General features: G+C 45.6%; 38 protein-coding genes and 2 CRISPR repeat arrays (2 of these 40 cut by a window edge). Of the genes, 32 read left to right on the top strand and 6 right to left on the bottom strand.

The window, feature by feature from the left end; all coding sequences use genetic code 11:
- The 4 genes from KW844_RS23280 to KW844_RS23265 all read left to right on the top strand — a co-directional run.
- Positions 1 to 755 carry the 3' portion of an ATP-binding protein gene (locus KW844_RS23280; protein ID WP_218379193.1) on the top strand. Its footprint begins 622 nt before the window's first position, so only the last 755 of its 1,377 coding nucleotides appear in the window; the start codon falls outside the window, past its left edge; it ends in the stop codon at positions 753 to 755.
- Between the two features lie 21 nt (positions 756 to 776).
- Positions 777 to 1,139 (top strand): hypothetical protein, encoded by a 363-nt coding sequence (locus tag KW844_RS23275; protein ID WP_218379192.1) that lies wholly within the window; start codon positions 777 to 779, stop codon positions 1,137 to 1,139.
- A 118-nt stretch (positions 1,140 to 1,257) separates the two neighbouring features.
- Entirely contained in the window at positions 1,258 to 1,842 is a 585-nt protein-coding gene (locus KW844_RS23270; protein ID WP_218379191.1) for a Crp/Fnr family transcriptional regulator, read from the top strand.
- A gap of 103 nt (positions 1,843 to 1,945) precedes the next feature.
- Positions 1,946 to 2,695 carry an SDR family NAD(P)-dependent oxidoreductase gene (locus KW844_RS23265; protein ID WP_218379190.1) on the top strand — a complete coding sequence of 250 codons (750 nt, stop codon included), beginning with the start codon at positions 1,946 to 1,948 and terminating at the stop codon, positions 2,693 to 2,695.
- Positions 2,696 to 2,741: 46 nt separating this feature from the next.
- Here KW844_RS23265 and KW844_RS23260 read toward each other — a convergent pair whose 3' ends face one another.
- Both KW844_RS23260 and KW844_RS23255 read right to left on the bottom strand, forming a co-directional pair.
- On the bottom strand, positions 2,742 to 3,614 hold the full coding sequence (locus KW844_RS23260) for an isocitrate lyase/phosphoenolpyruvate mutase family protein (protein WP_218379189.1): 873 nt from the start codon (positions 3,612 to 3,614) through the stop codon (positions 2,742 to 2,744).
- Positions 3,615 to 3,780: 166 nt separating this feature from the next.
- A complete protein-coding gene (locus KW844_RS23255) occupies positions 3,781 to 4,509 on the bottom strand; it encodes a DUF4262 domain-containing protein (protein WP_370626512.1) in 729 nt (242 codons plus the stop codon).
- A gap of 175 nt (positions 4,510 to 4,684) precedes the next feature.
- Here KW844_RS23255 and KW844_RS23250 point away from each other — a divergent pair, with 175 nt between their 5' ends.
- The 23 genes from KW844_RS23250 (at position 4,685) to KW844_RS23140 (ending at position 39,859) form a co-directional block, all read left to right on the top strand.
- Entirely contained in the window at positions 4,685 to 5,278 is a 594-nt protein-coding gene (locus KW844_RS23250; RefSeq protein ID WP_218379187.1) for an RNA polymerase sigma factor, read from the top strand.
- Positions 5,279 to 5,361: 83 nt separating this feature from the next.
- Positions 5,362 to 6,543: a FecR family protein gene (locus KW844_RS23245; protein WP_218379186.1), complete on the top strand. Its 1,182-nt coding sequence runs from the start codon at positions 5,362 to 5,364 to the stop codon at positions 6,541 to 6,543.
- Positions 6,544 to 6,891: 348 nt separating this feature from the next.
- Positions 6,892 to 10,875, top strand: coding sequence for a SusC/RagA family TonB-linked outer membrane protein (locus tag KW844_RS23240; RefSeq protein WP_218379185.1), 3,984 nt, complete (start codon positions 6,892 to 6,894; stop codon positions 10,873 to 10,875).
- 11 nt (positions 10,876 to 10,886) lie between these two features.
- Positions 10,887 to 12,317: a RagB/SusD family nutrient uptake outer membrane protein gene (locus KW844_RS23235; RefSeq protein WP_218379184.1), complete on the top strand. Its 1,431-nt coding sequence runs from the start codon at positions 10,887 to 10,889 to the stop codon at positions 12,315 to 12,317.
- A 10-nt stretch (positions 12,318 to 12,327) separates the two neighbouring features.
- Positions 12,328 to 13,296, top strand: a complete 969-nt coding sequence (locus KW844_RS23230) for a DUF1735 domain-containing protein (RefSeq protein ID WP_218379183.1) — start codon at positions 12,328 to 12,330, stop codon at positions 13,294 to 13,296.
- 11 nt (positions 13,297 to 13,307) lie between these two features.
- Positions 13,308 to 14,702 carry a TlpA disulfide reductase family protein gene (locus KW844_RS23225; protein WP_218379182.1) on the top strand — a complete coding sequence of 465 codons (1,395 nt, stop codon included), beginning with the start codon at positions 13,308 to 13,310 and terminating at the stop codon, positions 14,700 to 14,702.
- Positions 14,703 to 14,879: 177 nt separating this feature from the next.
- Positions 14,880 to 15,461 carry an RNA polymerase sigma factor gene (locus KW844_RS23220; RefSeq protein ID WP_218379181.1) on the top strand — a complete coding sequence of 194 codons (582 nt, stop codon included), beginning with the start codon at positions 14,880 to 14,882 and terminating at the stop codon, positions 15,459 to 15,461.
- A gap of 72 nt (positions 15,462 to 15,533) precedes the next feature.
- Positions 15,534 to 16,718, top strand: coding sequence for a FecR family protein (locus KW844_RS23215; RefSeq protein WP_218379180.1), 1,185 nt, complete (start codon positions 15,534 to 15,536; stop codon positions 16,716 to 16,718).
- Positions 16,719 to 17,013: 295 nt separating this feature from the next.
- Positions 17,014 to 20,463: a SusC/RagA family TonB-linked outer membrane protein gene (locus KW844_RS23210; RefSeq protein WP_218379179.1), complete on the top strand. Its 3,450-nt coding sequence runs from the start codon at positions 17,014 to 17,016 to the stop codon at positions 20,461 to 20,463.
- A 27-nt stretch (positions 20,464 to 20,490) separates the two neighbouring features.
- Positions 20,491 to 21,897, top strand: a complete 1,407-nt coding sequence (locus KW844_RS23205) for a RagB/SusD family nutrient uptake outer membrane protein (protein ID WP_218379178.1) — start codon at positions 20,491 to 20,493, stop codon at positions 21,895 to 21,897.
- A 26-nt stretch (positions 21,898 to 21,923) separates the two neighbouring features.
- Complete coding sequence (locus tag KW844_RS23200) at positions 21,924 to 22,658, top strand: DUF4843 domain-containing protein (RefSeq protein ID WP_218379177.1); 735 nt, start codon at positions 21,924 to 21,926, stop codon at positions 22,656 to 22,658.
- 18 nt (positions 22,659 to 22,676) lie between these two features.
- Positions 22,677 to 24,353 carry a PKD-like family lipoprotein gene (locus KW844_RS23195; protein WP_218379176.1) on the top strand — a complete coding sequence of 559 codons (1,677 nt, stop codon included), beginning with the start codon at positions 22,677 to 22,679 and terminating at the stop codon, positions 24,351 to 24,353.
- A gap of 14 nt (positions 24,354 to 24,367) precedes the next feature.
- The gene (locus KW844_RS23190) at positions 24,368 to 25,540 is read left to right on the top strand and encodes a thioredoxin family protein (RefSeq protein WP_218379175.1); all 1,173 of its coding nucleotides are present in this window, start codon (positions 24,368 to 24,370) and stop codon (positions 25,538 to 25,540) included.
- A gap of 8 nt (positions 25,541 to 25,548) precedes the next feature.
- Positions 25,549 to 26,742: a PHB depolymerase family esterase gene (locus KW844_RS23185; protein WP_218379174.1), complete on the top strand. Its 1,194-nt coding sequence runs from the start codon at positions 25,549 to 25,551 to the stop codon at positions 26,740 to 26,742.
- A 198-nt stretch (positions 26,743 to 26,940) separates the two neighbouring features.
- Positions 26,941 to 27,510: an RNA polymerase sigma factor gene (locus KW844_RS23180; RefSeq protein WP_218379173.1), complete on the top strand. Its 570-nt coding sequence runs from the start codon at positions 26,941 to 26,943 to the stop codon at positions 27,508 to 27,510.
- An 88-nt stretch (positions 27,511 to 27,598) separates the two neighbouring features.
- Positions 27,599 to 28,714, top strand: a complete 1,116-nt coding sequence (locus KW844_RS23175) for a FecR family protein (protein WP_218379172.1) — start codon at positions 27,599 to 27,601, stop codon at positions 28,712 to 28,714.
- A 40-nt stretch (positions 28,715 to 28,754) separates the two neighbouring features.
- A complete protein-coding gene (locus KW844_RS23170; protein ID WP_218379171.1) occupies positions 28,755 to 32,081 on the top strand; it encodes a SusC/RagA family TonB-linked outer membrane protein in 3,327 nt (1,108 codons plus the stop codon).
- A gap of 21 nt (positions 32,082 to 32,102) precedes the next feature.
- On the top strand, positions 32,103 to 33,527 hold the full coding sequence (locus tag KW844_RS23165) for a RagB/SusD family nutrient uptake outer membrane protein (protein WP_218379170.1): 1,425 nt from the start codon (positions 32,103 to 32,105) through the stop codon (positions 33,525 to 33,527).
- Between the two features lie 6 nt (positions 33,528 to 33,533).
- A complete protein-coding gene (locus KW844_RS23160; protein ID WP_218379169.1) occupies positions 33,534 to 34,241 on the top strand; it encodes a DUF4843 domain-containing protein in 708 nt (235 codons plus the stop codon).
- 17 nt (positions 34,242 to 34,258) lie between these two features.
- On the top strand, positions 34,259 to 35,698 hold the full coding sequence (locus KW844_RS23155) for a PKD-like family lipoprotein (protein ID WP_218379168.1): 1,440 nt from the start codon (positions 34,259 to 34,261) through the stop codon (positions 35,696 to 35,698).
- A 12-nt stretch (positions 35,699 to 35,710) separates the two neighbouring features.
- Complete coding sequence (locus KW844_RS23150) at positions 35,711 to 36,991, top strand: thioredoxin family protein (protein WP_218379167.1); 1,281 nt, start codon at positions 35,711 to 35,713, stop codon at positions 36,989 to 36,991.
- A gap of 207 nt (positions 36,992 to 37,198) precedes the next feature.
- Positions 37,199 to 39,109, top strand: a complete 1,911-nt coding sequence (locus KW844_RS23145) for a histidine kinase (RefSeq protein ID WP_218379166.1) — start codon at positions 37,199 to 37,201, stop codon at positions 39,107 to 39,109.
- Between the two features lie 3 nt (positions 39,110 to 39,112).
- The gene (locus KW844_RS23140; RefSeq protein ID WP_218379165.1) at positions 39,113 to 39,859 is read left to right on the top strand and encodes a LytTR family DNA-binding domain-containing protein; all 747 of its coding nucleotides are present in this window, start codon (positions 39,113 to 39,115) and stop codon (positions 39,857 to 39,859) included.
- A gap of 38 nt (positions 39,860 to 39,897) precedes the next feature.
- On the opposite strand, the gene KW844_RS23135 is transcribed toward KW844_RS23140, so the two are convergent.
- The 4 genes from KW844_RS23135 to KW844_RS23120 are packed head-to-tail and all read right to left on the bottom strand — an operon-like array spanning position 39,898 to position 47,909.
- On the bottom strand, positions 39,898 to 43,131 hold the full coding sequence (locus KW844_RS23135; RefSeq protein ID WP_218379164.1) for a glycoside hydrolase family 38 C-terminal domain-containing protein: 3,234 nt from the start codon (positions 43,129 to 43,131) through the stop codon (positions 39,898 to 39,900).
- Positions 43,132 to 43,175: 44 nt separating this feature from the next.
- Positions 43,176 to 44,546, bottom strand: coding sequence for a sugar porter family MFS transporter (locus KW844_RS23130; protein WP_218379163.1), 1,371 nt, complete (start codon positions 44,544 to 44,546; stop codon positions 43,176 to 43,178).
- Positions 44,547 to 44,564: 18 nt separating this feature from the next.
- Entirely contained in the window at positions 44,565 to 47,147 is a 2,583-nt protein-coding gene (locus KW844_RS23125) for an ROK family protein (protein WP_218379162.1), read from the bottom strand.
- Between the two features lie 21 nt (positions 47,148 to 47,168).
- On the bottom strand, positions 47,169 to 47,909 hold the full coding sequence (locus tag KW844_RS23120; RefSeq protein WP_218379161.1) for a GntR family transcriptional regulator: 741 nt from the start codon (positions 47,907 to 47,909) through the stop codon (positions 47,169 to 47,171).
- A gap of 347 nt (positions 47,910 to 48,256) precedes the next feature.
- Here KW844_RS23120 and cas9 point away from each other — a divergent pair, with 347 nt between their 5' ends.
- From cas9 to KW844_RS23095, 5 genes are all read left to right on the top strand, one after another.
- Entirely contained in the window at positions 48,257 to 52,837 is a 4,581-nt protein-coding gene (cas9, locus tag KW844_RS23115) for a type II CRISPR RNA-guided endonuclease Cas9 (protein ID WP_218379160.1), read from the top strand.
- Positions 52,834 to 53,745: a type II CRISPR-associated endonuclease Cas1 gene (gene cas1, locus KW844_RS23110; RefSeq protein ID WP_218379159.1), complete on the top strand. Its 912-nt coding sequence runs from the start codon at positions 52,834 to 52,836 to the stop codon at positions 53,743 to 53,745. The genes cas9 and cas1 overlap by 4 nt, the downstream gene beginning before the upstream one ends.
- Positions 53,729 to 54,085, top strand: a complete 357-nt coding sequence (gene cas2, locus KW844_RS23105; RefSeq protein ID WP_370626511.1) for a CRISPR-associated endonuclease Cas2 — start codon at positions 53,729 to 53,731, stop codon at positions 54,083 to 54,085. The genes cas1 and cas2 overlap by 17 nt, the downstream gene beginning before the upstream one ends.
- 87 nt (positions 54,086 to 54,172) lie before the next feature.
- A CRISPR array of direct repeats spans positions 54,173 to 55,130; the repeat unit is 46 nt; unit sequence GTTGTGTTCTACTAAGGTAGAAAGAAATTTGAAAGCAATTCACAAC.
- Between the two features lie 77 nt (positions 55,131 to 55,207).
- Positions 55,208 to 56,693: direct repeats of the CRISPR family, unit length 46 nt; unit sequence GTTGTGTTCTACTAAGGTAGAAAGAAATTTGAAAGCAATTCACAAC.
- 297 nt (positions 56,694 to 56,990) lie between these two features.
- Positions 56,991 to 57,332 carry a type II toxin-antitoxin system HigB family toxin gene (locus tag KW844_RS23100; protein WP_218379158.1) on the top strand — a complete coding sequence of 114 codons (342 nt, stop codon included), beginning with the start codon at positions 56,991 to 56,993 and terminating at the stop codon, positions 57,330 to 57,332.
- Positions 57,332 to 57,671: the 5' portion of a transcriptional regulator gene (locus tag KW844_RS23095; protein WP_218379157.1), read on the top strand. The gene runs 212 nt beyond the window's last position; the window shows 340 of its 552 coding nt (coding positions 1–340); the start codon lies at positions 57,332 to 57,334; the stop codon falls past the right edge of the window. Before KW844_RS23100 ends, KW844_RS23095 begins: the two co-directional genes overlap by 1 nt.

Here is a 57,671-nt window from a genome sequence, read left to right as displayed (position 1 = left end):
CGACCTATGAATCTCTGTTGGTCTCTTACCTTGACGACGTTGAAAAGTACGCAAATAGTAGTGCTCAGGTAGAATACATCCGACATGCTATTCGAGCAAGTTTTGCAGAAGCTGGTAGGCGCATAAAATATCAAGGGTTTGGTAATTCCAGCTATAAATCTCGGGAAATGGGAGAAGCACTTCGTACTCTAGAGAAGGCATTATTAATACATTTAGTATTTCCGCAAACAAGTCCAGTTCTTCCGTTACTTCCTGACCAAAATAAATCACCTCGATTGCATGTTCTTGATACTGGAATGTTGAACTATTTTGTCGGCATACAACAGGAATTATTAGGTACACAAGATCTTAGTACAGTGTATCAAGGGTTCATGATTGAACATATCATGGGGCAAGAATTATTGGCCAGGCAGTATAGCGCATTGCACGGGCTAAATTTTTGGGTGAGAGAAAAAAGTGGGACTTCAGCTGAAATTGATTACTTATTCGTGTATGAAGGAAAATTAATCCCGATAGAAGTTAAATCGGGGGCCGAGGGCAGACTAAAGTCTCTCCATCTTTTTATGGATCTTGCACCTCATGATATGGCAGTTCGTTTTTTTGCTGGCGAGGTAAGTATTTCTACCATAACAACGTCTAGTGAAAAGAAGTATTATTTATTGAATCTTCCTTATTTCCTTATTTCACAGATTGAAGGATATTTAAAATGGTTTGAGACCCAGGTAGCCGAAATGAAGGAGAAGGATACGAAATAATTGTTGTATAATAATGATCTTATGTTGCCAGAGAATATTAGACTTTTTCAAGAATCCATAACCAAAGAACTGAAATACACAAAAGATCGTGTGAGGAATTTAATTGGTAATGCAAATTGGGGTGTAGACGGTCGATTTAAGGAAGCAATACTTTCAAAGATAATTGGCCAGTTTTTGCCTTCGAATTTAAGAATAGGCACTGGATTTATTGTGAGTAACAATGACCTTGTTACATTACTTCGTAATCTCTCATTTTCATATTTTATTTCCAATTTATTGCATATAGTATCTGATACAGACCCAGTAGAAAGATATTGGTTTTCTTTTCCGATTGAAGGAACGAAGGAGATGTATCGACATGAGCGGATTGTGAGGCTTCAATAAATCTTCCTGAATGGAGGATATTTGATCTAATGTTCAATAAATCAATTATTTACACTTTCTCTATCGGGAAATAAGGGCCTTTCCCCTCATTTCTGCTAATTAACTATCACACCTTTCTATGCCCGGTCAGGAACGAATCATTCAATATGCACAAAAACTGGTGCCACTCACCCTCGAGGAGGCAGACTTGTTCAGTAGTGTGTTTAAGGAAAAGCGATTCAAAAAAAGGCAATTCTTAATACAACCCGGCTTTGTGGATAAATACAAATACTTTGTGTTAAAAGGGGCCATCAAGGCTTATGTGATTGATCAGCAAGGCCAGGAAATAACAGTACAGCTGGCCATAGAGGACTGGTGGATATCTGACTATAACAGCTACATTCATCAGCAACCTGCCAGCCTTTTTGTGGAGGCGGTGGAAGACAGCGAAGTGCTCGAGATCAGTTATGAAGATGAGCAATATCTTAAAACTGTTAACCCCAGGTTTGAAACCTTTTTCAGAATAATGGCAGAAAGAGGAGCCGCATTTCTGCAACGTAGGTTCATCTTATCTATTACCCAAACAGCAGCAGAACGCTATGATCAATTTATCGCTGCCTATCCCCAGCTGCTAGCAAAGTTTCCGCAGTATGTCATTGCCTCTTACCTGGGCATGACCACCCAGTTTTTTTCCAGAATCAGAAATAACAAGGCCGGCAAGTGAAACTAGTTTCACTGCTTTTATTAAACTGGTTGATTTTTGAGGCTGCCTGTTTGTAACAACTTTGCATTGTCGCCATTGACAAACACTCAAAAGATATTGAATTATGCAAAAGTTAGCAAACAAGGTAGCAGTAGTAACTGGTGGTAGCACCGGTATAGGCCTGGCAACAGCAAAAAGACTCGCAAGTGAAGGTGCTTATGTATTTATCACCGGGCGCAGGCAGGCAGAATTGGATAAAGCTAAGGCCGCGATAGGACCTGATGTAACAATGGTACAGGGTGATATCTCTACCCTGGAAGACCTGGAAAGATTGTATAAAACCGTCAGCAGCCAAAAGGGTGGGATTGATATTCTCGTTGCCAACGCGGGGATGGTGGAAATCAGCGATACCGCCAATGCAACGCCGGAACATTTTGATAAAACCTTTGATACAAATGCAAGGGGTACGTTTTTTACGGTACAGAAAGCATTTCCATTGCTGAATGATAATGCAGCCATTGTGGTGGTATCAACGGTAGCCGCGCAGAAAGGTTTTCCGTCAAATGTGGCGTATGGCGCGAGCAAGGCAGCAGTAAGGTCATATGTAAGGGCATGGGCAGCAGAATTGAAAGGGCGTAATATCCGTGCTAATGCAGTGAGCCCTGGAATTATTGATACTACTATTTTAAATGCCCAGTTTAAAACACCGGAAGAAGTGGAAGGCGTAAAATCCTATCTCGCTAGTATTACCCCACTTGGGCGTATCGGAAAACCCGAAGACGTAGCCAACGCGATCTTCTTCCTGGCTTCTCCGGAGAGCAGTTATATTACCGGGGTTGATATTCCCGTAGACGGAGGATTTCTTGATTTATAAATCTCATCTGCAAAGAACCGGAGTAATATATTCCGGTTCTTTGCATTTATTTATTCCCCATTCCAATCGCCATTTTGTAAGCCAGCGTTGTTTCGCTGATAGGCGTCATCGCATCTAATAAAATTGTACTCGTGCCCTGGGTGGCTATCTCATCGGCTACTTTTTTTATCAACGCCAGCGTAGCTTTCATTAAGCTGGAACCCATACTCAACCTGGCAACGCCCATATCCTGTAACTCGATTACCGAAGGAGGAACACCTGCTCCAATAGTAGGGTTGGAAAGAATATTAATCGGCGCGTTAATTTCTTTTACCAATGTGGCAATCATTTCTTTCTCCCACACTGGCTGAACAAATATGCAATCTGCCCCGGCTTCGCGGTATTTGTTTCCCCGCCTGATTGATTCGGCTAATTTTTCTTTTGTTGAATTGGTGGAAGTATAAAATGCGTCTGTTCTGGCATTGATTACCAAATGGAAACCAAGCGAGTCCGATAAAGAGCGGATGGCAGCTATTCTTTCACAAAACTCCATTTCATCCACTAGCACAGGACTTAAATTAATACTGTCCTCAATATTGATTCCTACTACGCCGGCTGCAATTATTTTTTTTAGAGATGAAATGACTTCTTCCAGACTATTGCCGTATCCTGCTTCAATATCGACTGTGACCGGCGCCTGCACAGCCTTTACAATTCCCGTAACAATTTCCAGCATCTCGGATAACTGCATTACCTGAGAATCAGGGTAGCCTAAGGAGGCCGCCATCCCCATGCTGGTAGTAGCAATAGCTTCGTAGCCGCATGCCTCAATTAATTTTGAACTACCAATGTCCCATGAATTCAGGAGTACCAGGATTTTTTCATCATGGTGTAGCTGCAGGAATTTTTCGGCTTTTTGTTTTTGGATGTCGGAGACCATTGTGCGGAATTTTCTTGGTTAAATAATCAAATTGTTCCAGAAATATTAAGGTAAGCCTATTCTACAATTAAGAAATTCGGAAATTCGGAAATTCTTAATTGTAGATTTTTTGAAGCAATGATAGTTCTTCCCAAATTTGCATTTACTGGAAGCCATCAACATACGGCTATTCCCATGCCCATTCTTCACCCACTTCATTACGCCACGCTGCCTCCCCAGGCAATAATTGAAATAATACATTAACTGTCGGGTCCATTCTCACAATCTCTTCTAAACTCACTAGTTTCGCATCCGCTAAAGATGGCTCCTGGTCACTATGAAACTGCCATGCGCCATCTTCATTATGATAAACGAATCGTATTGGTTGTCCTTCCAGTACCTGACTTGTGGTAAATACAGCCACATTTCTCTCTTCATAAAATTTAAAATCAAAATTCCTGTCAAGTAATGGCTGCCTGAATTTCCAATGTGGATTAAATTCGGATTCCCAGGGGAAGAGCGATTGCTTATCCGGCCAAACCAATTGCAGCACAGGGAAGTCAGTATGGTGATAATAGTTACTGCCTGTGCCTAAATAATCCGCATAGGATGATTTGTGAACAGGTAGAAACTGTATAGCGAAGTCCTTCAGAAATTCACTATAGTGTGAATGGGCTGTAAATATCTGTCCGCTGCTGATCTGTTCACAGGCGTCATTTAGCAGGCTTCCTGAGACTTCAGAAGGAAGTCCAAAACAGATAATTTCGGGATGATCGTATTTTTGAAAGAGACCGATTGTATAAGCGAACCCGGGTAAATAAGCATCTTCTTCCACATATACTATAAAGCATCCGTATTGATCAATTATGTTGGCTATATGTTGATGGTCAATTAATTCATGCCGACAGTTATCCACAGCGTATTTGTTTTTATGAATGTCACAGGTACATCACAAAACTATCAAATTTGCCTAAACCTCATCGCCTACAGCCCTAACATCTCCCTAAATAAACCTGATAACCCTCCCCACATTTCCCCCCAACTATTCCAGATATTTTGTAGTTTGGCCCGCATATCAACTATTTCAATTTTTGTCTACCGATCAACCATATGTAGAAACTGATCTGCTTCACCGTGTGGCAGCAGGAGAGGAGGACGCATTCAACCAACTTTTTGCCCAGTACCGTAATGATGTATACCTGCATGCGCTCACCTATACCAAATCACCGGAGTTTTCAGAGGAACTGGTGCTGGATATATTCCTGAAAATCTGGGAAAACAGGGAGAAACTCACTGAAATAACCCATTTCAAAGGGTATCTTTTTATTCTTTCCCGTAATCAGGTGATATCCGCTATGCGGAAATGCCTCCTGCAGCCAGTTACAGGCATGGACCTTTCTTACCAGATCAGTGACTGGATGGAGCCCGACAAGCGCCTGGAGTACAAAGAGGCACAGGCCCTGCTGGAGAAAGCTATCGCTACGCTGTCGCCGCAACAGCGCACCGCGTTTACCCTCAGCAGAGCAGAAGGCAAAACCTACGAGGAAATTGCTGCCATAATGGGGATATCCAAACGGACGGTCAATTACCATATCGTAGCGGCTTTGAACGCGCTGCGCCAGCATCTCCATAATAATTCAACCTCCCTGGTAATTTACCTGGCGGCCATTTTCTGGGAATTATAAAAAAAAATTCTTCCGACCCCTGTTTGACTTTCTTTTTCCTGCGTCTTTATAGATACAGGGGGTAAAACAGCAACAACTAAAGCATGGAATTACATGAGTTGAAAATATTATTGGCGAAATATGCTGCTGACAGTCTTTCGGCTGAAGAGCGTGTACTGTTGCATAACATACTCGAAAACCCTGAACAGCGTGTACTGGTAGAGCAACTGCTGGAAGAGAGCTTTCTGTCAGGTGAGTATACCAGTGAAGAACCGCCGCAACGAGCCGCCCGCCTGGAAAAAATGATGCAGCAACGGTTACGGCAACACGAACAGCAAGACCTGCCGGTAATAGTCAGCTACCGCCGCTACTGGATCGCCGCCTCTATTGCGGTGCTGCTGGGCGCCGGCGCCTATTTATGGACCGCACAGCGTACGAAAGTGCCCACCGTGGCGGCTATACCTAAAGTGATACTCCCCGGTAAAAACGGCGCGATCCTTCAACTGGGCGACGGTAGCGAGATCGTACTCGATAGCATGGCCAACGGCGTGATTGCACAGCAACAAGGCGCCCAGGTTGTACTCAATAACGGTCAGCTCAACTATAACGGAAAAGGACAAACGGAGAAAGCTTCCTTTAATACCATTACCACTCCTAAAGGCCGCCAGTTCAGAATCACCTTGTCCGATGGTTCCAATGTATGGCTGAACGCAGCCAGCTCAATGACCTACCCTGCGGTATTTGACAGCCATGAAAGAACGGTAAGCGTAACAGGAGAAGCCTATTTCGAAATTGCCGCCAATGCAGACAAACCTTTCAAAATAAAAGTGAACAACCGGGAACAAATTACTGTACTTGGCACCCGGTTCAATGTGATGGCATATGAAAATGAAGCGTTGATAAAAACCACACTGGTAGCAGGTTCTATCAAAGTGAAAGCATTGGCAGCCACCAATGATGGCGTTATTATTAAACCAGGAGAACAAACTCAGTTGCCGCAGCAAGGCAATGGTACTCCGACCATCGTGAAGCAGGTAGACCTTGATCCGGTAATCGCCTGGACCTATGGCGCCTTCAACTTTGATAATCTGTCGCTGCAGGAAGCCATGCGGCTGGTGGAACGCTGGTATGATGTGGAAGTAATTTACGAAAACGGTATTCCGGATATAAAATTTGCCGGGGAAATAGACCGGAATGTAAGCCTGAACGAGCTCCTGGTGATATTAGGAAAAACCAAGCTTAAATTCAGAATAGAAGATAATAACAAGCTGGTCATACTGAAGTAGCCAGTGTAAACTTAAAGCATACTAAAATGAAGGAGTGATCAAAGCTTTCCAACCAAAGCTGAATGGAGTCATATTGTCTATACCTGCCCACCAACGGTACAGCAAACTAATTTTAAAGTCTGTATAAGAACACCGCCACGGCTTGCTCCCGTGACGGTGGGAATGACTTAGTGTCAACACAATATTTAACAACCAAATCAATTGCAATTTATGCAAAAAACTGCGAATTGGTCCTGGTCAGCCATTGCTATGCCCTTACATAGCCAAGGCCGCTGCCAGCCTAAGTCCCAACCGGATACCGCGGCGCTTCGGCGAGCCGTCAGGTCCTTTAAAAAAATTAAGCTGGTGATGAAAATAACTGCATTTCTTCTCCTGGTATTTTTATGTAACGTACACGCAACAGGGAATGCGCAATCCATTACTCTTTCCGGCAAAAATATGCCGCTGAAAAGCGTGTTCTCCGCCATCAGGCAACAAACAGGCTACTATGTTTTTTATGAGGCAGATGCACTGGCCAACTCCAGACAGGTATCTTTTGCGGTGAATAATATGCCGCTGAAATCCTTCCTGGATATAGTCTTTAAAGAACAACCCTTTGGGTATTCGATAACCAGTAAAACTATTTCCATCATCGCTAAAAGTTTGCCGGCAAAAAGGGATGAACAAACAGCCAATAATGCTGATGCTGGCAATTCCATCCTTTTTGCCGGCCTTTCCGGTACCATTACCGACTTTGAAGGGCAACCGCTCAGCAACGTGTCAGTACGGGTAAGAGGTGGCCAGCTGGGAACGATGACCAATACCAAAGGTTATTTCAGTCTGCAGGGAATTCCGGACAATGCAGTACTGGTTATCACCTGCATCAGCTACCGCCCCATCACCATTGCTGTACGCCCTTCCAGTAACGGTTATACTGCCATGGCATTGGATAAAAATCAATTGGAAGATGTGAAAGCCAGCACCGGCAGCACCGTTCAGGTAAGTATCCGGTTACGTGCAAGCATAAACGAACTGGAAAAGGCGGAAATCACCTTTAAGAAAACTCCCGGCGTGGCCGTAGAGCTAAAAAACCGCCGCCACCAAACGCTGGTGCAACTCCTGGAAGGTAGCGTGCCCGGACTCACCCTCAAGTCGGACGTGAAAACCAGCATGGATATGAATTACAACGGTGCAGCACTGAAGGATATGTACGACCGCTTTATCAGACAGGGTATAAATCTGGCCGCCCAGGGTTATCCAAACTACGAAAGCTACCTGAAGTTCTATTATGACCAGGCCAATTCCGCCTATACTCCCGGATACTCTACCATACCACTGCAACGCATCAACTACATCACCAAAGTGGAAAACAACGGTATAGTTCCGGAACTGCGCGGCGCCAGTGGATTCGGTGCCGGTACTTCCGGCATGCTGGTAGTGATCGACGGCTTTCCGCAGGATAACTTTCCGGCCGACTACCCACTGAACAACGTAGAATCAGTAAGGATCATCCGCGACCCGGCCGAATGTGTAAAGTGGGGGCCCAAAGCAGCAGGCGGTATCATCATGATCACTACTGCCGGCGCAGAACCCGGCAAGCTGAATATCAACTATACCAGCAACCTTTATTTCTCCCCCATACAAGATAACAGCAACCGCATCATGCACCTGGCGTCCACCGCAGATATACTGGATTATTACAAAGAGGGCTACGATAAAGGGCTGTCCAACTTTTTACTGGCCGCCAACCAGAATATGATGACACCGGCGCAACGCCTGCTCTACGATCTGAATAAAAAGAAACTGACCCCTGAAGCATTTCAGCAAAAGTGGGATTCTATGTCCGTGTTATCCAACAGAGATCAGTTGAAGCTGCTACAGCAGGATGTGTTTACGCATAATCATACCCTGGGTATCTCCGGTGGCGGTAAAATTTACCAGTTCAATGTGAGCGGTACCTACCGCAACGCCAACAGTACCACCAAAGGCAGCAAGGCAGAAGATGTTATTCTGAACCTGAAAAATGATGTAAGACTCCTGAAAGGTAAGCTGCGCACCACCCTGGATATGAACACCAACTTTGCCAAACAGCGCTCTCCGGGTGCCGCCAACACCGGCACCATGGACAGCTACCAGTTGCTGCTGGATCAGCAGGGAAAGTATGTGTATAACAATTACGAAGTTGCCCCTGCGCTGAACAGTACCATGACGTCGCTCGGTTATCTTGATTATGGTATTAATCCCCTGGAGGACCTGTTAAACAGCCAGAACCTGGCGAAGAGTTCTTCTATCAATTCCAGGCTCAACGTGGTATGGGACCTGGCAAAACAGCTGCAATGGTCTGCCAGCGTGCAGTACAACCCCTCCTGGAGTTCTAATGACTCCTGGCAGGGCATAAACAACAGCAATACCCGTAAAGTAATTAATGACTACGCCCTGTCCAGAACAACGGCCAGTGGCAACTCCATGGAATTCTATGTGCCTCCGGGAGATATCATGCGCAGATCCTCCGCCAATGCAACACTATGGAATGCACGCTCCGGATTTACCTACCGTAAACAGCTGGGCACCCGGCACGTGATCAACATCAGCGCCGGTGTTAGTGCCGCCAGCACCACCAACAACAATCAACCAGATACTACCTTATACGGCTATAACAGGGCTACCGGTACCGGTTTGCCGATTATTTACACCGGCACTGCCGGCTTCACCAACTACTTAGGCAGGGGCGTGTATCCGATGGAGTTATTGATACGCAGCCTGCCGGCAAAAACGATGGCGCGCAATACCGCCGGCAATGCCAATCTCACCTATACCTACCACAACAAATACGAAGTCAATGGTAGTTACAATACGGTATTTATGCCGGTAACCAACGGGCCGGCGCGCTACGCGCAGATAGCCGACTACAACCTCGCTGCCACCTGGATGCTGCATAAAGAAAAATTCTTCCAGGTACCCTGGATCAGCATGATGAGGTTAACCACCTCGTATGAAAAAATGCAGCTGCCATGGCTTACGCCAGGCATCACCTCCTCCCGCACCCTGCAACCGCTGTGGAGCAATGCCAATATCTTCATATCGGATTATATTCCGGCGCAGTTCAACGGTCAAACGAATGATAACGTAGGCGCGCAATTGCAAACCTCCCTTTCCGGCGACCGACTGATGCTGACGGTGCGCTACAATGAATCTTCCTTATCCGGCAGCCAGTTTTCCGGTACCCTCACCTGGGATGTAACCAGGGAAAGATTTTTCCATAAAGGTGCGGTAAGCAGTCTGCAGTTCGACTTGTCGGTGTCCGACATCAATCCCTACCAGGGCCTTGCACTCATGATGTCTACCAACGCGCCAAGAGAGGGTGGTGGTTTCAGCCAGGTGAGTGTGAGTGACTTCGAGTTACTGCCGGCACATCAGCAGAACAAGGAAGCACATGCACGCGTGGGCATCCTGAAAGACCGGTTCGTACTGGATGGATTTTATTATCGTAACATCCGCACGGGTATGACTAACGGTGAAGTACCTACGGACCCGGCCACAGGTCTGCTGGTGCAAACCAATTATAGTAAAATGCTCAACCAGGGCTTTGAAATGCAGCTGATGACCAAACTCATCACCAACAAGCGTTTCCAATGGACCATGACAGTGAATGGCGCCTATAATATTAACAAAGCACTGAATGCACCTAAGATAAACTATACGGCCGACAGGAGTTTCTTATCGAGTATCCATGACGGTTATGCCATGGATAATCTCTGGAGCTACAGCTGGGCGGGCCTGGATGCATCCGGCAATCCGCAGATATATAATGGTAAGCATGAAAAAGTAAATACGCCTGACTCGTCTGCATTGGTGTATAGTGGTCGCACCAGGGCACCGTGGACAGGCGCCATCATCCAGAACCTGGAATACAGGAATTTCTTCTTCAATGCACGCGCCATCTTTAACCTGGGACACGTTTTCCGTTCCTATATGCCGGCATCTTCCGGGTTGATTGATAACAATGAACTGATAGCCAAACGTTGGAAAAAGCCAGGGGATGAAGCAACTACGGATGTACCGGTGATGGCCGCCGCCAGCACCACCCGCAACCTGATCATCCAGAATTCCAGCAACACCATTGAGCGTGCGGATAATATCCGGCTGAGGGAAATTCAATTGGGTTACTCCTTCCCGGCAGTCGCCCTGAAGGGCAGCAGGATCAAAGGTTTGACGCTTTCCGTGCAGGTGCAGAACGTAGCGCTGTGGACGCGCAATAAGTTCGATTTGGACCCACAGGCGATTTCTGATTATGGATTGGTAACCATGCGCCAGCCCGCGCAGTATATGTTTACCGTGAATATGAATCTCTAAAAGAAAACAAGATGAGAATATTTTCAATACCTGTTGTATGCATGCTACTGGCAGCTACCCTGCTCAGCAGCTGCGAGAAATTCCTGGGGGTACGGCCGGATACCAACAAGGTGGACCTGTACAAAGCGAGCGACCTGGCCGAAATACTGAATAACAGTAACCTCGGGGAACCTAACTTTTTATTGGCTGACCTGATCAGCGATGAGGTAATGATACCGGAGAAACTGGTAAAGGAAGTGAATCCTAATTCCTACTTCTCCCGCGGCTACCTGTGGGCGCCTACAGTATGGGACCTGGCAGATACGGACCCCATGTATGGCAATGCCTATAAATGGATTTTGCAGATGAACATCGTGCTGACCTACGTAGATCAGGCCACTGGCGACACTGCCGGGCAGAAAATGATCCTGGGAGCACAGGCAAAAATCAATCGCGCTTATTATTACTTTCAGCTGCTAAACCTGTATGGGCCTGCTTATCAGGCTTCGTCTGCCACTTCAGATCTGGCGGTACCCATGATTCTGGCACCGGATGCTTCGCTGAAGCCGGCGCGTGCTACTGTGCAGGTAGTTTACGAGCAGATTAAAAAGGATTTGCAGGAAGCGGCCAATACCGCAGCGCTGCCTGATTTCGGGCAGGACCTGCTGCACCCTGGTAAGGCCGCCGCATATGCATTGCTGGCCAAAACGTATTTATATGCGAGCGACTACGGCGCTGCACTGGAAGCCGCTAACAAGGCACTGGCCATACGTTCCACGCTTGTTGATTATAACACCTGGGATTTCTGGAGTTCTGTAAACCCATTGGCGGGCATTATCAATAAGCCACTGGTCCTAAAGGATTTTACCAGTAACCCGGAAGTATTAATGGCGAAGGTTTGTATCGACCTGAATTATTTCAGTTTGTTTAAAGCCACCCCATTCATGAGCGATGACCTGCAAAGTTTGTTTCATGCAAAAGACCTGCGCCTCCTGTATGGTTTCTATAAGATTGGAACCAATACCCGCTATAGTTACCTGCCGTATGGTACCAATGGCATGCAGTTTAATTACACCACCGGGGTACCGGAAATGATGCTGATAAAAGCGGAATGCCTGGCACGTAATAATGATGGAAGTGGGGCAGTGGCTTTGCTGAACACCTTGCGGCAAAAGCGTTTCAAGCCAGCTGACTATACCGCTATCGCCTATACGAATAATGCGGATGCGCTGAAGTCGGTGCTGGATGAGCGACGCAGAGAGCTTTGCCTGCATGGTGGTATTCGCCTGTCAGATCTGAAAAGATTAAACCAGGAAGACCGTTTTAAGACGGAGCTGAAGCGGATATCAGATGTGAGTGGCAATGTGCTGGCTACTTTGCCGGCAGGCTCACCAAGGTACCTGCTGCCATTTGAACCTAAAATTATTTCCAATAACCCGCTCATTATTCAGAATGCGCGCTAAGTATTTTTTTATGAAGATGTATTACAACATTCTTGTAACGGTCCTCATTTCACTGGTCTTTGCGGCATGCGAGAAAGATACCGTTGGAGATCCTGTGATGAATGAAGTATTGAAGGGCCTTTCGGCATATAACGTAGTGCCGGTGGGCGAAGGTACGGTGGTAGTGTCGGATGGGAAGCTGATTCAGGTAGCCAACAAACCGGCTTCATTTTTCCCGCGTTTAAGTAGTTTGTTAGGGGGAGATGTAAATGTTACGGCCAGCATAGATACCAGTAAATTATTGGTACAAGCGTTCGACAGCCTGTATAAAACAAAATCCCCCATTCTGGGGAGTGGTGTTTTCCAGGTGCTGCAAGGCGGTAAGTATACGATCCCTGCTGGTAAATATCAGTCTGCTGACTCTGTACAGGTGGCAGCTGGCAATGTATCCGGCTATGCCCCCGGAAGCTATCGGTTTGTAGTGCCCGTGCGGATGCAGAGCTCACCAGGTGGCGGGCTTGCCAGTTCCCTGCTATTTGTTAAATACAATGTAACGGTGGCCAATGCCTTTATCATGACGGCTTCCACCGGTAAAGGCAACATTGTACAAACGGTATTTCAGAGCTTTCCACAAACGGCAACACCTATGGTGCTGGTGGCATTGGATAAAGTTGTTTCCAGTGATATGAAATTTGCAGTGGAAGGGGTATCTACCACAGCCCTGGTGGATGCGTATAATGCAAAGTTCAACACCAGCTATAAACCTTTCCCGGCGGGCGCTTTCAGTTTCTCCGCTGACTCGCTGACCATTAAGGCAAACATGAATATTACTGCGCCGGCAACCTCGGTGATCTTCCGGCCCGACCCTGCCAAATTTCCATCAGGCAGTACTTACCTGCTGGCGCTGCGCCTGAAGGATAAGCAGCAACAGGGTATGACACCTACTGAAATGCTGAACAGCACCAACGTACTTTTTGCCATCATTACTTCATTACCATAATCAGAAAAAAAATGAAATCACATCATATCAGAAAAGCATTGCTGCTCACCACACTGATGATCTACAAGGGGCTATCGGCTTTCAGTCAAAGTACGCCGGTGGATACCGCGCTCGAAGCGAAATTTGTGTCTGCCTATAAAATCTTTATAAATAAGGGCCAGCAGACCCAGGCCGATTCCATACTGGAGCTGGTGAAAACTAAATTTCCTGCCAGTGTAATCATGCGTGCCACCCTGATTGACGGCGTTAACAGTGAAAAGGACCTGCAGAAAAAAGAACTGCTGTTTGAGCAATGCGTAGCAGCGTTCCCGATAAAGCACTTTAGCGGTATTTATGTTATCTACGATTATTTACGAGCAGGCTTTGGCGTGCAAAATGCCCGTGCAGGCAATCTGCAAAAGGCGGTAGGATATGCTAATTCGCTGGAATATGACTTCTGGAGTGGAGAAGGGATTACTATGATATCGCAGGCCTTGCTGGCAAAGGGAGATACTACCGATGCTTCCGCATTATTGCTGCAGGGCATCAACAGATCCCGCCGGTTCCTGAACCCTAAGCCTAATGATAACGAGGCGCAGTTTGCGGCTATTGGCTTCCCTTTCATGGCTGGCAGTTACGGGGAAATTATGTACCTGAAGAAAAATTATGATACCGCAATTAAATATTTCGCTGAGTCAGAGCGCTATGCAGGTAGTACCCCCGATGCGAAATTTTTTCTGCTCTACGCCAGTGCCTATAAAGCATTGAACCGCCTGGCGGACTGCCAGCGCAAACTGGAATCGGCCGTAGTACAAGGCGTTAATAACCCGGCAATCACTGCTATGCTCAAAGAAGTATATGCTGCCAATAACAATGGTAGTATAGGAGAGGACGCCTATTTCGCAGGGCTGGATCAGCGTTTCCAGGAGCGCCTGAAAAAGCGTGTAGGCGAGGAAATGATCGATGTGCCGGCACTGCCCTTTAAACTAAAGGATATGAACGGTAAGCAGGTGACTTTGGCGGATATGAAAGGAAAGGTGGTAGTACTGGATTTCTGGGCCACCTGGTGCGGCCCCTGCAAGGCCTCTTTCCCTGCCATGAAAAAAGCGCAGGCGAAATACCAGCAACAGTCGGATGTGCAGTTCCTTTTTATTGACTGCTGGGAAAAAACGGATAACTATGAAACTACGGTAAAGGAGTTTATCGAAAAAAATAATTACGATTTTAAAGTGCTGTTTGACCCAAAGCCAGCCAAAGGAAAGTCCGTGGCAGAAGCCTATGGTGTAACTGCTATCCCGGCAAAATTCGTGATCGATGGCAATGGCCGTATCCGGTTTAAGCTGGCAGGATTTACAGGTGGTGAACATGCCGCAGTGGAAGAACTGTCTGTAATGATTGAAATGGCCAAAGGTGGTAAACCAGCCTGAGTATATTGTTTGCAACCCATTGCTATGAATGATGAATCAGAGAATAGTCCATCCGGGCTATTCTCTTTTTTATACCAGCTTTATTTAGGACTCGTTACCAAACCCCTGCATAATATGGAATTTTTCATCTTTTTAAGGTACTTTAGTGTCTTCTTTGTTTACATATATTAAATTTTTTTGCAGCCAACTAATCTACATAAGGATGAAATCCAATCTCTGGTTGCGCAGGGAAATCAAGCCGCTTTCAAACAGCTTTTCCTGCGTTATCGTGATTTCGTATATACAACAGCCCTGCGAATTACACAATCTGAAATAGAAGCAGAAGAAATCGTACAGGATGTTTTTGTGAAGATTTGGAGCATCCGGGAAGAGCTGGCCGACATCAATAATCTGGAGGCCTTTATTTTTACAATCGCCCGCAATTATACCTTCAATGCGCTCAAGCGGATACTCCGGGAACGGGAGCGCACCGGGGAATGGCCTGTGAAAGAGTCATTGTCGGCCGTGGAGCCGGATGAACTGGCAGGTGCCAGGGAGTTCCTGCATTTATATCAGCAAGCTATAGAGAAATTACCGCCACAACAAAAACAAGTATACCTGCTTATCAAAGAAGAGGAGCTTACCAAAGTTGAAGTTGCCCGTATCATGCGTATTTCCCCCAATACGGTAAAAAGCCATTATGATGCCGCTGTACGCGCTGTACGGGCATTTTGCACACCCTACCGGAAAATATCCTGCCTGCTTTTCATGTTGCTGTAAATTTTTTTTTCTACTGGACTCACCAGTTAGGTATTTTTTGGTTGTCTATAGAGATAGACAGACAGCATTACTATGACAGACAGGCTCCGGCAATTATTCCAACAGTATTATAATAAGACGATTTCACCGCAAGGGGAACAGGAACTGTTTGCATTAATGGCTGATCCGGCATTGGAGGAGGAGGTGAAAGCGCTGATTCTCGACAGCTATCATTCCGGAGAGTTGGACGTGATGCCTGAAGCTGCCTCTGGCGCGGTGCTTAACGTGATATTACAGATTTCGTCAGGGGAAGAAAGTCGGCCTGCACCGAAGACCATGTACCGCCGCCTGCCTGCTGTAGTATGGACTTCTGCCGCCTCAGTAGCCTTGCTGCTGGTGGCTGGCATCTATTTTTGGTTGCGTCCATCAAAAACGCCTCCAGTAGTGGCGGCAAATCCAAAACCTGTGATGGCTCCCAGTCAGGGAACCGCTATGCTTACCCTGGCTGATGGCCGGCAAATATCACTGGACAGTTTGCAAAACGGGTTGATCACTACCGACGCCGGTGCTGATATCGCCTTTAAAGACGGAGAGCTGCTGTACGATTCCAAGTCAGGACAGGCGGCTCCGGACGCACGGAACACTATCAGTACACCTAATGGCAGGCAGTTTCGTGTGGTATTGTCCGATGGTACCCAGGTATGGCTCAATGCCGCCAGTACCCTGCGTTATCCGGCGGTATTTCCCGAAAATGAACGAAGCGTGGAAATCACCGGGGAAGCATATTTTGAAGTGGCCGCAAACAGCCGTGCTCCTTTCCGTGTAACTGTGCCTAACCAGGCGGAAGTACAGGTATTGGGCACCCATTTTAACGTTAACGCCTATCCGGATATCGCCAGTATTAAAACAACGCTGGTTCAGGGAGCTGTGAGAGTACGCGCCACTACCACCAATGCATCAGTAGTGATGTCACCAGGGCAACAGGCCAGGATGACCGGGAATTCGGATCATATTGCAGTGGAAAAGGCAGATGTGGATAATGTAATGGCCTGGAAAAATGGTCTGTTCAATTTCAATGGCCTGAAATTGAAAGAAGTGATGAATGAACTGGCGAGATGGTATGATGTAGAAGTAGTTTATGAAAAAAATATACCAGATATACGATTCTTTGGCGAACTGAGTAGGAGTCTGAGTTTGCAGGACATGATCATGGCTTTGGAAGAATCCAAAGTAAAAGTAAGATTAGAAGGTAAAAGGAAGCTGGTAGTGCTTCCATAAAATATGTGACAAACAGTGAATCAAACAGAGGTTGGTATATCCTCCAATTAATACCTATATGGTAGCAAAGTTTTTGAAAGGCTTAAGCGCTTTCGCCATTACCTGGCATTAAACAACCAAGATCGCTATGACAATTTTTCAAAAAGTTCCGGGAGGCCCTTAGCGCTTCAACGGCAAATATCAAAAACAACCAGGTATCACTTGGACCAAAAAAAGCCGGTAGTAGTGGAGTACTGCCGGCCGGAGGTTCAGGCTGATACAATATGCTCTATTCTCAACCAAACCAATGCAATTTATGCAAAAAAATGCTGATTGGTGCCACGCCAACGGGCAGCCTCCAGGGCAGCCTGCAAGGCGACGGCATATTTCCAAAACACTGATCGTGATGAAATCAACCATTTGCCTGCTGACAGTGGCAATGATGAATGTATACGGTAAAGGGATGTCCCAAACCGTTTCATTTACAGCTAGGAACGTATCCCTGGAAAAAGTATTCAATGTTGTTAAAAAGCAGACCGGGTACGTAGTATTCGGTAATGTGCAGCTGCTGGAGGCAGCCAGGCCAACTTCGGTAGATGCCCATAATATGCCACTGCCCGAATTCCTGGAAACATTGGTAAAAGACCAGCCCCTGGGCTTTCGAATAGCAGAGAAATCCATAATTATTTTCGAAAAAGCACCTCTTCCTTCCGCCAATACTTTTTCGGATATAACTGCTGTACAGCCGCCAGACTCTGTTGCCGGCCGTATCCTAACAGCCCAGGGCACCGCTATGCCGGGCGCCTCGGTAAGAGTGAAGGGCGTGTCTTTAGGCGCAGCCACAGATGCATCCGGACGCTTTTCCCTGCGTAATATACCTGACAACGCTGTACTGGTAGTGTCTATGGTAGGCTTTGAAACGATAGAACTGCGGGTCCGCAAAACCACTAACGGTTATAGTGCTGCGGTGGTAGATGAAAAGCAATCAGGTTTAGTAAAGATAAACACCACCCCCTTTTCCATTACCGTCAAAATGAGGGAAGCAATTGGCCAGCTCCAGGAAAATGTGGTGACGGGGTACTTCGTAAAATCACGCGAATCCTTTACCGGCTCGGAGAGAACGTTGAGTGGTGATGAAATTCGCCGGGTAGGTACCGCCAATGTTATGCAAACACTCTCACTATTGGATGCTTCCGTGACGATGAAAGAAAACATCGACTTTGGCTCCGATCCCAACAGGGTGCCAGAGATCACCATAAGAGGCGAAAATAGTTTCGACCTCCGTGGTTCTGCCGATGATGGAAAAACCAACCCTAATTCCCCGCTCTTCATTCTGGATGGGGTGGAAGTAAGTGCAGAGCGCATCTATGACCTGGACATGAACCGTATTGAAAACATTACCATCCTGAAAGATGCATCCGCCACTGCGCTGTATGGTTCCAGGGGGGCCAATGGGGTGATCCTGATCAGGTCTATCAGACCAAAAGCCGGTGAGATCCGTGTATCCCTCAATTCAAATATTATTGTATCGGCACCAGACCTTCGCGACTATAACCTGATGGACGCCTCCGAAAAACTACGCTATGAAAAAATGGCGGGCGTGTGGACGGATAAGCTCAAGAACTATGATACCCAGATGGACATGGATATCCGGTTTAACGAAAAATATAAGGAAGTCCTGCGGGGCGTAAATACCTATTGGTTGTCGCAGCCATTGCGTACTTCCGTAAACCAGCGCTACCAGCTTTACCTGGAGGGTGGAGACCAGCATTTCCGCTATGGTGTTACGCTTCGTAGTGAAAACGATAAAGGGGTGATGAAAGGTTCCGACCGTAAAAAAACTGGTATCGGCATCACACTTAGCTATGATGTGGGACAAACTTTCCTTATCAGAAATGACCTTTTTGTGGATGAGGTAAACGGGCATAACTCGCCGTACGGTTCCTTCGCAAATTTTGCCCGTCAGAATCCACACGACAGAATATATGATGAAAAGGGAGATTTTATCCTGAAGCTAAGCAGCGGAAATGATAACCCTTTGATCAATGCCATGCTGCCACAAAAGGACTATAATAAATATGTAGCTATCCAGGATAACTTCAGTATGGACTGGCGTATTATCCCTGCCTTGCGCCTGCAGGGCCGGGTGAGTCTTACCAAGCAAATGGATAAGCAGGAGTTATATCGCTCCCCGTTTTCCTCAGAATTTGCCACTGTGACTGAGCCGGAAAAAAGGGGTGCCTATACCGCTTTCAATTCCGAAACCATGAATGTGGATGGGAATGTTACACTTGCCTACAATAAAGTAGTAGGTAAACATTTACTGAGCGCAGGTGTGGGTGCCAACGGACTTACCAACTTCAAGGAAGGTGCTGGCTTTACCGCTACCGGCTTCCTGAACGACGATATGACGTTTGTGGAATATGCCTCCCAGTTTAAAGAAAATTCAAGGCCTCGTGGTTTGTATGATAAGTCCAGGTTGATCGGTTTCTTCGGTAACCTCAACTATGGCTATGATAACCGTTATTATATCGACGCATCCTATCGTTCCGATGGTTCCAGCAAATTTGGCCGTGAATCCCGCTTTGCACCATTCTGGGCAGTAGGCTTTGCCTGGAATGTTAATAACGAATCATTTTGGGGGGATAATCGAAATACCCTGAAGGTACGCGGTTCTGCCGGTAGTACCGGAACTGTCAACTTCTCTTCCAGCCAGGCACTTACTGCTTACCAGTATAGCCAAAACAGTGAGTACAATGGAAACCTTGGCGCTATTCTTATGGGCTTCGGTAATTCTTCCCTGCGTTGGCAAAATACGATGTCGTACAACGTAGGTGTGGACCTTTCCTTCTTCAGAAACTTTCTGCAATTTAATATAGACGGGTATGTGAGATTAACGGATAACCTGTTGCTGCCAATTGATGTGGCGCCATCTACCGGTTTCTCCAGCTATATTGAAAACATGGGTCAGATGAAAAACAGTGGTATTGATGTACGCCTGCGATTTAACCTGATCAATGACCGCAAGCGTAACCTGAACTGGAACGTGACGGTGGCGGCGCTCAGTAACCAGAACAGGATACAGAAGCTCTCCAATGCGCTCGAAGTGATGAATGCGGAGGCTAACAAGCAGGAGAATGTAACTGGCCCCCGCCCACTGCGTACCTATGAAGTTGGCCGCTCCCAGAGTGCCCTGATGGTTGTACGCTCTGCTGGTATAGATCCTGCCACTGGTAACGAAATCTATATAAAACGTAATGGGGAATATACGTTTGACTACGACTATCGCGACAAAGTAGTAGTAGGTGATACCCGCGCTACAGTGGAAGGAAATGTCAGTTCCAATCTGAACTGGAAGGGGTTAAACCTGTTTGCTGTTTTCTCTTATCGTGTTGGCGGGAAGATATTTAACTCCACCCTGAAAACCAACGTGGAAGGAGCAAACCCACTGTACAATGCCGACAGGCGTGTACTCTATGACCGCTGGACAGCACCGGGCAGCACGGCTAAGTACAAACGAATAGATGATACATCGGAATCTTACCAAACCTCCCGCTTCGTACAAAATAATAACCTGCTGTCCTTATCCTCCTTGTCACTCACATATGACCTGCCTAAAGGATTGAATGCAAAGCTGCACACCGAAAGGATCCGGTTACAGTTTTCCACTACGGAGCTGCTGCGTCTTTCTACCGTAAAGGCAGAAAGAGGAACAGCTTATCCATATGCACGCACGTTTAACGGAGGGTTCAACGTCACTTTCTAATCTATAACATCAAGTAAAAAGAGACATATGAAATACAGGTTATTGATCTGGAGCATGCTGTTTTTTACACTGTCATCTTGTAAAAAATGGCTGGAGGTAGACCTGATTAACCAGGTGGATGAGAACAAGCTGTTTGCCAAGGAACAGGGCTTCACAGATGCGCTGGCTGGGGCATACAACCAGGTGGCCAGTGCTAATCTATATGGCCAGAAGCTGAGCTTTGAAATGCTGGATGTGCTGGCGCAGTATTACAACTATAACTCCATTGCAGAACAGTACAAACAGTACCGCGACTATAACTATAAAGATGCGACTGTACGTGCTGAAATAGATGGTATTTGGGCGGATATGTATGAGGCAATTGCTGCGGTCAACAACATCGTACGCTGGGAACAGAAAAATGGAGATGTAATGCGCCCGCATATACGAAAACAAATATTGGGGGAGGCGCTGGCGCTCCGTGCTTATCTGCACTTCGACCTGATGCGGATGTTTTGTGAAGATATCAAATTCAACCACGATGCTAAAGGAATACCGTACAACAAGCAGTTTGGTGTGTCGCTGCCGCCGGTTTATACACTGGCAGAGTGTTATCAGCTGGTGCAGGAAGATCTGGAAAAATCGTGGGAGCTTTTGAATGAAGGGGACCCTATTAATCTCACAACACCCTACATCTCCCTAAATAAAAACATAGCAGATAAAGATGTGGCCCGCATGAATAAATATGCGGTGCGTGCCCTGATGGCGCGTGTGGCACTCACCAAAGGCGATAAGGCAGCCGCGTTAAAGTACGCTACAGCAGTGATAGATGCTAAAAAATTCAGGTTATTGGATTTTAAAGCCAGCGTAGATGTGGATGAATCCAAGAGAGATATACTGTTTTCAGACGAGCATATCTTTTCTCTGCGAAATAAAACCCTGCCAGATCTGTCCAGGGCGCTGCATTATGATGTAACTACCGGTACCGGCTACTCGTTTGCAAAGCTCCCGCTGGGAGATGCCTCCGGTAACTATGGTTCCAATCCGGATGATGCGCGTTATGCACTCTGGTATGATGTGGGCAAGCTGGGTAAATACACCCGCGGAGATGTAAAGGAGTATACTCCTAAAATTCCGATGATCAAACTAAGTGAAATGTACCTGATTGCTGCGGAGGCTACCTACGAATCAGATCGTACCAGGTCATTGCAGTTTATCAACGACTTGCGCCGGTCCCGTATCAGGAATGTATCCGACTGGTTTTACATCACAAGGGATAACATTTTCGAGGAAGCCATTCGCGAATTTACCGGAGAAGGACAGCTGTTCTTCGCCTACAAAAGGTTGAACCGTGCTATCAGGAATAATTCCGGTACCGGAGATATTACTCCTTCCAATGGCATCTTCGTGTTCCCTATTCCTGAAAAAGAAATAGAAACCGGCAACAGACATTGATTTCTTTACATTCAACAACGGATGCTATGAAAAAACTGGCATTATACGCCTTAGCGCTGCTGGGATTCACCTCCTGTGAAAAGGAGCCCGGGCTTACCTATACAGAAAAAGACAAAGTTTATTTTACTTATAAATACGCTTACCTAAACACTTTTATTGAGTTTAACCAGGTACAATTCTCCTTTGGTATGTTGCCGGATGAAGTGATGATTGATACTGCAAAAATTGCAGTGAAGGTAATGGGGCAGCAAGGTAAAACAGACCGTTACTACAAAGTTGGGATAGATCAGGATTCCAGCACCGCTGTAGCGGGTGTACATTTTGAACCGTTGCAGGCGCAATATCCATTTAAAGCCGGCTTGTTTGAAGACACGCTGCGGATAGTAATGTTGCGCAGCCACCTGAACAGCAGTCATATTACCCAGGAAAACCGTCGCTTGCGGCTAACGATTGAAAGTAGCGATGACTTTAACAAGGGTACCACCAAAGGAGCAGCCATTGATCTCTACCTGAATAACTATCTCTCTGAACCAAGATGGTGGAAAAGATATGAAGGTTCCGGGCTGTATTATTACCATCCTGAGAAATGGAAGATACTGATGAAGTTTCATCCCAAGTTCACGGAAGTAAACAGCGATATGCCGATGGACCTGAACCTGGTATCACCTTACTTTAATTCCTTGCGGGCTTACCTGGATCAGAATCCCACCTACGACCGTGAAACGAATGCACGGATATTGATTGACAAACTTGTACCGTAGTTACTATTAAAAGGAAACATGATGAACAAGATAATAAAGTATTCCGCTATACTTCTGGCATTGGCAGCCATGAATGCCTGCTACAAGGATAAAGGAAATTACGACTATAAAGAATTAAATGAACTCAGTATTATAGGACTGGCTGCTAATTATGAATGTGACCAGGATGATTCATTGAATATCCCTGTAAAGCTGGAGGGAACTCAATATGCAGATACCAGCCGTTTCGTGTATTCGTGGGAGATAGCGAGGCAGATTGTGCAAAATGGTAAAGACCTGCACCTGAAAGTAAACTTCGTACCGGGTAATCACCTGGGACGCCTGATTGTAACGGATAAAAGCGACAGCGTAAAAACCTATTTCCGTTTTAGTTTACGTGTGAGTTCAGCCACTGCCGGCGATGTGATGGTAGTGCTGAGCAATAGTAATGGTGAGGCTGAACTTTCCTATAAGCGCCTTGATAAAGAAGGGCCGTTTGCTGTAAACTACTTCCACAGCCGGTTTGGTGAGTCGCTGGGAACGGGTGCCAAATCCATTTCCATCAACTACATCTCCCTTGCTGATCACATACCATTTTCAGACAATACGACCCTTGGGGCCATGCAGGTTATCACAAAGGAAGGGCTGAGAATTGTTGATAAAAACAATCTTGGCCCGGTTGCTAACCTGAAATACATTACCGGCGTTACGTTTGCTAATAAACTACCGCCTTACCCGGTGCAGGATGTGTCCGGATTCAACCCGGAACATTTGCTTTACCAGCTGGATATGTGGAATCATAATCCATATGGCGGTATTAACCAGAGCGGGCGCATGTTCCTGATCTCAAACGGGGCATTGTATTACTATATGTTGTCCCGTGGTTTGGTCAGTACAGCAGTTAATCAAAAGGTGGACGGCGGATATCTTGCCCCTGCGCTGTGCTATGCCTATATAGTGAATTCGCCACAAACGAACCCTAATCTGGTGATGCGTGGATTTGATGTATCGTCCTATATACTCCTGTTTGACAATACCAATGGCAGGTTTATGTACAGCAATGCTGGTGGAAGACCCTTAACTACCGTAACCAAAGCTGGTCTGGAGTTGCTGCCAACTTATCCGGGTTATAAAATGATCTATGCGTCACATACTTCCACTCCCAATAAATGCATTGCTGTATTGTTTAACGGCACACAAACAAAACTGGTTTACCTGCACGTGCCGGGCAACGCTACCCAGGCAGGCACTGCCAACTTCTCAGTGCAGGGAACTGTGGACGTTCCAGGAAGTGTGATCAACGAAACTACCCGCTTTTACAACCTGCGTTATTCGCCATATATGGTTTTTGCCACCGGCAATAAGGTATATCGCTATAATGTAATGAATGCACAAACAGGTGTGATACCTGCTGATGTGATTGCATCGCTGCCGGAAATGGGCTATGATGATAAAGCTACCATCAATGCATTGACAGTATCCCGGTCCGAGCAGCACCTGCTGTTGGCGGTATCCCGCTATGGCACCGCCACTGCTGATGACGGGGCGCCTAAAGGAGATGTGGTGAAAATGCGCTTCAACAATGCTACCATTAGTGCTACCATGCTGGAAAAGTTTGAAGGTGTAAGTGGTAACCCGGTGGATATAAAAATAAAATACCAAACCCACCAGCGGGATGGCGTGAACAGAGATGGAGTACTTGTTGACAAAATTTAAAAATTAAACTAATCATGATGAAGAAAATATTTCTATTTATAGCCCTGTTGTTTTCCACTATAGCTTACGCAGGTGCGGGCCTCCATTTTGAACAACTGTCGTGGAGCGAGGCGGTACAAAAAGCAAAAAAGGAACGGAAACTCATTTTCATTGACTTCTACACTCAATGGTGTGGACCATGCAGGGCAATGGCCGACGAGGTGTTTGTAACGCGTGCAGTTGGTGATTTTTATAACTCACATTTCATTAACCTCAAGATTGATGCAGAAACACCAGATGGTGCGGTAATCGCGAAAAAATATGGGGTGAGTGTATATCCTTCTTTTGCGTACATAGATCCAACCACAGAAAACCTGGTACACTTTTCTACCAGCCGGCAGGACGAGGACATTTTCCTCTATACCGGTGCTGCTGCTATCAGTAAGGATAAAAACTCTGTCTTTCTCTACCAGCAGGACAAGGCAGGTGCACAGGATGCTGATTTCCTCTTCAATATGGCCTATTATCTGTCTTCCATTTACCAGCGTGATGAGGCCGACAAGAAGTTTAACCAGCTGATACAGCAGAAAGGTTTCGATCTGGGCAATCCAAAGATCTGGGAGTATTATATCCGTTTTATCAAAACCCGGCAGCACCCGCTCAGTGAGGAGTTGACCCGTAACCCTGCCAAATACACCACACTATATGGTAAAGAAGCCGTGGAGGACCAGCTGTATGCCCTTTACCGCTGGGAGCGGAATCCAGGTGCCATAATGAAAGCCCCGGATTTTGAAGGCCGTAAACTGTTGCTGGGTAAACTGCGGTTTGATGAGGTGATGAAAACAGGAGATTATGCGCAGGCCGCTATCCTGGCAGATAGCATGTTTCTGCAGGTTGGTAACCGCAAAAAAGAATTTTGTGCAGATCTGGACTTCCTGGTACGCGTTCGTGATGAAAACGAAGCAATGCCTGATGCTCAGCTGGCGCTGCTGATGAAGCTGGCGCAATATGCTGCCTACAATGTACCTGACCGTTATAACGGGAGCACCCATTTTAACTATGCCAAATTGTTGGAGTATACTATCCGGCATAATGGAGCCCAGGCGGCATCGCTGATTGCCAAACCTGCGGGAGGGGTAACGGAGTATACGCTGCGTCCGCAGGGCCTTGCCACCAAACCGGTACGTAATAAAGTCACCAAAAAATAGCAATTCCCATGAAGCAATATATCTGTATGCTTGCCATAGCCTCCGGCTTATGGGCTTGTACTAAAGACACCAGCGTATATGCGCCGCAAAAGAAAGAAAATGTGCAGCCCGCCGAGCTGTTTCAGCCAGATGGCCCTGAAAAAACACCGGATGGTTTTTTGCGTGCCGGTATAAACAAAGTGGTGATGGAGGTAGCTATGCCTGATGGAACCACGATGAAACGTGAGTTTAAGTACTACTTTCCTATTTCATTGAACCCCAACAAGCCTATATCGCTGGTGTTCAATTTCCACGGAAGCTATACCTATGCTACAGGTACGCCTCCTCCAGACCCCATTCTTTATATCAGCGCCACTGATCCGCTAAACCGGTTGGCGGATACCGCTAACATCATTACTGTTTGGCCGGCCGGCGCTGCAGAGCCGGGTGCTGTGAACTGGGCGGTATCAGAAAAGCACATTCCATTTGTAAAAGCGATGGTAACTTACTTTAAAGGAGCCACGCCTACTGTAGACGCTAACCGAATCTACACCTGCGGGCATTCCAGTGGCGCCATCTTTTCGTTTGTACTGGCCCGTGAGATGAACGATGTTTTTGCTGCTGCCTGCCCGGTATCAGGCCAGATGAAGCTCACCGATCTTACTGCGCCTGCCCGCACCACAGCCGTGCGTGCTTTTAACGGTCAAAAAGACGCTACGGTAAAGCATTCCGCCGCTGTTTCCAATATCAACGTATGGGCGGATGTGATGGGTGGTTACTATGCCAAAGACAGCATCGTGGGCCAAAAAGTAATTACTGCCGGCAACTATACCTTGTTACCTACCAAATGGGGCGGGGGCAATGGCAGTGTAGAGTTTTTCTCCATCCCAGAGGCAGATCATGGTATTGACTGGAGCATTATTCTCCCTTATATGTGGGAGTTTATGCGGAACAATCCATTAAATAAGCCTACTGGACCATACATTGGTGTGGTGGCAAATGCGCTTGGTTTCTCGGCAGGAAAGCAAGTGAGCGTGCCAATGAAAACCAGCCGTAATACTGTTGCACGGGTGGTTTCAGCACCTGATGGCTTTACAGTGACCCTGACAGAAGGTATGGTGAACATCGCCACACTGCCTACTGCACTCAGCGGAAAGATAGTGCTGGAAGGGGCCCTGGATGGTAAAACCCAGCTGGTAGAAATCAATATGACAAAAAAATAAAAGATATCATCCTGTAACCCTGACAGGCCGTTTTCCTTCATGGGAAGCGGCCTTGTTTGTTTTAAAAGTTTTTAGAATTAACTGATAAGGAGAGACGAAATTATATATGTAGTAAGTTTTGTATGGAAAAGTAAGTATGCCTTACATGGTCTGCACCGCTTTGACTTATCACCTCCTTTTTATAATATTGGGCCTCGGATGGAGGCTTGGAGACAACTTACGGACAATGAACTTGTGACCTTTTTGAAGGAAGGTAACCGCCATGCATATACAGAAATTTATCACCGTTACAAACGACTGTTACTTGTATTTGCACTAAGGCGACTGGAAAACGAGGAGGAATGCAAGGATCTCATCCATGAGCTGTTCCTTCAGCTTTGGGTCCGAAGGACGGAGCTAACTATAACTTCTTCTCTCTCTGCATACCTGTATACAGCTGTGCGTAACAGGATACTCGACATTATTACCCATCAAAACGTATCTGCCAGATACATCGACAGCTTCCAGGGATATATTAACCAGGGGGAAGATAATACTGACCACCTGGTACGGCACAAGGAATTGCTGCAGCTTATCGAAAGTGAAATAGCAACTTTACCACCAAAAATGCGACTTGTTTTTGAGCTAAGCCGTAAAACAAATCTTACCCGTAAGGAAATTGCGGACCAACTTGACCTTTCGGAGCAGACGGTAAAAAGTCATATGCAGCATGCGCTGAAAATTCTAAAATCCAGGCTGGGTAATGTTTTTGGCATACTTTTCCTCTAGGCCGAAATTTTTTTATCTTTTTTTAACCCCTTCATCATAGTTGCCCGTCATTAATACAGGGAGGCAGGATAATGGTGGCCTCGACGATATGGACAGATTATCAGCCAAAGAAATATTAGACAGGTATAAATCAGGGGCAGCCACGCCTGAAGAGCGTGTGTTGGTAGAAGACTGGATCACATTCGGGGATTTTGCTCCCCTTCAATTAACAGAGAAAGAGCTGGAAAGGCAGGTGGATGCCATGGGGAAAGGGTTACCACTGGTAGTTTATGGCAGTGCCCGAAACTGGTGGCGTGCCGCTGCCGCCGCCGCTACTTTGCTGGTGCTGGTTGCTGGTGGATGGTATTTTTACGCCGGTAAGTCTGCACCTAAAAAAGCGTTGGCCGTTAAAACGGGCATTCCCGAGCCGGGGACCAACCGTGCTACACTGACGCTCGCCAACGGACATACGATTCCGCTGAGTAGCAGTCAAAGTGGAGTAGTGGTAAACGCAACAAAGCTTTCATATGGTGACGGCAGTGTAATTACGAAAGAAAATTCAAGCGGCAGTCATCCACTCGCTTCTCATACGGTGACTACACCAAGAGGAGGACAGTACCAGGTAATATTACCTGACGGCACGCACGTGTGGCTCAACGCGGGATCGTCACTGAAATTCCCTGAAAGTTTTGAGCAGACTAATAGTCGCAGCGTTGCGCTCACAGGAGAGGCATACTTTGAGGTAGCCGCCAACAGCCACCAACCATTTATCGTTACTGCACCTGGTCAGCAGGTGGAAGTATTGGGCACGCATTTCAATATCAATTGTTATGAAGATGAAAAGGTTGCGAGAACCACACTGCTGCAAGGGGCTGTGAAAGTGACTGCTGGAAATTACCGTAAATCAGGTATTCTGAAACCCGGGCAACAGGCGATGTTAAGTGGTAACGACCTGCAAATAGTGGCCGGTAGTACAGAAGAAGCGATCGCCTGGAAAAACGGCTACTTTGATTTCAGGAATGAACCGTTGGAAAATATTCTGAGGCAGGTATCCCGCTGGTATGATGTAGACATTGTTTACGAAGACAATGCTCCATCGCAGGAATTGCTCTATGGGCGTATTTCAAGATCCAAATCACTAAGCGCCGTATTAAAGGTGCTGGAATTATCCGGCAACATATCATTTAAACTGGAAGGACAAAAACTAACTGTAATAAAAAAATAAACTGCCAACCAATATCGACTAAAAAGCAAAATCAATAAGAATGGATCCTTTTTATCTTTTAAAGGATGGGAAACCGCTATTTAAATCAGCGTTGTTTCTCCTCCTGATGGTTACCTTTTTGCTGGCGCCAGCCGGCATAAAAGCGCAAACCACGGTCAACCTGAATGAAAAAAATGCACGCCTGGAAGCCGTGATAGCGCGTATCGGACAGCAAACCGGCTACGATTTTGTGATCAACACAAGATTATTAAAGTCGGCCCCACCAATTGATGCTAACTTTCGCAACCTGCGTTTGGAAGAGGCATTAAAAATATGTTTGGCCAACCTGCCACTGGAGTATGTGATACAGGAAAAAACAGTGATTATTAAGGAGAAGGCTGTGGCCGCACCGCGAAAGGAACGCGTGAAGGGCCTGGTGACAGACGAAAAGCAGTCGCCCATTCCTGGAGCTTCCGTTATAGAGCTTGGCAGCAATAACCGTACTATTACTAACAACAAGGGAGAATTTGAGCTAGCTGTTGCCGGAAATAATACCACGCTCTTAGTGAGTAACATCGGCTACGACAAAAGAGAGATTCATGTGGATGCTAATACCGGATTGATAAAGATTGCTTTGAAAGAAAATGTTACTTCTTTAGGAGGGGTGGATGTAACTATTAAAAATGGCTACTATGAAAAATCGCGGCAAACTTTTACAGGGGCAGCCACTTCATTTACCGGTGAACAGCTCCGGACTGTCACCAACCAAAATATACTTGCAGCACTGAGTACCCTTGATCCATCATTTAAGTTAGTAGAAAATAATCTGATTGGCTCCGATCCAAATCAGTTGCCTGATTTCCAGATTCGTGGATCATCGAGTATCAGCAGTGGCCTGGAAGAAAAATACAAGGGTAATCCTAATCTTCCGGTATTTATGCTGGATGGATTTGAAGTCAGCCTTGAAAAGATCTATGACCTCGATCCGCAGCGTATCAGTGGCGTTACTATCCTGAAGGATGCCGCTGCACTGGCTATTTACGGTTCCCGCGGAGCTAACGGTGTAGTAGTAATTTCTACTTATACCCCACTGGCAGGTAAACTGCGGGTCACTTATAATGCAAACATCGATTTTGATGTGGCGGACCTGTCGGACTACCACCTGCTGGGAGCTGCGGACAAACTGGCCTATGAAAAGCTGGCCGGGATCTATACACCTGGAAGCGCCGTATACGTAGGAGAAAAATATGATTACCTGTATAACGAACGGCTCAAAATGGTACAACAGGGCACTAATACGGACTGGATCAAGAAGCCGGTTAAAGACGTAGGAGTGAATACCAGGCACACCGTGACGCTGGAGGGTGGGGACCGGGCTTTCCGGTACGGCCTTTCTGTTTATTGTAACCCATCCGAAGGGGTGATGAAAGGCTCTGACAGAAACCGCAAAGGTATCAATGTAAACCTTACCTACAACTATAAGAACCTGAAATTTTCCAATCAGTTGTCGTTCGATAATGTGATCAGTCGCCAGTCGCCATATGGCAGTTTCAGTACCTACGCCTACCTGAATCCTTACTATTCTCCCTATAACAGCAAAGGAGAACTTACCAAGATACTTTATACATTGGAGTCAGTGAGGAATGCAGTAGTAACCATACCTAACCCGTTGTATAATACCACCATTAATACGAAGAACCAGAGCAAATATGACAATTTTATCAACAACTTCCGGGTGGAGTGGAACTTAACGAACGCACTGAAGTTAAACGGTACTTTTTCCATCAATAAGAAAACGCAGATCAGCGATGACTTCAGGCCATCTGATCATACCGATTTCATTGGAGCTACCACCAAAGGGCGCTATGTGAAATCAACCGGTGAAACAATGCAATATGAAGGTACTGCGGGGCTGAGTTATATGAAAGCGTTTAGTAAGAACCTGCTGGTAGTGAATGCGAATTATAACATCAGGCAAGTGGCCAATGATCTGTATTCCGTTACTGCTGCGGGCTTTCCGAACGACCTGATGGATCATGTGGGTATGGGATTGGAATACCTGGAAGGTAGCAGGCCGCAGGGCAGCGAAAGTACTTCCCGCTTATTGGGTGTATTGACAAACGTGAACTACAGTTACGATAACCGGTTCCTGGCTGACTTTGCGATTCGTGCGGACGGTTCTTCGCAATTTGGCAGCAATAAGCGATGGGGGGCCTTCTGGTCTGCCGGTTTGGGATGGAACCTGCACCAGGAAAATTTCCTGAAAAATAGCCACGTAGTTAATCTGTTAAAAGTAAGAGGATCGGTAGGTTACACCGGTAGTCAGAATTTTTACCCATATCAGGCCGAGTTAACCTATAACTATCTGCCGGATGTGACTTATGATGATAATATCGGTGCGGTGGCTAGTGCTTACGGTAACAATAATCTCCGCTGGCAGAAAACGCAGAAACGTAATGTGGGCGTGGACTTTGAATTGCTGAAGAGCCGGATAACCGGCTACTTTAACTATTATTCAGACTATTCAAAGGATGTTTTGGTAGACGTAACCATGCCTCCTTCATTGGGGTTCACTACCTATAAGGCTAACCTTGGGGAGGTGCAGAACAAAGGCTACGAAATTTCCCTCAGGGGAACATTATTGTCTCAACCAGCAAAAAAACAATACCTGAATGTATTTGCACTTGCGGTGCATAACACCAATAGCTTGCGTAAGCTATCCAATGCACTCAAAGCCTTTAACGATCAGGCAGACAGCAGTGTAGGCAACAAACCTTCCGTGCGGTTTATCGAAGGGGCCTCTATTAACACAATTTGGGTAGTAAAGTCCCTGGGAATTGATCCTGCCACAGGGGAGGAAGTATTTGTGGACAAGTCCGGAAAAATCACCAATGTATGGAATGCAACCAACTACATCCCGTACGGTACTGTCGATCCTAAGCTGGAAGGTACTTTTGGCAGCAGCTTTGGTCACAGGGGATTTGAACTGAATATTTATTTCCATTACAAGTTTGGTGGCTATATATACAATAACACCCTGGTGGATCGCGTGGAAAACGTGAACCCTAATCAGAATGTGGATAGTCGCGTATTCTATGACAGGTGGAAGCAGCCAGGTGATATCTCCCGCTTTAAAAGTATTACCAATACGGCGCTTACCAGACCCACTTCCAGGTTTGTGGAGAAAGATGACTTGCTGGAACTGAAATCTGTAAACCTCTCCTATAGCTTCCGGGATCAGCCTTTCATGAAAAAGATCGGAGCGCAAAACCTACGGGTAAGTGCCATATTGAATGATGTGTTCAGGGCCTCCTCCGTGAAAGCGGAAAGAGGGATTGATTACCCGTTTGCACGGCATTTTGCATTGGCACTGCAGGCAACATTTTAATGATCATCAATGAATTGCAATATGAAAAAATATAGCATACTCCTATTGGCAGCAGGTATGATATCTCTGACATCATGCAAAAAATGGCTGGATGTGACGCCTAAAACAGAAATGAAAGCAGATGTGCTGTTTTCTACCCAGGCAGGTTTTAATGACGCGTTAACAGGCGTTTATTCACTGATGATTGCTTCCAATTCATATGGTGCCGACCTTACCCTCTCCACGGTGGATGTATTGGCCCAGACATATGATAATCCACGCAGCACCGCCGGACACGATTTTGAGAACGTGGCCAAATATTTATATACCAATGCTGCTGTGGAAGGGCGATTCAGCAATATCTGGAAGCAGCAGTACAAAGCCATCGTAAATGCTAACCTGATCCTCGGTAACATCGATCAAAAGAAAAACATTTTTACGGCAGGCAATTACGAGCTGATTAAAGGAGAGGCACTTGCGCTGCGGGCCTTACTGCATTTTGACATGCTCCGGCTCTTTTCTCCGTCCGTGGTGGCCGGCGCTGATAAACCAGCTATTCCCTACGTTACTGCCTATACGAATGTACCGGTGGACCAATCAAACGTCACCCAGGTGCTGGAAAAGGCGATTTCTGATCTTGAAGCTGCGCGTGCATTATTGAAGGAAGCAGATACGTATGGTCCTGACCGTGAGGCGCTGCTGCCGGAGTCGGCCGCAAATGAGCTGTTGAAGAACCGGAATTTTCACCTGAACTATTATGCTGTAACTGGTTTGTTGGCGAGAGTATCACTTTACAAAGGTGATAAGGTAAAAGCCTTGCAATATGCTGTGGAAGTAATCAACTCCCAACTGTTCCCAATGTTTGAATTGCAATCCGGTACCACACCTACGCAGCAGGCGGATTACATCTTCCCGACAGAACAATTGTTTTGTTTGAAAGTAGTGGGATTGAAAGATAAATATGCAGCAATATATTTTCCGGAAATCACCTCCACCAGTAGTCCCTCTTCATTGACGATCAATAATACTACGGTAGCGCAGTTATTTCCTGCCGGCATTAACTCGGATTACCGGAATAACTGGCTGGATGTAGCCACATCTGCGAGCAAGCGTATTACTAAATATAACTTCAACACGGTAATACCGATGCTGAAAATATCAGAAATGTACCTGGTGGCAGCAGAGTGCGAGCCTGATATTACGGCGGCCGTCAATGCTTATATGAACGTGTTGCGTGCCCACAGAGGGTTAGCGCCACTGGATGCAAGTGCCACAACGCCTGCGTTGCTTGAAACAGAGATTGCACAGCAATACCGGCAGGAGTTCATTGCGGAAGGGCAACTGTTCTATTATTATAAACGGAAAAATACCCGGAAGCTACCGACTATACCGGAGTTTACCGATCCTGCGGCGATATATGCGATTCCATTGCCATCGGTGGAAATAGAATTTGGGAACATTAAATAAGCCATCATGAAAAAATATTTATGCTTCATTTGCAGCATCGTCTTACTGGCTAGCTTTACCGCCTGTCAGAAAAGCGAATTGCAAGCTTACAATCAAAAGTCGGCAGTATATTTTGCGGCCTTCTCAGATACAGATAGCCTTGTCCATTCCATGGTAGGAGCACCAGGAGAAGTGGATACCGTATTTGTAAAAGTAAAGTTATTAGGGAATCAGCAGGGGGTGGATCGTAAAATATCACTGAAGGTGGACCCTGCTTTTACTGATGCAACAGAAGGGTTGCACTATGAAAAGCTCCAGGAAACCTATATCCTTCCAGCCCATGCATTTGATGTAAACATCCCTGTTGTATTGTACAAAAAGGACACGGTATTGACCACCCGACAATTTAAGCTGGGGCTTACGATTGTGTCGTCAGATGACCTGAATGTGGGTTATCCTACCAGGTTGAATGCGCATGTTTTATTTACCAATGCCCTGGTAAAGCCTGTATACTGGGACGATTTTCTGAAGATATACTACGGGGAGTACTCACAGGTAAAGCATCGGAAATGTATAGCGCTGCAGGGATTTGATTTCCCTGCTACCAAGGCGGAAATCCCCACTTCTCAATATGGTATTTACATGAGTTACGGACGTGTAGCCTGTAAATATTATACAGACAATATCGTGTATGATGAGAACGGGCTCAGAATATTACCATGGGCAGCTTTCTAAACCAATAACAGACAAACATGAAATTGAATATAAAAATCATTACAGCCCTTTTCCTGCTGGTGCTGGCAGGGTGTGTGAAGGATAATTCGGTAGTACTATCCCGGGAGCTGGATAATATTGTGATCCAGGGCGTAGCGGAGAACTATGTTGCCAGTATTGATGATGTGCTGTCAATTCAGCCGGCAATACAAAAGGCATTTACAAAAGATGCCGACCTGGAATATCTCTGGTATGCCTACACGCAAACCAGCCAATATGTGGCTGATACCTTGTCGAAAGAAAAGAATCTCGCAACTACTATCAGCATGCCTCCCGGCACGTATTCGCTGGTGTTTAAGGTAACAGACAAAACTACCGGCGTCTTTTACAAAGCGTTGAGCACCCTCAATGTAGTAAATGATTATACCACCGGTATCATTGTGCTGGCCGAAAATGATGGGCATGCAACGGTACATTTTCTGAATACAACCTCTGGTAAATTCATTGAAGAAGTATATGAGAAAGGAAATGGAGGGGAGATCGCCGGTAGTGAGCCGGTAAGTGTATCCTTTTATCCACAACGGTCGCAGATGCCATCGGAAATACTGATTTTATGCAGAGATCAGCAGGGCGGTGTGATTGTGAACCCCAGTACTTTTACCAGAATCAGAACGCTGCGTAACTCATTTATTGTACCATGGGAAGGAGAAGGAGTAATCAACACACAGGGCTATGTGGAACGATTTAGCGGTTTGCAGGATTATGTGATTATAGATGGGAAGCCGCATAATCGTGCAGTGAATTCCGCGGAGCTACTTTTCCGGCCGGCCATGTTGGGTGATTTTTATCTCTATCCGGCTGCATTTAACGAAGGAGCAACCCGGAGTGGATTTTATGATACCAGGAACATGCGTTTCCTATGCCACAACACTACCACCGGGTCATTGAACCCTTTTCTGGCAGGAACTACAACTTCTATCATTGATCCCAATAATGTAGGCCTCAAGATCGTATATGGTGGTAAAATATCAGCCAACGAATACTTTGGGGTATTTGAGAATGCTGCAAGTACACAACGGTATTTGCTGGCTTTCCGTATGAACTCAGCCGCTCAGACCTTTATTGCCCGCAGCAGGGAGGTGTTGAATGCAGAGAATATAATGGAGGCAAACGCATTTGCTTCTTCCATAGGACTGTCTAACTACCTGTTCTACAGCACCGGATCAAAAATCTATGTGTATAACCTCACTACCCGCAATGGTGGGATGCTGCTGGATTTAGGTACAGGTGTAAATATAAACTTGTTGAAGATGAACGGTACCGAACTGAAGGTAGCCTTTACCAACGCAGCACTGCCCGGCAAAAAAGGTGGTTTTATTACCTATAACATTACAACCTTAGGGGGTATTACCGCAAATCAAAAAGTAAAAAAGGAAGGCTTTTGTGATAAGGTGGTTGACCTTACCGATAAACAATAAATACTTGGAATCATGAAAAAAATATACTTGCTGGGATTATGCACATTCCTGGTGCTTAATAGCTGGGCACAGGGGATTAGCTTTTCACATCTGACCTACGAACAGGCGTTAGCCACTGCCAAAGCGCAAAAGAAAAACATTTTTGTAGATGTATACACTACCTGGTGTGGACCATGTAAACAGATGACTGCCGAGGTATTTCCGCGCAAAGACGTAGGAGATTACTTTAATGCTGCCTTTGTGAATTTGAAGCTGGATGCGGAAAATGACAGTACACACGGATTCTTTGCCAAACATCGTGCAGGCGCATTCCCGTCTTATTTCTGGATTAACAGTGACGGAGAACTCCTGGATGTGCAGGTAGGAGCCAGGCCTGCTCAGGTTTTTATTGACCTGGCTAAAAATGCAACTGTATCTGACCTGGCGGTGCGAAGAAAGAAGTATGAGCAGCGTTGGGCACAGGGCGAACGCAGTGTAGAAATAGTGAAAGAATACGTATACGGCATCCTGGGGAAATCAAACCCGGAGCTGGTGAAACCCTACTTTGAGGAATTCCTTGCTGTTGCACCTGAGGAGATGAGGCGGACGCCGGAAATAACCAGAACACTAAGCGGTTATATGTCACGGCCTCAACAGGGGGTAGCCATGGATTATATTCTAAAAGACCTGTCGCAGATAGAAAAGGAAATGGGATATACCTGGTTCAGAAAAGCGATGTACCGCATGGTGATCAGAACCGGTAATGTGGCATTGGTAGATAAAAAGGACAGTGCCTATCAGCAACATTTGGCATTTGTGAGCGGAGCAAATATCCCTGACAAGGCCATGTACGAGGATATACTGGTAGCTGAACGACTCCTGCACACCGGTAAGTTCAACGAAGGCGCCGTTGCCATGGCTGCTGCCGGCAATAAATATGGTATGATTTATCCTGATTTGTATAAAGAATTTGCTTATTCACTTGTTTCTTCCGGCGCGCTGAAAAAAGGTGCATTTAAAAAGAATGGACGGGAAGCTATTATTTATATAGGAAGTGTGGCTTTTGAATTGTGGCCATCAAATGAAACAGTTACCTATCTGGCAGCGGTATATGCTGCGTGTGGCGACTATAAAAAAGCATACGAAATTGCTGGTGCACAGCAGTTTTATGATAAACCTATATTGCCTGGAATTCTCTTTAAGGACAAGTTAAATATTACACCGAGATTTACGACTGAATTTGGTAAGTCGCCCCGGAAAAAGGAAATGAAGCAGTTGTTGGATGGTAAAACAGCTGTGGCGCGCACACGGTAACACTAATTGTACTATTCCATTCTACAGCCTAAGAGGGCACACGATTAGTGTGCTCTTTTTTTGTTGATTTTGTAGTCAGGCAGCACGAATATTAACCCAACCGGCTCGAATATTAATCCGGTCCCCGCATATTCAATTGCTATCTCTACATTTAGATGTAATTTCCCATACTTCCGGTAGATACGGAAGTGGATAAATTCATTACGAATGGCTGTCAGATCACTCATTGCTTACCTAGGACTAATAATGGTATGTTTCGGGGTTGCCTGCAAAAACCACAAACCTGCACCGCAGGCATTACAGCAGCCCAAAGCAGCCCCTACCACCAATTATTTGCCGCTGGTAATCGGCATGGATACCTTATCCATTGCGGATATCAAGAAATCGGTTGCCAGGCAGGATAGTTTGCTGCGCTACCTGGGCGACAGTACCCTGAACCCCTGGTACCACTACTTCAGGGGCCGGCGGTTGTCGCACCTGAAGCTGCGCGACAGCGCCATTGCCGAGTTTTCGAAAATGCAGGGCGCGCATGCGGATGATGAAATTGAGTTACTGAGGAGATATAGTATTCTCGAACAGGGCATTGGCGGCGGTGTAACGGTGGATGCAGCTATTATGAACCAGATCCTGAACGGCATGAAAACGGCCGAAAAGGTGCATAGTCAGCAAAATTACCGCTATTACGATCTTATGGCGCGCGCTTATTATCAGAACCATAACATCAACGAGTCACTGGAATACACGGGCCGCTATTACAACAGCCACCCGTTTAAAACCCATCCGGTGGTGATGCAGCGGCATTATGATATCTCCTTCCTGCTGGCTTCCCAGCTGAACGACTTCGATAAAATGATGTTCTATAACGCCCAGGCACGTACGCTGGCACACCGCATAAAGGATAGTATGGCCATTGCCCGCACCTATGATAACGAAGCGCAGATTTATGTGCGGCAGGGTAAAAACGATAAAGCGCTGGCAGCCAGCCGCGCCTTCTTTAATTATCTGTTGGAAAATAACAGCGTGAGTGATATCGCCTATAATAACCTGGCGACCACTTTTATGCATAATAACATGGTGGATTCGGCCATTCGTTATTATCAGGAAGCGATTGAGCTGGGCCGCAAAAACCCGGACGGGAAGCAGAACTCCGTTTACTTTAAAGGGCTGATAAAGGCCTACCGGGTAAAAGGAGATTATAAGAAAGCCTTACAGGTAGCCGAGGCTACCTACGATATTGAAATCAACACCCTGAAAGAAATTGAAGCGGTACGGTTTGCGGAAATACACGAAAAGTATGAAACTGAGAAAAAGGACCGCAACATCGCAGAGCTGAGCAACCGGAATCTCCTGAATGAAAAAATAATAAAACAACAACGCTGGACACTTATACTGGCATTGGTCGTATTCCTGGCTGTTTTATCTATCTTTTATTTCATCCACCGCCAGTACCGGCTGGAAGGGAAAAACCGCCTGCTGCAATCTGAAAACAAGCGACTGGTGATGGAACAGAAACTGCTGCAGGTGCAGTTAAATCCACATTTTATCTTCAACTCCATTGCTAACCTGCAAAGTCTGGTGGCTTCCGGGGATACGAAAGACTCCGTGCGTTATTTGTCGGCCTTTTCGGGCCTGCTGCGTAATATCCTGGAGCAAAGCCGCAAGGACTTCATAGGCCTGGATGAGGAGATCACCACCCTGCGCAATTACCTGCAATTGCAGCAGATGCGCTTTTACGGGTTGTTTGATTATAAAATAGAAACAGGGGAGGAGATTTATCCGGAGAACATCCTGATCCCACCTATGCTCATACAGCCTTTCGTGGAAAATGCCATCGAGCATGGTTTCAGGAATATAGATTATAAAGGTATCTTAACAATCGTTTTTAAAGGTGAAAACGATCAGCTGCATATCATTGTAGACGACAACGGCAATGGTATCGGCAGTAAAGAACCTGGAGAGCAGAAGAAGCAATCCTTAGCCAGCATCATCCTGAAAGAGCGGCTGGACGTGCTTTTTAAATCGCAGGGCCAGGAGGCATACTATAATATTGAGGATAAAAAAGACGGGAACGGACGCGGAGTGAAAGTGGTTATCGTGATTCCCCAAATAAAAGATTAGCATATGAAGCTCTATATTCTTGAAGACGAAGTACGCATTATGCAACACCTGCTACAGGTGGTGCAGGATATCTCCTATGTGGAGGTGGTAGGGCAGGCCGCGGAAATTGCAAAGGCGGCTAAGGAAATTCCTGTATTGAAACCGGACATCATCCTGGCGGACATCCGCCTCAAGGATGGCGACAGCTTCCGGCTGTTTCATGAAATAGGTGCAGCGGATTTCCAGGTGATTTTCCTGACGGCCTATGATCAATACGCGATCCAGGCACTGAATATGGGCGCCTTCGGCTACCTGCTCAAACCCATTGATGAGGTGGCGCTGGCAGCCATGCTCAACAAATGCTACCATCACCGGCAGCAGGAGCAGATGGACCGGCAGCAGCTGGAAATTGCACGTCAGCACTATAGCTCCCAAGGGGCAGGTGGTGTAAAAAGACTGGCACTCAAGCGGGTGGAATACATGGAAATAGTATCCGTGGAAGATATCATGTACTGTAAAAGCGATAAGGGCTACACTACCTTCTACCTGAAAGATAAACGGGAAATGCTGGTATCCAAAGGGCTGATAGAGTATGAGAACATCCTGATCCCGTCCGGGTTTATCAGGTGTCATCAATCGTATTTGGTGAACTTCCAGTATGTGAAAAAGTATTACCGGGAGGGGATTTTGCAGATGCAGAATGATGAACAGATACCGGTATCGAGCAGGAAGAAGGAGGAGGTGTTGAAGTATCTGGAGAATATATCTTAATGAATAGGGCCGCCATCATTATGATGGCGGCCTCTTAATTATTTACTCACCATCACCTCCTTCACGCCCATTCCCGTTAAATCCACTTCCATATCCTTTCCGGTAAAACTGCCCCATACAAACCGGCCTTGCTGGCGGGTTGGCTCAGGGTTAAACAGTCGTACCTGGTAGCTATTATTATCCAGTGGCGTAACGCTGGCAATAATAATATGTGCGTTTGATATCCGGAATAAATTATTGGGGAGATGTAAATCTTTCCGGACAGGGAAGGCCAGCAGTGGCTGGGTAAATGCAGCGGCAGCCTGTTCCTGCGCAGTGGCGGTATTACCTGTATGCGGTCGCAGGGCATAGTTGTAGCTGCTTTTGCCATCCTGATCCGCTTTGTAGTTGGTATGCCAGTAGTTGTTCATGATGTAGTTAAACCAGGTGGCAGTTGGTGTGCCGGTTTTTCTCCATTCTTTATGGCTCTGGTCTATCACTTTTCTTTCGTCTATCATTTGCTGTGGCTCTACCATTGGCGCTTCCAGGAGCATCCATTGGATACCACGGTCGTTATTGGAAACATCCAGCCAGCGGCGACCAAACAGGAAATCCATATTGGAGCCGGGCAGTTGATCATCCAGGTAGCGTAGGGTGCCATAACCCGCATCCAGGGTAGTTTTGGGATGGCTGATGTTAAAAGGGAAGCCGAAGTGCACCGCTTCTTTTTCACGTACCGGTTTTTTATCCACGATGTTTTCTATCAGTGCTTCACCAGCATCTGCATATAAAGTAATTTTTTTGTTGATGCTATTGGCGCCAGGGGCATTGCCGGTTAAACTGATGGTGGTTACTACGGGGCCATTTTCCAGGACCTGTACAGTAATGTTGCTGTTGGATTCCGCTTTGGCGGGGTCCATGCCAGGCACATACCAGTAGCTGTTAAGCCCCTGGTTGCCGAAACTGCCGGCGTAGTTGTATTGGTCTTTTGCACTTAAGCTGTTGATACTACCCGTTTTACTATCCCAGGAAACGGTGATGATGCCGTTGGAAAGCGTATTGCCCGATTGGGTAAAAGCAGCAGAAACTTTTACAGGCTTATCCGATACTTCATATACGGCAGTGCCCAACGGAGGTACTTCCTGCGCCATGAACACGTATTCGCCCGATTGTAATTGCTGTAGCGGCCAGGCTTTGCCTTTGCTGTCGATAACAGATTTACCGGGAACATTTATTTTCACCATGCCCGTACGCGGCCAGGATAAGGTATTTACTACCGCAATGCGTTTGGAGTTGTTATCTGTAAAAGACTTTAGCAGAGCGGTTTCCAGTTGTCCGGTGATGCTGTCCGCATCCAGCATAAACTGCTTTTTGATACGCCACTGGCCTGTAACAAATGGCACATCCGGCTGACTGATACTGTTATGTGCACCCCAGGTATGTTCATGAAACATAATTACGTTGGTCCATGCACGGTAGAAGTCCTGCTGTGGGAAAGTGCCGGGCTGCAATACCGCCCAGGCGTTGGTGAGTTGTTGCAGGCGCAAACTGTTTACGCGATTCTTGCCGGACTCGGCAGCCGTGGACGCGGCGCCATCTTCCCAGTAAGGGGTGATATCTCCCTTTACTACTGGTAACTGATTACCGTAGCGGTCTTCGAAGGTTTTGAACAGTTTGTCTACCGTATTTAATACCAGTTTGGGAGATTGATATTTTTCGTTCCACTCCATTACAAACCGGGATATAGCGGTGTCGATAGGGCCGTTGTCGGCCACAATATTGTAACGCCATTGCACGATATCGTAAGGATATTTTTTAGCATCCAGTTCCTGGAGGTAGGTGGCTATTTTTTGCGGACCGCGGTCAAATACGCCACCAGGTGCGGTTCCGTGCCAGGAGGAGTAGCCTTTGCCGCCTGTCCACAGGAGTATCTTTTCTTCGCCTGACGGGGAAGTCCACCATACCGGCTTATCGCCCCATGTGCGTACAAAATGCCCGACGCGGTCACCCAGGTAGGGGTGATTCTCTCCCAGATAATTAGGACCACTGGAAAAATATTTAACGCCGCCATGTGCCAGTGCTGTAACGGTGGTCCAGGTGTAGCCCGGCACATCGGAGATCATGGCGCTGGGAATTTGCAGGCCATATTCTTTTTTCAGCTGACTGGCGTAGTCGGTGTAGTGGAACAGTTCTTCCGGTAAGCTAAGGCCTGTTAAGATATTTGCGTACAGGGCGGAGAGGCAGATACTACCTTCTTTTACGGCTTTGATAAACGCAGCTTTCTTTTCCGGGCTCGCCTGCAATATATAGTTTTCCACAGCCCAGAGCGATTCGATATTCCATTTGAAACGCGCGTCCGCAGGGTAGTTGCGGGTAGCTTCGATCATTTGCAGCGCATCATCAATGTTTTTCAGGTGTATTTTTAATACTTCCGGCTGCATATGGGAGTAACCGATGTCTGTATGTGAATGGTGGATCAGGTCCAGTTCGCGGTAGGTAACAGGCTGGAGTGCCACGAATTTATCCGCTACTACTTTTTTGCCATTGCTCACTACAATGTGTACACTGTCTTTCTGCTTTACCGCGGTTACCGGGATATCGAACCGGTTGATGCCATCCTGGATTTTACAGGAGGCTACGGGTTGGTTATTCACTTTTACCTGCAATGTTTCCGGTGCGCCAAAATGCAGTGCTGTTAAGGCGATGGGCTGTTTGCCACCTTTGAGCAGGAAGGGCTGCGGCTGCAGGTCTACTTTTTCCTGGAAAGCGAATTTGAAGGTCATGAACCAGTCGTTGCTTTGTTGTGCCTGGCCGGTGATGCGCAGTGTAACCGGTTGCCCTGGCGTAATAACGCTAACGGGTACACGCAGAAACATTAAACCGTGTGCATCGCTGGCACCGTCGCGGGTGGTTTGCTGGAACACGATCCTGCTGCTGTCTGCCGAAGCATATGACCATACGGGCGCTTGATTGCCCGGCAGGGTGGTAAAGGTGAGTGTTTTGCGGTTGTTGATATACAGGTCGAAGTTACGCGGCCCGCTGCTGGTAGCGGTGGAATGGCCGGCTACCCAGCTGAAATATACATACTTTCCTTTAATGCTGGAGGGCACATTAGCGGTTTGCCATTCGATGGTTTTGTGGCCATCGGTGGTACGTGTAAGCAGTGCCGTAGTGGCATAGTCAGGATAGGCTGAGTAGTACTGGATGTTTTCGCCTGAAATTTCTTTTTCATAGCCATTGATCCAGTTGATTTGTCCGAAGTAGGGCACCGTTTTCTGGGCGGATGCTTGCATACACAAACCCATTACACACGCGGTTATGCCCGTAATTATTTTATTCATTTTGATGTAGGATTAATCGTGAGCGAAATTTCTTCCAGTGTTTTCCCTTTTGTTTCGAAGAGATTTTTTCTGGCGAATAAATACGAAATGACACAGCAGCCGGCGAAGATGAAAAAGGTAGCGCCTATGCCTATACGATCCCGAAGGATGGGGAATAGTAAGTTTACGATCCAGTCGGACACCCACATGGTGAGGATACAGATGGATAGTGCCGTTCCTCTTACGTGTGTAGGGAATATTTCTGTGGCGATTACAAATTTGAGTGGTCCCAGCGAAAACGCGAAGAACAGCAGGAAGAGGCTGATACTGGCCAGCATCCACCATCCGGTGATGTTATTCAAAAAGCATAGTCCCGTTAACGATAAAGCGATGGCGGCGCAGATGGAGCCGGTTAAATACAGTGGACGCCTGCCGAGGGAGTCCACCTTCCATATGGCGATGAAGGTAAAGAACATATTGGCTGCCCCAAGTATGACCTGGTACAGCAGGGCTTCGTTGGTGACGATGCCCGCTTCTTTGAGAATGGTAGGGCCATAATATATCACCGCATTGATGCCGCTGAACTGCGACAGTGCCGTGAGTACAGTTGCCAGTATCAACAATTTCAGCAGTGGTGATTGCCATAGTTCGCTGCTGTTGCCGGTTGCATTGGAAATGGCTTTAATACTGGCTAGTTCTTCTCTGGCGGGTTGTTCACCATTCATTTTTATGAGGATGGCAAGCGCTTCTGCATCGCGGCCGTAACGTGCCAGCCAGCGAGGACTTTCGGGCACGATGATGAGCAGCAGGAAAAATGCGGCGGCCGGGATCACCCCAACGAGGAACATGCCTCTCCATACTTCCGATACAAAAAGCCATCCCATCAGGCCTTCCGGCGTGTGGGAGGCGGCATACCGCTGGAGGAACAGGTTGCTGACATAAGCCACGAGGATGCCGATAGTGATGGCGAGCTGATAAAAGGTAACAAGTCGCCCACGGGATTTAGCAGGTGCCAGCTCCGAGATATATAGCGGGGAGATGTTGGATGCTACGCCAACGCCCATGCCGGCCATAATCCGGAAGGCAATCATCAACGGATAGGCTGTGGAAAAAGAGAAGCAGGCCGCGCTCACGAGGAACAGGATAGCGGCAATGAACAATACTTTCTTTCTGCCGATTTTATCGGCCAGGTAGCCGGAGAAGGCCACGCCCGCGATGCAGCCCAGGAGGGCGCAGGATACAAACCAGCCTTCCTGGGAGGACGACAGTCCGAACTGCGTTCTCACCGGATCGATGATGCCGCTGACCACCGCCATGTCAAACCCGAAGAGGAAGCCTCCCAGGGCGGCAATGAGTGTAACCAGTGTAGTGAAAGAATTTTTTTTCATAACGATAGAAATTTTCAGTTAGCAATGCTCGTGTTTAACATAGGCTACCACGAGGTAGGCCGTTCCTTCGCCATGGTAGTGGCATTGGTATTCTTTAGCGCCGGCGGGTATCACGAACGTTTCCGCGTATTGGAATGTTTGCGTAGTGCCGTTGGCGTTAATGCTGATCTGTGAGCCTTCTACAAGCATACAGATGTGGCACTGGTCATCGCAGGGGATGGTGATGGTGCCTGTGAACTCGTATCTGTCGGCCGTATAAAAATGTTCTTCATGGGTGGGCAGTTTAACTTTGCGACCATTGGGGAAGCTCGCTTCCATGTATTGGTGCGAGATTAATTTCTCCCTGACATACTCCCCTTTACGATCAAAATAAAGGTTGTCGAAGGCGCGTTCCAGGTGGATGGGCCTGGGTTTGCCATCGAGGCCGAGCCGTTGCCAGTCGTACATTTTAAAGGTGAATATGTAGGGAGTGCTGCTGATTTCCAGCACCAGATTGTTTTTACCTGAGGCGTGTACGGTGCCGTTGGGAATGAGGAACAGGTCATGTTTGCTGGCTTTAAATTCCTGAACATATTCCGTGATGTTTACCTGTTGTCCTGATTGCACGGCCCTTTCGAGGGTTTCGCGGAACACGGCAGGGTTAATATCTCCCTGAAAACCGAGGTAAACCACTGCATCCGATTCACAATCGAGGATGTAGTAAGTTTCATCCTGGGTAAATGACTCACCGAAGTGCAGCTGCGTGTAGGCAGGCCGCGGGTGGCATTGAATGGAGAGGTTGCCGCCATCATAGGTATCGAGGAAATCGAACCGGATGGGGAATGCGGTCCCGAACCTATCCGCAGCATGGCCCAGCAGTAGTTTGTTATTGTGATAGGCGAGGAAGTCGAAGGAGATTTCGAGGAGATAGTTATTGCCGCTGAGGACGATCCCATTTTCCGGCGATATCAGCTCGAATGACCATGCGTAATTAATTTCTTCCTGGTTGAGGCCGGGGATATGTTTTTTCATCCAGTTGCCTCCCCATACGCCGGCTTCGAACCATGGCCTTGCCCGGAAGCCGGTGTGCAGCATGGTTTGTAGCGAGGTACGGAGGGTATCGCCGGTGGTGAAGGTGATGGTATCAGGCCGCTGTGCATCTACGATGATATCGATGGCGGGCAGCAGGGCTGCTTTATGTTTATTGAGTATGGGCCAGTCGATGAAGTAGAGGCGTTTATAGGTGCCTTCTGTGGTGCCTATGTTGGTCACATTGCCGGCGCGCATGCGGTACTGGATTTCGTTTTTAGGCACATCCAGGTATACCAGTTTACCGGGAATGTGGGAGAGGGCAGCACCAGTGCCGTAAATGATGTTGATGCCCTGGAATGCGTCCGGATGCAGTAGTTCCAGCTGCTGTGGGTCGAAGAAGTCGCGCAGGGTGCCGGGGTAGACTTTTCCAAACACCGGGTCATCCGGATATACGTAATCGCTGATCAGGTGGTCGATATGTGCAGTGCTATGCGTGCATACGTTGACGTTATACCAGCGTACCTGCTGGCCTGTGGCCGTAAATGCGGCATGCAGTTTTTCCCGGAAGGGTTCCCACATCACGCCGCCGAAGCCATCGATGATGATGGTTTTTTCGTTGGCCAGCGTTTGTGCGAGCTGCTGAAATCCTTCATGGATGGGCTGTTCTATATGATAGGAGGGGAATACGTTGTATTCATGGCCAACGGTATTGGTAGTTACCGGGAGCAGGGGTTGTGTTGTTTTCCGCACAGGTTTTTCGTTGTTGATGGAGGTGAGGCCAGCGGCACCGAGTAATATGGTAGCTTCTGTATCCTCACAAAAGTGAATAGGTATGGTGATGTGTGGCTGGAGTGCCGGCAGGAAGAGTACTCCTGCTTTGGAAATATTTCCGCCTATTACCAGTTGCTGGCAATTGTATTGCTGGACCCATGGCTGGAGGAATATCCCCAGGTTTTGCCCGAATTGTTGGAAGATAGTAGTGGCTGCTTCCGGATGGGCGGCGGTCATTTCGCGCACGCTGGTGGCGGGCAGGCCTGTGGCCAGTTCAAACTGTTGGAGCAGCCAGCGGGTGGAAAAGTAGTCGTCTGCAGTGCCTTCAAGGAATGGTTCCTTGTAAAAAGCGCCGATGGCGGGGATATCCTTGTGGGCCGTTACCAGAGTGCCGTTGTCAAGGAATGCAGAGCCGAAGCCTGTGCCGAGGGTGAGCGCGATGGTACGACCTGTGTACGTATGTGCGATACCGTTAGCAAAGCAGTGGGCATCGTTAGCGAAGGTGATGGGAGTGTGGGTGTTATCCTGCAATATTTGTTTGATATGCAGGCCAAAGAGGTGGTTAAACTTATTGCCTACATTGACAGCGCAGATACCATTCTGATAATCGAACGGGCCGGGAAAGGCAATGCCGATGCTGGTTACTGTTGGTTGTAACAGTGGCTGGATGCATTCGGTGATGGTGTGGAGGATATCCGTTGCCGGCATACCGGGGCTGATCCGTTTTCGGATAGTGCGGACGGGAGTGTTATCTGCCGAGAAAACTGCTGCAGTAACATGGCTCCCGCCTACATCTATTCCTATTTTTCTATTGTTCATTGTGCTAAGCTGTTTACTGTTCTATATGGGTCGTTTAATTTCTATGCTATAGGTGAATGCGTCGCTGCGGTAGTAGCAGATGTTGAACTCGATTGGTTTTCTGCCGGCGTCGAGTACGAGTCGTTTACGTTCCAGTACTGGTGCGCCGGGTTCTATTTTGAGCCAGGCGGCAATTTTTTCCGTGGCGGCGATGGCGCGTATTTCTTCCTGGGAGTATACGGGTACTACGTGGAATTCTTCGTCCAGCAGTTCGTACAGTGGTTTTTTAAAGTTTTCGCTACCGGTGAGGCCTACACGCGGATGGAAATAGGAGCGGAAGTATACCATGGGGCTGCGGCCGGTGCTGCGTATACGTTCGAGTGATACTACTTTGGTTCCGGGTGCTATGGCGAGTCGTTCTTCTGTTTCTTTATCAGCTTTTACTATGTTTACCGCATGTTTGATGTCTTTAAACGGTGTGCCTTTATCTTCCATTTCATGGGAGAAGGAGAGCCAGTTGGCGAGGTCGGTAGTAATTTTCTTTTTGCGTACGGTGGTGCCGCTGCGTTTTTTCCTTTCGAGCAGGCCGTCGCGCACGAGGTTAGCGATGGCTTGCCGGAGGGTATTTCTGGATATGCCCCATCTTTTGGCGAGGTCGGTTTCTTTTGGAAAGGCGTCGCCTACGCGAAAGTGGTTATCGCTGATGAGTTTACGTAGCTGGTCTTCCGCCTGTTGGTGGAGGGGGATTTTGCTATCGTGGTCCAGGAGTGGTATATTGTTCATATGTTCAAACATATTGAAAGTTTGGGAAAGGGCAAAAAAAATGTTGGGGGTGGGTTTGTTATGCAGATGTTAATGATTATGGTTTGAGAACTGTATGTAATAAATTTATATTATTCCTGTGTAATAGTGGAATGTAGATTGGGCTGGACGAGGTGGATAGAGAGGTATGGATATCAATACCCTGAAATAGTTGAAAAAAAGAAAGCGACTTACGCCGCCTTAAATGTTTTCACAACGGAATAATCCTTATTGTGAATTGCTTTCAAATTTTAACTAAGTTAAAGTTTTTTGATTATCCAACAAATTTTTAATTTTTCTTCACTATAAAGACTAAAAATTCCAATGCTATGAAAGTAACCCTTGGACTCGATGTTGGTACGAATTCCATTGGCTGGTGCGTAAAGACTTTTGATGAATCCACAAATAGTAGAAGTATACTGAATGCCGGTAGTAGGATCATCCCGATGGACCAGGCAGAAATAGCTGATTTTAATAAGGGAACCTTGCAGTCACCCGCAGCAGAACGTACACGCTTAAGGAGTGTTAGACGTTTACTGGAGCGAGCGGTGTTGCGTCGGCAACGTTTACACCGGGTGCTTAATATGTTGAATTTCCTACCTGCGCATTATGCCGCTGGTATTGACTTCGACCGTAGACTCGGACAGTTCTTATCTAACATGGAGCCTAAATTGGCTTATCATTTTAATGTAATTACAAACAGAAATGAGTTTTTATTCAAGGCAACATTTCAGGAAATGTTGAAAGAGTTTGGCCATTCAAACCAAAAGCTGCTTCCCTATGACTGGACGATTTACTACTTACGTAAAAAGGCTTTGACAGCCCCGATCAGCCGTGAGGAATTAGCATGGATAATTCTTCAGTTCAATCAGAAACGTGGTTACCTGGTGGCAAGAGGTGAGGAACAAGATACTATTTCGAAAAAGAAGGAAGAATATTATAAGCTATCAGTTACAAAAGTAGAGCCTGCGGACGACAAGCCTCGGGGTGGAGACGTCTGCTACAATATTCATCTTGAAAATGGACTTGTCTATAAAAGATCCAGTAAACTGCCTCCTCAACTGGTAGGAAAAACGCTGGAGGTAATTGTTTCAACCGATTTAGATGAGGACGGTAATCCCAAGACTGGAAGGGATGGTAAAGTAAAGCAGAGCATACGAGCTCCTAAGGAGGATGAATGGATCTTACAAAAGAAGAGGGCGGAGCATGAATTGGCTCTAAGTGGTAAAACTCCTGGAACTTTCATATTTGATGCGTTAGTGGAAAATCCGCATGAAAAAATTAAAGGAAATCTGTTAAGGGTAATAGACAGAAAATTTTATAAGGAGGAATTGTACCAAATTTTACAAACGCAGGCCCGGTTTCACCCAGAGTTAAACGATTCTGGCTTGTATAAACTGACAGTCAGTGATTTATACAGATCTAATGAAAATCATCGCACGAGTATAAGGGATAAGGGCTTTATTTATTTGATTGTAGAGGATATCTTATTCTATCAGCGGCCGCTGAAGAGCAAAAAATCATTGGTCAGCAACTGCCGGTTTGAGAGCAGAGTATACAAAAAAGATGGAGTACTGATCAGAGAACCACTTAAATGTATTCCCAGATCACATCCTTTATTTCAGGAATTCCGATTGATAAAATTTGTTCAACAGTTGCAGATCTTTCAACGAGAATTAACGCTGGAAGGCAGACTACAATTTGATATAAATGTAACAGAACGTTTTCTTCCCACTGCGGAAGATCGTTATCAACTCTTCCTCTGGCTTAAGTCCAGAAGGAAGATTGATCAGACATCATTTTTAAAATACCCTGCTTTCAACCTGAAAAAAAATGCATCGTTGTACAGGTGGAATTATGTGGAAGATCGGGATTATCCTTGTAATGAAACATACGCCGATATGCGGAGTTTCCTGTTTAAGATGGAAGGGGTGGAACCGGATGTATTGACAATAGAGTTTCAAGAGGCCCTTTGGCATATACTTTATTCAGTTACGGATCCACGAGAATTAAGATCAGCGCTCACAAATTTTTCCATTAAAAGAAATCTGCCGGCCAGCTTTGCAGATGTGTTCATTAAATTTCCTCCTTTTGAAAACCAATATGGGGCTTATTCCTACAAGGCTACCAGAAAGCTGTTACAACTAATGCGATGGGGGAACAGCTGGAGTTATGATGCAGTGGATAGTAATACCAAGACACGCATAGAAAAAATATTGACAGGAGAATATGATCCTGAAATACCTGAGCGCGTGCGTGAAAAAACAATGCAGTTACAACATGTTACTGACTTTCAGGGACTTCCTGAATGGCTTGCGACCTATATTATCTATAATCGCCACGCAGAGGTAAAGGACATCAAAATGTGGAATACGCTGGAAGATCTGGATAATTTCATCCGTAACGAATTCAAAATGGGTGCGTTACGAAATCCTGTGGTTGAAAAGTTGGTTGGGGAATGTTTAAAGCTGGTCAGGGAGATTTGGAGTACCTATGGTACCAGGGATAAGCGGTTCTTTGATGAGATCCACATAGAGCTGGGGCGTGAAATGAAGAATACAAAAAATGATAGAAAGAAAATTACCAATGCGGTTCTGGAAAATGAACAGACCAATTTACGAATTAAGGCGTTACTGCTTGAATTAATGAATGATGTAGAAGTCGAGAATGTTAGACCTAACTCGCCTTCACAGCAGGAGATTCTGAAATTGTATGAGGAAGGTGTATTGTTGGCCTATGGAGCAGATTTACCCGAGGATATCGGTAAGATCTCCAGGATGGCATCTCCAACTTCCTCGCAATTGACTAAGTATAAGTTGTGGCTGGAGCAGAAATACCGATCTCCTTATACTGGGGCCATTATCCCGCTTAATAAGTTATTTACTCCCGCATATGAAATAGAACATATTCTTCCTAAAAGCAGGTATTATGATGATTCTTTGGGTAATAAGGTGATTTGCGAAGCGGTTGTAAATGCTAAGTATAAGGAAAATATGACTGCTTTTGAATTCATCAATGTAATGAAAGGTAGTGTTGTTACTGAGCTTTCCCGTCCAGGCTGTACCGTGAAAATCTTGTCGGTAGAAGATTATGAAAAGCACGTAAAGGAGTGCTACGTAGGTAACAAAGGGAAAATGAGGCGTTTGCTAATGGAGGATATCCCTGAAGCTTTTATTCAACGTCAGTTAAATGACACCAGATATATTTCCAAATACATCCGTGAATTGTTAGGCAATTTGGTTCGTATGGAAAATGAGCAGGAAGGCATACCGAAAAATGTCGTGACCTGCTCTGGTGGGGTAACGGCAGTCTTAAGGCAGCATTGGGGGTTGAATGATGTCTGGAATACCTTAATCGCACCCCGTTTTGAACGGCTGAATAAATTGCAGGAAGTTCCCGGGAGATTTGGAAGTATTAACGCACGTACAGGGAAATTCCTGCCTGAAGTCCCATTTGTATTGCAGGCGGGCTTTAGTAAAAAACGCATTGATCATCGTCACCATGCTTTGGATGCTATTGTCATTGCCTGCACTTCCCGCGATCATATTAATTACCTTAATAACGCTACGGCACTGGGCAAAGCAAGCAAAGAGGAAAAACAAGCCAAGCGTTATGATCTGCGCCAAAAATTGTGCTTCAAGAAGAACAATAGTGATGGGGAAGGTGGATACTCCTGGGAATTTATAAAGCCTTGGGAGTCCTTTACACAAGATGTAGCTGCAGCACTGAAGAATATTATTGTAAGCTTCAGACAATCAAATCGGGTAATTAATAGAACTGTAAACAGATACAGCAAATATCAAACAGGTAAGGACGGTAAGTTGGAAAAAGTCAAAGTTCGCCAAACTAGTGGGGATCATTGGGCAGTGAGGAAGCCGTTGCATCAGGATACGATTTATGGTATAGTAAAATTTAAACGTAAGAAGCTGGTAAGTTTGTTAACTGCCATTGGTGATCTGGATATGATTGTGGATAACGGTTTACGTACCAGGATTAAGGAGATGGTAAAAGCTGGTCTTGATAAGAAAAATATTCAAAAGCAATTATTGGCTGTAGATAAGGATACTAAAAAAGTGGAGGTTTATTATTGGGAGGTGGATGAGACAGGGCGAGGAGAGCATACTGCACGTAGACTGGCAATAACCGAAGCCTTTACCATCAAAAATGTGGATCAGGTTACTGATACTGGTATTCAGCAGATACTCCGAAATCACTTAAAGCGATTTGATGAAACTATTGATGGTAAACTTATTCAGCATCCGGAGATAGCATTTTCAATTGAGGGTATGAATCAACTCAACAGCAACATTCATGAGTTAAACAATGGCAAATTTCATCAGCCAATTCACAAGGTTAGGATATTTGAGGCTAGAGGGAGCAAGTATGTATTAGGGAGTACCGGTGCAAAAGGAGGGAAATATGTTCAATCAGGAAAGGGCACGAACTTATACTTTGGTATCTATCTTCTCCCTGATGGGAAGAGAAATTATATAACCATCCCCCTCAGTGAGGTGATTGAGAGAATGAAGTTGGGTTTAAACCCTGTACCAGATACTGATGCAAACGGTAATCGGTTAGTAATGAGTCTGACGCCTAATGATTTGGTTTATGTACCGACCCCTGAAGAGCTGCAATCCGGTGTACCTTTCGATAAATTCGGATTATGCGCTTCACAGTATGACCGTATTTACAGGTTTGTAAGTTGCACAGATAAAGAGGCACATTTTGTTCCCCATTATTATGCGAAGGAGATAGATAAGAATGAAATGGGTAGTAATAATAAGAGTGAGAGGTCGCTGGATGGGCTTCAAATAAAGTCTTGTTGTATAAAGCTGAATGTGAATAGATTGGGAGGAGTTGATATTGCAACAAAATCAATTATTTCAGAAGGTAATCGTCCTTTATTATGATCAAGCGTACGCTATATTTTGGAAATCCTGCATATTTGAAGACAAAGGATAACCAGCTAATTATAGAACTTGTATCTAAAGGGGAGCAGCATACAGCGGTTATTGAAGATTTGGGTGTGGTTATTTTGGATCATCCTCAGATAACCATCACACAGGCAGTAATTGCAAAGTTGCTATTGCATAATGTGGCCTTAATTACCTGTGATCATTCCCATCATCCTGCCGGACTTTTATTAAATCTGGAGGGTCATACGCTGCAGAGTCAAAGATTCAGACACCAATTAGAAGCCACGGTGCCATTAAAAAAGCAATTATGGCAACAAACCGTTTCTGCAAAGGTTTTTAATCAGTATTGCCTTTTACAACTGCAGTTGGTGGAAGGGAAATTATTATTGGATTATTCTAAATCAGTAAAGAGTGGAGATCCTGATAATATCGAAGCTAAGGCAGCCTCTTTTTATTGGAAAAATATATTTGGCTCAAAAAATGGATTTTATCGCGACAGGCTTGGCCCCCCTCCAAATTCACTGCTTAATTACGGATACGCGATATTGAGAGCATTGGTGGCCAGGTGTTTAGTGGGATCGGGCTTACTGCCAACTGTGGGAATATTTCATAAAAACCAATACAATGCATATTGTCTGGCAGATGATGTGATGGAACCATATCGGCCATTTGTAGATCGGTTGGTACTGAGGATGCATAGTGATACCGAGCCTGCGCATATTCTTACTCCAGACTTAAAGCGCGCGTTATTAGAAATTCCGGTTTTGGATGTTAGTTTGGATGGAAGTATTAGTCCGTTAGCCGTGGCTGTGCAAAAAACGACCGCAAGTTTGGCGAAATGTTTTGACGGAAGCATTAGAAAAATTCTATATCCAGTTTTTCCTGATGGAGATATCAAATGATAAATTAAATACCAGGTTAAATGCATATCGGATTATGTGGGTGCTCGTTTTTTTCGATTTACCGATGGAAACTAAAAAGGAGAGGCGGAATTATGCCCTTTTTAGGAAAAATATTCTAAAGGATGGCTTCTCTATGTTTCAATTCAGCATTTACCTGCGTCATTGTACTAGTCGGGAAAGCGCTGATACTCATGTCCGTAGAGTGAAATTGATGCTTCCTCCCAAAGGTCACGTAGGGATTTTGGTGGTGACTGATAAGCAGTTTGGACAAATGGAAATTTTTTCTGGACTGAGTTGTGTGAAGCCTCCGGAGACGGTACAACAACTGGAATTGTTCTAAATGGCTCCGTATTCGCATGTTTAAGCCATTTTTTTTATAGTTAAAAAACGTCCAAACCTTTTATGGGTAAAGGTTTGGACGTTTTCTGTTGTGTTCTACTAAGGTAGAAAGAAATTTGAAAGCAATTCACAACCGGAATTGGTGTATATTTTCCCGCGCAGAAGTTGTGTTCTACTAAGGTAGAAAGAAATTTGAAAGCAATTCACAACTAATACAAGTGGATTTCTAAAGTCATTTGCGTTGTGTTCTACTAAGGTAGAAAGAAATTTGAAAGCAATTCACAACACTCTCTTGTAACTGATAATAACACTGGAGGTTGTGTTCTACTAAGGTAGAAAGAAATTTGAAAGCAATTCACAACATGCCAGAACACCGCCTTCGCGGTCATTTAGTTGTGTTCTACTAAGGTAGAAAGAAATTTGAAAGCAATTCACAACTTCTTCTTTCAGCGCCGCCTCTTTATATGAGTTGTGTTCTACTAAGGTAGAAAGAAATTTGAAAGCAATTCACAACACCGCCGCCGGTAGCCAGCTGAAAAACGACGTTGTGTTCTACTAAGGTAGAAAGAAATTTGAAAGCAATTCACAACTGTCCGATTAAGAGGGGGTTGTAGATGGGGGTTGTGTTCTACTAAGGTAGAAAGAAATTTGAAAGCAATTCACAACAATCATCCCCGCATTCATTACATTTCAACGGTTGTGTTCTACTAAGGTAGAAAGAAATTTGAAAGCAATTCACAACTAGTTGGTGGTGGTCCAGTTTACAACATTGGTTGTGTTCTACTAAGGTAGAAAGAAATTTGAAAGCAATTCACAACCTGCTGGTCCTGTTTGATTTTAGTTAACTGGTTGTGTTCTACTAAGGTAGAAAGAAATTTGAAAGCAATTCACAACCCATGGCTGCATAAAGCCCAAAAATTGCCAGTTGTGTTCTACTAAGGTAGAAAGAAATTTGAAAGCAATTCACAACCTTCGGAGATGAAGAATTATAAATCCAGGCGTTGTGTTCTACTAAGGTAGAAAGAAATTTGAAAGCAATTCACAACGATATCGTAAGTCTAGCCGGTACCGGATAGGTTGTGTTCTACTAAGGTAGAAATGCGATTGCCTTTTCAAGAAACGCGTTGTGTTCTACTAAGGTAGAAAGAAATTTGAAAGCAATTCACAACTCGCAGCGAGTTCTTCATACCCTCCACGCCGTTGTGTTCTACTAAGGTAGAAAGAAATTTGAAAGCAATTCACAACTTTATCAGCTTCTGAATCAGCTTCCAACTTGTTGTGTTCTACTAAGGTAGAAAGAAATTTGAAAGCAATTCACAACTATAACCCACCCAGAAGGCAACTTTAATCGTTGTGTTCTACTAAGGTAGAAAGAAATTTGAAAGCAATTCACAACCGTATGACACGACGAGCAGCTACAGCAACAGTTGTGTTCTACTAAGGTAGAAAGAAATTTGAAAGCAATTCACAACTAACCACCGTAATCATCAATAAGGCTACTGTTGTGTTCTACTAAGGTAGAAAGAAATTTGAAAGCAATTCACAACTATAACCCACCCAGAAGGCAACTTTAATCGTTGTGTTCTACTAAGGTAGAAAGAAATTTGAAAGCAATTCACAACCGTATGACACGACGAGCAGCTACAGCAACAGTTGTGTTCTACTAAGGTAGAAAGAAATTTGAAAGCAATTCACAACGGTATACCTGTAGTAAGCCAGGATATATCTGTTGTGTTCTACTAAGGTAGAAAGAAATTTGAAAGCAATTCACAACGTGCAGAAGTAAGGAAGTGCAGGTTTTCTAGTTGTGTTCTACTAAGGTAGAAAGAAATTTGAAAGCAATTCACAACACGATTTGCGCGCGCGCCTGGCTGCTGCAAGTTGTGTTCTACTAAGGTAGAAAGAAATTTGAAAGCAATTCACAACAGTTCAAAGAACGCAACTGCGCAACAGCGGGTTGTGTTCTACTAAGGTAGAAAGAAATTTGAAAGCAATTCACAACTTATCAGTCCGGATAATAAAAAAAGCAAAGTTGTGTTCTACTAAGGTAGAAAGAAATTTGAAAGCAATTCACAACCCGTTTTTATCCGCAGTTAGATACAAGCTAGTTGTGTTCTACTAAGGTAGAAAGAAATTTGAAAGCAATTCACAACGAATAGTACTGTGTAGCTGCGCGCTCTGCGGTTGTGTTCTACTAAGGTAGAAAGAAATTTGAAAGCAATTCACAACAAAGACGTATGCAGGGTTTATCTCTCCAGGGTTGTGTTCTACTAAGGTAGAAAGAAATTTGAAAGCAATTCACAACATTGAGGTAGTCCAGGACACTTTGAATGTTGTTGTGTTCTACTAAGGTAGAAAGAAATTTGAAAGCAATTCACAACGTTCTGCCTTCACGGTATTCCTCTTTCGGGGTTGTGTTCTACTAAGGTAGAAAGAAATTTGAAAGCAATTCACAACACCGTGTTCATGATCCATACAATCCCATTCGTTGTGTTCTACTAAGGTAGAAAGAAATTTGAAAGCAATTCACAACCCTACCCTCCGCACAACTACTTAAGGATGGGTTGTGTTCTACTAAGGTAGAAAGAAATTTGAAAGCAATTCACAACGGCGCCACGGAGGGGAAAGACCGAACTTTGTGTTGTGTTCTGCTAATATAGAAAGAAATCCGCAAGCAATTTTAACCGATGTAAATTGATCAGGCTAGATCTGGTGCATAAAACTAATGTACAAAAGAATTAGAAAAAGTGAAAGAAACGATTTGATGATTTCCCTGCATCGACCGATAGGATCGATAGAAAATATTCAATGCAAAAAGTTCGGTTTTTTTCAGAACTTTTTTGTATATTCGTATAGGAGTTTTATTGCGAAATGCCGGTTTTACTCCAAGCCTTAACCATATCAAAATGAGAATCTTTGGCAAAAAAATACTTATCAAGCTAAAATTAAAAAACAAAGGAAATAGGAAACTCTGTGATGCTGTTGATAAATTGGTTGAAGACCTGGAACAGTTTGATCCAAGGACATCGAAGTTGGCAGAGATTAGAAAGGACGCTGATTGTGTACATAGTGATGGCTTCTATTTTCTTAATATTCACGTTCATCGCACGTTTGTGCTGATTGATTTTGACGAGGAGGGAGAAGCCACCATAATATGGGCGGGCACGCATGACGAATATGAAAGGACCTTTAGGAACAATAAGGTGACCATTGAGAAATGGCTTAGAAATAAGGAATATATAAACTGATGAAAACACATTTTGATATCGAGCAATTTATTGAAGCTGGCTCAATTAATAATGAGCTGGACTATGAGCGCGCTATGATCGCTGATCGTAAATTACGTACGCTTGCAAAAGAAAATCCCTACTTCAAAAGCCTACGGAGAAAACTCCGGGATTTGATTGAAGACTATGAAAACAGGGTTTGGAAAGATGAAAAGAGTGTTACCTGGGAGCAGATGCAGGAAAGTGATAAGGCTGAAAAGATCGCTGAAAGCGAAAGGGTATTTCTTCAAAAAAGGAAAGTTCTTATTCAAAGAAAATTAAAAGAATTTAGCCTTACACAAGCGGAATTTGGCTTATTGC

The sequence above is a fragment of the Chitinophaga sp. sic0106 genome, assembly GCF_019219075.1.
In the GTDB taxonomy this organism is placed as follows: domain Bacteria; phylum Bacteroidota; class Bacteroidia; order Chitinophagales; family Chitinophagaceae; genus Chitinophaga.
This window is presented reverse-complemented; position numbering and strand designations above follow the sequence as displayed.

Bases quoted from the DNA above. Each gene is read 5' to 3' on its own strand.
- KW844_RS23275 (WP_218379192.1), top strand. From the start codon at position 777: ATGTTGCCAGAGAATATTAGACTTTTTCAAGAATCCATAACCAAAGAA.
- KW844_RS23270 (WP_218379191.1), top strand. From the start codon at position 1,258: ATGCCCGGTCAGGAACGAATCATTCAATATGCACAAAAACTGGTGCCA.
- KW844_RS23265 (WP_218379190.1), top strand. From the start codon at position 1,946: ATGCAAAAGTTAGCAAACAAGGTAGCAGTAGTAACTGGTGGTAGCACC.
- KW844_RS23260 (WP_218379189.1), bottom strand. From the start codon at position 3,614: ATGGTCTCCGACATCCAAAAACAAAAAGCCGAAAAATTCCTGCAGCTA.
- KW844_RS23245 (WP_218379186.1), top strand. From the start codon at position 5,362: ATGGAATTACATGAGTTGAAAATATTATTGGCGAAATATGCTGCTGAC.
- KW844_RS23240 (WP_218379185.1), top strand. From the start codon at position 6,892: ATGAAAATAACTGCATTTCTTCTCCTGGTATTTTTATGTAACGTACAC.
- KW844_RS23235 (WP_218379184.1), top strand. From the start codon at position 10,887: ATGAGAATATTTTCAATACCTGTTGTATGCATGCTACTGGCAGCTACC.
- KW844_RS23230 (WP_218379183.1), top strand. From the start codon at position 12,328: ATGAAGATGTATTACAACATTCTTGTAACGGTCCTCATTTCACTGGTC.
- KW844_RS23225 (WP_218379182.1), top strand. From the start codon at position 13,308: ATGAAATCACATCATATCAGAAAAGCATTGCTGCTCACCACACTGATG.
- KW844_RS23215 (WP_218379180.1), top strand. From the start codon at position 15,534: ATGACAGACAGGCTCCGGCAATTATTCCAACAGTATTATAATAAGACG.
- KW844_RS23210 (WP_218379179.1), top strand. From the start codon at position 17,014: ATGCAAAAAAATGCTGATTGGTGCCACGCCAACGGGCAGCCTCCAGGG.
- KW844_RS23205 (WP_218379178.1), top strand. From the start codon at position 20,491: ATGAAATACAGGTTATTGATCTGGAGCATGCTGTTTTTTACACTGTCA.
- KW844_RS23200 (WP_218379177.1), top strand. From the start codon at position 21,924: ATGAAAAAACTGGCATTATACGCCTTAGCGCTGCTGGGATTCACCTCC.
- KW844_RS23195 (WP_218379176.1), top strand. From the start codon at position 22,677: ATGATGAACAAGATAATAAAGTATTCCGCTATACTTCTGGCATTGGCA.
- KW844_RS23190 (WP_218379175.1), top strand. From the start codon at position 24,368: ATGATGAAGAAAATATTTCTATTTATAGCCCTGTTGTTTTCCACTATA.
- KW844_RS23185 (WP_218379174.1), top strand. From the start codon at position 25,549: ATGAAGCAATATATCTGTATGCTTGCCATAGCCTCCGGCTTATGGGCT.
- KW844_RS23180 (WP_218379173.1), top strand. From the start codon at position 26,941: ATGGAGGCTTGGAGACAACTTACGGACAATGAACTTGTGACCTTTTTG.
- KW844_RS23175 (WP_218379172.1), top strand. From the start codon at position 27,599: ATGGACAGATTATCAGCCAAAGAAATATTAGACAGGTATAAATCAGGG.
- KW844_RS23170 (WP_218379171.1), top strand. From the start codon at position 28,755: ATGGATCCTTTTTATCTTTTAAAGGATGGGAAACCGCTATTTAAATCA.
- KW844_RS23165 (WP_218379170.1), top strand. From the start codon at position 32,103: ATGAAAAAATATAGCATACTCCTATTGGCAGCAGGTATGATATCTCTG.
- KW844_RS23160 (WP_218379169.1), top strand. From the start codon at position 33,534: ATGAAAAAATATTTATGCTTCATTTGCAGCATCGTCTTACTGGCTAGC.
- KW844_RS23155 (WP_218379168.1), top strand. From the start codon at position 34,259: ATGAAATTGAATATAAAAATCATTACAGCCCTTTTCCTGCTGGTGCTG.
- KW844_RS23150 (WP_218379167.1), top strand. From the start codon at position 35,711: ATGAAAAAAATATACTTGCTGGGATTATGCACATTCCTGGTGCTTAAT.
- KW844_RS23145 (WP_218379166.1), top strand. From the start codon at position 37,199: ATGGCTGTCAGATCACTCATTGCTTACCTAGGACTAATAATGGTATGT.
- KW844_RS23140 (WP_218379165.1), top strand. From the start codon at position 39,113: ATGAAGCTCTATATTCTTGAAGACGAAGTACGCATTATGCAACACCTG.
- KW844_RS23135 (WP_218379164.1), bottom strand. From the start codon at position 43,131: ATGCAAGCATCCGCCCAGAAAACGGTGCCCTACTTCGGACAAATCAAC.
- KW844_RS23130 (WP_218379163.1), bottom strand. From the start codon at position 44,546: ATGAAAAAAAATTCTTTCACTACACTGGTTACACTCATTGCCGCCCTG.
- KW844_RS23125 (WP_218379162.1), bottom strand. From the start codon at position 47,147: ATGAACAATAGAAAAATAGGAATAGATGTAGGCGGGAGCCATGTTACT.
- KW844_RS23120 (WP_218379161.1), bottom strand. From the start codon at position 47,909: ATGAACAATATACCACTCCTGGACCACGATAGCAAAATCCCCCTCCAC.
- cas9 (WP_218379160.1), top strand. From the start codon at position 48,257: ATGAAAGTAACCCTTGGACTCGATGTTGGTACGAATTCCATTGGCTGG.
- cas1 (WP_218379159.1), top strand. From the start codon at position 52,834: ATGATCAAGCGTACGCTATATTTTGGAAATCCTGCATATTTGAAGACA.
- cas2 (WP_370626511.1), top strand. From the start codon at position 53,729: ATGGAGATATCAAATGATAAATTAAATACCAGGTTAAATGCATATCGG.
- KW844_RS23100 (WP_218379158.1), top strand. From the start codon at position 56,991: ATGAGAATCTTTGGCAAAAAAATACTTATCAAGCTAAAATTAAAAAAC.